Origin of the sequence: Actinophytocola oryzae, assembly GCF_004364325.1 — a bacterium.
Classification (GTDB): domain Bacteria; phylum Actinomycetota; class Actinomycetes; order Mycobacteriales; family Pseudonocardiaceae; genus Actinophytocola; species Actinophytocola oryzae.
The window spans coordinates 1-43,349 of sequence record NZ_SOCP01000036.1 but is presented as its reverse complement, the minus strand read 5'-3'; the positions used below and the strand labels follow the sequence as shown (position 1 = coordinate 43,349).

Annotated in this window: 41 protein-coding genes and 1 pseudogene; 20 read left to right on the top strand and 22 right to left on the bottom strand. The window is 71.3% G+C overall.

Annotated features, from left to right (window positions below):
• Positions 1 to 143: 143 nt before the first annotated feature.
• From mptB to CLV71_RS46805, 3 genes are read right to left on the bottom strand one after another with little or no spacing between them, the layout of a single operon-like run.
• Positions 144 to 1,532, bottom strand: a complete 1,389-nt coding sequence (mptB, locus tag CLV71_RS46815) for a polyprenol phosphomannose-dependent alpha 1,6 mannosyltransferase MptB (RefSeq protein WP_133909448.1) — start codon at positions 1,530 to 1,532, stop codon at positions 144 to 146.
• Positions 1,533 to 1,592: 60 nt separating this feature from the next.
• Entirely contained in the window at positions 1,593 to 2,369 is a 777-nt protein-coding gene (locus CLV71_RS46810; protein ID WP_166664551.1) for an alpha/beta fold hydrolase, read from the bottom strand.
• Positions 2,370 to 2,420: 51 nt separating this feature from the next.
• A complete protein-coding gene (locus tag CLV71_RS46805; protein WP_166664550.1) occupies positions 2,421 to 5,093 on the bottom strand; it encodes a LuxR C-terminal-related transcriptional regulator in 2,673 nt (890 codons plus the stop codon).
• Positions 5,094 to 5,261: 168 nt separating this feature from the next.
• Between CLV71_RS46805 and CLV71_RS46800 the strand changes: the two genes are divergently transcribed.
• Positions 5,262 to 6,629 (top strand): alpha/beta hydrolase, encoded by a 1,368-nt coding sequence (locus CLV71_RS46800; RefSeq protein WP_133909445.1) that lies wholly within the window; start codon positions 5,262 to 5,264, stop codon positions 6,627 to 6,629.
• Here CLV71_RS46800 and CLV71_RS46795 read toward each other — a convergent pair.
• From CLV71_RS46795 to CLV71_RS46785, 3 genes are all read right to left on the bottom strand, one after another.
• Positions 6,623 to 7,789, bottom strand: coding sequence for an MFS transporter (locus CLV71_RS46795; RefSeq protein WP_208298070.1), 1,167 nt, complete (start codon positions 7,787 to 7,789; stop codon positions 6,623 to 6,625). The genes CLV71_RS46800 and CLV71_RS46795 overlap by 7 nt on opposite strands.
• A gap of 81 nt (positions 7,790 to 7,870) precedes the next feature.
• Entirely contained in the window at positions 7,871 to 8,878 is a 1,008-nt protein-coding gene (locus CLV71_RS46790; RefSeq protein WP_133909444.1) for a pentapeptide repeat-containing protein, read from the bottom strand.
• A gap of 3 nt (positions 8,879 to 8,881) precedes the next feature.
• Positions 8,882 to 9,931, bottom strand: coding sequence for a helix-turn-helix domain-containing protein (locus CLV71_RS46785; protein ID WP_133909443.1), 1,050 nt, complete (start codon positions 9,929 to 9,931; stop codon positions 8,882 to 8,884).
• 221 nt (positions 9,932 to 10,152) lie between these two features.
• Between CLV71_RS46785 and CLV71_RS46780 the strand changes: the two genes are divergently transcribed.
• A complete protein-coding gene (locus CLV71_RS46780; protein WP_133909442.1) occupies positions 10,153 to 10,815 on the top strand; it encodes a hypothetical protein in 663 nt (220 codons plus the stop codon).
• Positions 10,816 to 11,297: 482 nt separating this feature from the next.
• Here CLV71_RS46780 and CLV71_RS46770 read toward each other — a convergent pair whose 3' ends face one another.
• Positions 11,298 to 11,480 carry a hypothetical protein gene (locus CLV71_RS46770; RefSeq protein ID WP_133909441.1) on the bottom strand — a complete coding sequence of 61 codons (183 nt, stop codon included), beginning with the start codon at positions 11,478 to 11,480 and terminating at the stop codon, positions 11,298 to 11,300.
• Positions 11,481 to 11,674: 194 nt separating this feature from the next.
• Between CLV71_RS46770 and CLV71_RS46765 the strand changes: the two genes are divergently transcribed.
• Positions 11,675 to 12,220, top strand: coding sequence for a hypothetical protein (locus CLV71_RS46765; RefSeq protein ID WP_133909440.1), 546 nt, complete (start codon positions 11,675 to 11,677; stop codon positions 12,218 to 12,220).
• Between the two features lie 23 nt (positions 12,221 to 12,243).
• Positions 12,244 to 12,774, top strand: coding sequence for a hypothetical protein (locus CLV71_RS46760; protein ID WP_133909439.1), 531 nt, complete (start codon positions 12,244 to 12,246; stop codon positions 12,772 to 12,774).
• Positions 12,775 to 12,802: 28 nt separating this feature from the next.
• On the opposite strand, the gene CLV71_RS46755 is transcribed toward CLV71_RS46760, so the two are convergent.
• A complete protein-coding gene (locus CLV71_RS46755) occupies positions 12,803 to 13,612 on the bottom strand; it encodes an alpha/beta fold hydrolase (RefSeq protein ID WP_208298069.1) in 810 nt (269 codons plus the stop codon).
• 209 nt (positions 13,613 to 13,821) lie between these two features.
• Between CLV71_RS46755 and CLV71_RS46750 the strand changes: the two genes are divergently transcribed.
• The 4 genes from CLV71_RS46750 (at position 13,822) to CLV71_RS46735 (ending at position 16,587) form a co-directional block, all read left to right on the top strand.
• A complete protein-coding gene (locus tag CLV71_RS46750; protein ID WP_133909437.1) occupies positions 13,822 to 14,097 on the top strand; it encodes a hypothetical protein in 276 nt (91 codons plus the stop codon).
• Positions 14,094 to 14,324, top strand: a complete 231-nt coding sequence (locus tag CLV71_RS46745) for a hypothetical protein (protein ID WP_133909436.1) — start codon at positions 14,094 to 14,096, stop codon at positions 14,322 to 14,324. The genes CLV71_RS46750 and CLV71_RS46745 overlap by 4 nt, the downstream gene beginning before the upstream one ends.
• 95 nt (positions 14,325 to 14,419) lie before the next feature.
• Positions 14,420 to 15,013 (top strand): TetR family transcriptional regulator, encoded by a 594-nt coding sequence (locus tag CLV71_RS46740; protein ID WP_243867540.1) that lies wholly within the window; start codon positions 14,420 to 14,422, stop codon positions 15,011 to 15,013.
• On the top strand, positions 15,010 to 16,587 hold the full coding sequence (locus tag CLV71_RS46735) for a carboxylesterase/lipase family protein (RefSeq protein ID WP_133909434.1): 1,578 nt from the start codon (positions 15,010 to 15,012) through the stop codon (positions 16,585 to 16,587). The genes CLV71_RS46740 and CLV71_RS46735 overlap by 4 nt, the downstream gene beginning before the upstream one ends.
• A gap of 55 nt (positions 16,588 to 16,642) precedes the next feature.
• On the opposite strand, the gene CLV71_RS46730 is transcribed toward CLV71_RS46735, so the two are convergent.
• Together CLV71_RS46730 and CLV71_RS49990 are read right to left on the bottom strand one after the other, a co-directional pair.
• Positions 16,643 to 18,040 carry an alkaline phosphatase gene (locus CLV71_RS46730; RefSeq protein WP_133909433.1) on the bottom strand — a complete coding sequence of 466 codons (1,398 nt, stop codon included), beginning with the start codon at positions 18,038 to 18,040 and terminating at the stop codon, positions 16,643 to 16,645.
• A 188-nt stretch (positions 18,041 to 18,228) separates the two neighbouring features.
• Positions 18,229 to 18,456: a hypothetical protein gene (locus CLV71_RS49990; protein WP_166664547.1), complete on the bottom strand. Its 228-nt coding sequence runs from the start codon at positions 18,454 to 18,456 to the stop codon at positions 18,229 to 18,231.
• A gap of 155 nt (positions 18,457 to 18,611) precedes the next feature.
• Here CLV71_RS49990 and CLV71_RS50875 point away from each other — a divergent pair.
• The 3 genes and pseudogenes from CLV71_RS50875 to CLV71_RS48285 all read left to right on the top strand — a co-directional run.
• Positions 18,612 to 18,902 (top strand): annotated as a pseudogene (locus CLV71_RS50875) (substrate-binding domain-containing protein); the annotation flags it as partial.
• Positions 18,903 to 19,045: 143 nt separating this feature from the next.
• On the top strand, positions 19,046 to 19,408 hold the full coding sequence (locus tag CLV71_RS46715; protein WP_133909432.1) for a hypothetical protein: 363 nt from the start codon (positions 19,046 to 19,048) through the stop codon (positions 19,406 to 19,408).
• A 66-nt stretch (positions 19,409 to 19,474) separates the two neighbouring features.
• A complete protein-coding gene (locus CLV71_RS48285) occupies positions 19,475 to 19,639 on the top strand; it encodes a hypothetical protein (protein ID WP_166664549.1) in 165 nt (54 codons plus the stop codon).
• 40 nt (positions 19,640 to 19,679) lie between these two features.
• On the opposite strand, the gene CLV71_RS46710 is transcribed toward CLV71_RS48285, so the two are convergent.
• Complete coding sequence (locus CLV71_RS46710) at positions 19,680 to 20,558, bottom strand: alpha/beta fold hydrolase (protein ID WP_133909431.1); 879 nt, start codon at positions 20,556 to 20,558, stop codon at positions 19,680 to 19,682.
• A 72-nt stretch (positions 20,559 to 20,630) separates the two neighbouring features.
• Here CLV71_RS46710 and CLV71_RS46705 point away from each other — a divergent pair, with 72 nt between their 5' ends.
• The 3 genes from CLV71_RS46705 (at position 20,631) to CLV71_RS46695 (ending at position 22,866) form a co-directional block, all read left to right on the top strand.
• Positions 20,631 to 21,272 carry a class I SAM-dependent DNA methyltransferase gene (locus CLV71_RS46705; protein ID WP_133909430.1) on the top strand — a complete coding sequence of 214 codons (642 nt, stop codon included), beginning with the start codon at positions 20,631 to 20,633 and terminating at the stop codon, positions 21,270 to 21,272.
• 156 nt (positions 21,273 to 21,428) lie between these two features.
• A complete protein-coding gene (locus CLV71_RS46700; RefSeq protein WP_133909429.1) occupies positions 21,429 to 22,247 on the top strand; it encodes a DUF2382 domain-containing protein in 819 nt (272 codons plus the stop codon).
• A 142-nt stretch (positions 22,248 to 22,389) separates the two neighbouring features.
• Complete coding sequence (locus CLV71_RS46695) at positions 22,390 to 22,866, top strand: MarR family winged helix-turn-helix transcriptional regulator (protein WP_133909428.1); 477 nt, start codon at positions 22,390 to 22,392, stop codon at positions 22,864 to 22,866.
• Here CLV71_RS46695 and CLV71_RS46690 read toward each other — a convergent pair.
• Positions 22,863 to 23,567: a DUF3159 domain-containing protein gene (locus tag CLV71_RS46690; RefSeq protein ID WP_243867536.1), complete on the bottom strand. Its 705-nt coding sequence runs from the start codon at positions 23,565 to 23,567 to the stop codon at positions 22,863 to 22,865. The two genes, CLV71_RS46695 and CLV71_RS46690, sit on opposite strands and share 4 nt — an antisense overlap.
• A gap of 171 nt (positions 23,568 to 23,738) precedes the next feature.
• On the opposite strand from CLV71_RS46690, the gene CLV71_RS46685 reads away from it, so the two are divergent.
• On the top strand, positions 23,739 to 25,505 hold the full coding sequence (locus CLV71_RS46685; protein WP_133909427.1) for an ABC transporter ATP-binding protein: 1,767 nt from the start codon (positions 23,739 to 23,741) through the stop codon (positions 25,503 to 25,505).
• Positions 25,506 to 25,518: 13 nt separating this feature from the next.
• Complete coding sequence (locus CLV71_RS46680; protein ID WP_243867533.1) at positions 25,519 to 25,953, top strand: MarR family winged helix-turn-helix transcriptional regulator; 435 nt, start codon at positions 25,519 to 25,521, stop codon at positions 25,951 to 25,953.
• A gap of 6 nt (positions 25,954 to 25,959) precedes the next feature.
• Here CLV71_RS46680 and CLV71_RS46675 read toward each other — a convergent pair whose 3' ends face one another.
• Complete coding sequence (locus CLV71_RS46675) at positions 25,960 to 27,618, bottom strand: NPCBM/NEW2 domain-containing protein (RefSeq protein WP_133909425.1); 1,659 nt, start codon at positions 27,616 to 27,618, stop codon at positions 25,960 to 25,962.
• A 181-nt stretch (positions 27,619 to 27,799) separates the two neighbouring features.
• Between CLV71_RS46675 and CLV71_RS46670 the strand changes: the two genes are divergently transcribed.
• Positions 27,800 to 28,582 (top strand): GAF and ANTAR domain-containing protein, encoded by a 783-nt coding sequence (locus CLV71_RS46670; protein ID WP_133909424.1) that lies wholly within the window; start codon positions 27,800 to 27,802, stop codon positions 28,580 to 28,582.
• Between the two features lie 6 nt (positions 28,583 to 28,588).
• Here CLV71_RS46670 and CLV71_RS46665 read toward each other — a convergent pair whose 3' ends face one another.
• From CLV71_RS46665 to CLV71_RS46640, 6 genes are read right to left on the bottom strand one after another with little or no spacing between them, the layout of a single operon-like run.
• Positions 28,589 to 30,130: a fused response regulator/phosphatase gene (locus CLV71_RS46665; RefSeq protein WP_133909423.1), complete on the bottom strand. Its 1,542-nt coding sequence runs from the start codon at positions 30,128 to 30,130 to the stop codon at positions 28,589 to 28,591.
• Positions 30,127 to 31,899 carry an ATP-binding protein gene (locus CLV71_RS46660; RefSeq protein WP_133909422.1) on the bottom strand — a complete coding sequence of 591 codons (1,773 nt, stop codon included), beginning with the start codon at positions 31,897 to 31,899 and terminating at the stop codon, positions 30,127 to 30,129. The genes CLV71_RS46665 and CLV71_RS46660 overlap by 4 nt, the downstream gene beginning before the upstream one ends.
• Positions 31,896 to 32,939 carry an ATP-binding SpoIIE family protein phosphatase gene (locus CLV71_RS46655; RefSeq protein ID WP_243867530.1) on the bottom strand — a complete coding sequence of 348 codons (1,044 nt, stop codon included), beginning with the start codon at positions 32,937 to 32,939 and terminating at the stop codon, positions 31,896 to 31,898. Before CLV71_RS46655 ends, CLV71_RS46660 begins: the two co-directional genes overlap by 4 nt.
• The gene (locus CLV71_RS46650; RefSeq protein WP_133909421.1) at positions 32,927 to 33,337 is read right to left on the bottom strand and encodes an ATP-binding protein; all 411 of its coding nucleotides are present in this window, start codon (positions 33,335 to 33,337) and stop codon (positions 32,927 to 32,929) included. The genes CLV71_RS46655 and CLV71_RS46650 overlap by 13 nt, the downstream gene beginning before the upstream one ends.
• Complete coding sequence (locus CLV71_RS46645; protein ID WP_133909420.1) at positions 33,334 to 33,741, bottom strand: STAS domain-containing protein; 408 nt, start codon at positions 33,739 to 33,741, stop codon at positions 33,334 to 33,336. The genes CLV71_RS46650 and CLV71_RS46645 overlap by 4 nt, the downstream gene beginning before the upstream one ends.
• Before the next feature lie 31 nt (positions 33,742 to 33,772).
• Entirely contained in the window at positions 33,773 to 34,633 is an 861-nt protein-coding gene (locus tag CLV71_RS46640; RefSeq protein WP_133909419.1) for an STAS domain-containing protein, read from the bottom strand.
• 239 nt (positions 34,634 to 34,872) lie between these two features.
• Between CLV71_RS46640 and CLV71_RS46635 the strand changes: the two genes are divergently transcribed.
• The 3 genes from CLV71_RS46635 to CLV71_RS46625 all read left to right on the top strand — a co-directional run bounded on the left by CLV71_RS46635 (position 34,873) and on the right by CLV71_RS46625 (position 38,482).
• The gene (locus CLV71_RS46635) at positions 34,873 to 35,232 is read left to right on the top strand and encodes an ATP-binding protein (protein ID WP_133909418.1); all 360 of its coding nucleotides are present in this window, start codon (positions 34,873 to 34,875) and stop codon (positions 35,230 to 35,232) included.
• A gap of 283 nt (positions 35,233 to 35,515) precedes the next feature.
• Positions 35,516 to 36,646, top strand: a complete 1,131-nt coding sequence (locus CLV71_RS46630) for a hypothetical protein (protein WP_133909417.1) — start codon at positions 35,516 to 35,518, stop codon at positions 36,644 to 36,646.
• Positions 36,647 to 36,703: 57 nt separating this feature from the next.
• The gene (locus tag CLV71_RS46625; RefSeq protein ID WP_133909416.1) at positions 36,704 to 38,482 is read left to right on the top strand and encodes an autotransporter outer membrane beta-barrel domain-containing protein; all 1,779 of its coding nucleotides are present in this window, start codon (positions 36,704 to 36,706) and stop codon (positions 38,480 to 38,482) included.
• Positions 38,483 to 39,382: 900 nt separating this feature from the next.
• Here the strand turns inward: CLV71_RS46625 and CLV71_RS46620 are convergent.
• The 3 genes from CLV71_RS46620 to CLV71_RS46610 form a co-directional block, all read right to left on the bottom strand.
• Positions 39,383 to 40,072 (bottom strand): anti-sigma factor, encoded by a 690-nt coding sequence (locus CLV71_RS46620; RefSeq protein ID WP_133909449.1) that lies wholly within the window; start codon positions 40,070 to 40,072, stop codon positions 39,383 to 39,385.
• The gene (locus CLV71_RS46615) at positions 40,069 to 41,322 is read right to left on the bottom strand and encodes an SAM-dependent methyltransferase (RefSeq protein ID WP_133909415.1); all 1,254 of its coding nucleotides are present in this window, start codon (positions 41,320 to 41,322) and stop codon (positions 40,069 to 40,071) included. Before CLV71_RS46615 ends, CLV71_RS46620 begins: the two co-directional genes overlap by 4 nt.
• Positions 41,323 to 41,401: 79 nt before the next feature.
• Complete coding sequence (locus CLV71_RS46610; RefSeq protein WP_133909414.1) at positions 41,402 to 43,162, bottom strand: cytochrome c biogenesis protein DipZ; 1,761 nt, start codon at positions 43,160 to 43,162, stop codon at positions 41,402 to 41,404.
• Positions 43,163 to 43,349 lie beyond the last annotated feature (187 nt).

Sequence of the window (43,349 nt, the reverse complement as noted above, 5' to 3'; positions counted from 1 at the left end):
CCGGTCGACCAAGCTCCGACCCGCGTCACCGCCCGCCTCAAGATCCACAAGACGGCAGGCTACCGGCCCTGTCACCACCTAAATCAGTGGCATTGAGCCTAGGCCACGAAGATCCGAGCGCAACCCGTCATCACCGTGCGTGATCACACCCCGACGCGAACGGCCCCCGGCGAGTGGTCGGCCCGCTCCTTCGCGAGTGACGGCCACACCATCGCGACGAGCACGGCCGCGCCGAGGTACGCGGCCACCAGCACCGGCACACTCCCGCCGACGGGTGGCAGCAGCAGCGCACCCGCGACGCTGACCAGCACCAGCGGACGGCGGGCCCGCTCGGCTCGCAGGCTCGCGGCCAGCGGCAGTACCGCCCACAGCAGGTACCACGGCTGCACGACCGGGCCCGTGACGAGCATCGCCGCGAAGACGACGCCGAGGCCGGTCAGCGGGTGCCACCGGCCGGTGGCGACCGCCACCAGGACACCCGCACCCGCGACCGCACCCACTACCGCACCGAGGTGGACGGTCACCGAGATCGCCGCCGACGTGATGCTCGCCCCCGCCAGCATGCCGAGCCCGCCGACCAGGAACCCGAGCTGGTTGGTCGGCGCGAGCCAGCTGTGCAGCCCGGCCGAGTCGCCGAGCGTCCCGACCCAGCCGAGCCCCAACCCGGTCACCGCGGCGATCACCAGTGACAGCAACACGAAGCCCGCCAGGACACCGAGCATCACCAGCACGCCGCGACCGGTCGTGCGGCCCCACCGGCGCGCCAGGTCCGCGCCGACACAGCAGAGCGCCGCCGCGGCGACGATCTTGACGTTCGCCGCGACCGTCAGCAACGTCAGCCCCGCGACGAGCCGGAGCGGTTCGGCGAGCCCGGTGAGCGCCAGTTCGGGCCCGGCCAGCACCAGGCCCATCATCAGCCCGTCGTTGTGCGCGCCGCCGACGACATGCCACAGCACCAACGGGTTCAGCAGTCCCAGCCACAGGGCGGCACCCGGCGACACCCCCATCCGCCGCGCCAGCCGGGGCAGTGCCCAGGCGACGAGCACGAGACCGGCAAGCTCGACGAGCCGGTGCAGCACCACCGTCACGAGCAGGTTCTCGCCCGCGACACGCGCGATCGTGCGGGAGATCGCCAGCCACACCGGGCCGTAGGGCGCGGGCGTGTCCTGCCAGTAGACGCTGACCTGCTGTGTCACCGGCGAGTCCGCCCCCAGCGCGGCAAGCGGACCGAGCCGGTAGGGATCCAGTCCTCGGGCGGCGGTCAGTCCCTGCGCCAGGTAGCTGTGCACGTCGCCGCTGAACAGCGGGCGCGCGAACAGCAGCGGCAGGCACCACGCCGCGGCGATCCGGTACAGCTCACGCACCGGTGCCGCCCGCATGCCGAGCCAGGCCAGCACGACCACGCCCATCCCGGTGAGCCCCAGCATCAGCCGCACGGCAGCCGACCCGGGCAGCCCCGAGGTGACGACGAGGACGGTGACGCCCGTGAAACCCGCTACCGGCAAGGACCACGTGCGCAGAGCCATCCCCATGGCCACCAGCCTGTCGCGCCGTCGGCAGGCGGTGATCAGGGTAGGTCCCTGATCTTTCCCCTAGGAGTCGGCCAGGAACCCCTGGATCGCGGGCTTCACCCGCCGGTCGAACAGCACGGACGCGTGGCCCCGGCCTGCGAGCAGGAGCAGGCGTGCGTCACGGATGCCCTCGACGGTCGCACGCACCAGGTCGGGCGGTATGAGCCGGTCCCTGCCGCCGCCCACCACCAGGACCGGGAGGTCCAGCTCGCCGAGCCGGTCGGTCACGTCCCACTCCTGGACCGCGGCGACGAGCGCGGCCTCGCCGGGCTCCCTGGCCCGGCCCCTCGACAGCGAGAAGGCGGCGAACAGCAGCAGCCGCAGTGGTCCGTGTGCGAGCAGACCGCTGGCGATCCCGGCCACAGACCGCCCGTCGCGTTCGAGCGCCACCATCCGTGCCATCTCCTGGCGACCGTGCGTGCCGACCCGGCTCGCGGCGGCGCAGATCACCAGTCGCCGCACGGTTCCCGGGTGGTCGAGCGCGAGCTGCAGTGCGGTCACTCCCCCGGCCGAGGTGCCCATGACGTCCACCGCCTCCCCGAACCGCTCCCGCAGCGCGGTCGCGTGCCACCCCGCGAGGTCGGCGACGGTCATGCCTGCCGGCGGGTCGACCGGGCGGTGCACCAGGTGGACGGTGCGCCCGAGGCCCCGCGCGAGCGCGGTCGCGGGCACGGCGGCCGACCGCGGCACCCGCGTGACCAGGTCGGCGCCCTGACCCAGCCCCGGCAGCGTCACCAGGGGCGGTCCGTCGCCGACGGCCGTCACCGAGAGCCCGTCGTTCAACCGTTCACCCTGCACGAGCCCGAGCATAGGTGAGCCCACCGACTGTCCACGCGGGACTCGAGACGGTCATTCGGCGCTCGACCCGTTCCTGGCGGCACCCTCGCCGAGGCAACGCGCGAGCGCGATGCGTGAGCGGACGGCCAGCTTCGGGAAGATCCGCGACAGGTGCGACTCGACGGTCCGCCTGCTGACGAACAGTCGGTTGGCGATCTGCTGGTTGGTGAGCCCGCCCGCGACGAGGTCGGCGATCTGCCGCTCGCGGTCGGTCAGCCCGGCGGGCGCGGTCCCCCGCCGACGGGAGCTGCGTGCCGCCATGCGCCGCTGGTCGCGGGTGACCACCGTCAGCAGCCACTCCGCGCCGCACGCCGCGTACCCGGCCTTGGCCAGCCCCAGCTCGGTGTGCGCGCGTTCCGGTTCGCACACCGCGGCGAGGTGGTGTGCCCTGGCCTCCTCCAGCGGGGCCTGGCAGGCGGCGAACACGGTCGCTGCCCGGAGGGCCAGCTGACGCGCCCGCCCCGGCTGCGCCGCGCGGTGCGCCACGAACGCCTTGGCGTACCAGGCCGACCCGATCTCGTAGTCGAGACCGGACGCGAACGCGACCAGCTCGGCGTCCGCGGCGGCACCGGCCGCCGCGTCGTGGTCCCCCAGCATCGCCCGCGCCTGCGCCACGCCCCCGAGGCGGGTCACCCGCGCGAGCGGGTCGGCAGGCCACGTCTCGTCGGGCCTGGCCAGCAGGTCCAGCACGGCGGCCGGGTCCTCGGCCGTCGTGCACGCGGTCGCGAGGTTGAGCCGGGCGATCCGCCACCACGCACGGAACCGCGGCCTGCCCGACTCCTCCAGCCCACGCGCGAGGTCGACGGCCGCGGCCGGGCCGCTCGTCCACAGCAGTGCCCGCAGCCGCACGGCGTGGGCGAGGGCACGCAGCTCCGGGCTGCCGATGTGGTCGGCAGCGAGCGCGGCCTGGTCGGTGAGGTCGAGCGCGCAGGTCAGCCGGCCGAGGCGGGTCTGCAGTGCCGCGTCGACGACCAGGGTGTGCGGAAGGGCGCTGCGCTGGCCGGTCTGGTCGAGCACCTCGTAGGCGCGGGCCAGGTGCGCGGTCGCCGCGGTGAGGTCGCCGAGCCAGGTCTCGACCCAGGCGAGCAGGTTGACCAGCTCGACGTGTGGCACCAGCGTGACGGTGCTGATCCCGTCGAGCAGGCGACTCGCGTGCCGCGCGTCGGCCCGCGCGGCGCTCACCTGTCCCGCGTCCAGTGCCGCCCAGGCCCGCAGGACCAGTGCCGCGGCGGCGAGGGCGGGCCGCCTGCCGTCGAGGAGTGCCTGCCGCGCGTGGTCCGCGGCGGCCGAGGAGTTCTCCCTCAGCGCGGCGATCGCGGCGTACTGGACGGCCGCGGGACCGTCGTCGCCGAGCAGCGCCGTCGCGGTGTCGAGGTCACCCCTCAGCCGCGCGATCTCCACGCCGACGGCCGCCGCCTCGGCACGCAGTGGGTGGCGGTCGCGCAGCAGCTCCTGGAGCGCGGCCCAGCCCCGGTCCAGTTCGCCGGACAGCGCGAGGGCGAGCGCGTACCGCAGCGTGCTCGCCGGACGCCCACCCGAGGCGGACACGATGCGCAGTGCCTTGTCCAGCAGGCGAACCGCCGTGGCCGGTGCCTGGTAGACCAGCGACTCGCCCGCCTCGATCAGGGTGGCGGCGGCGTGCTCGTCGCCGTACTGCGCCGACCGCTCCAGGTGGTGTGCGAGCCGCGGCAGTGGGCCGTCGTGTGCGCGGAGGTAGCCTGCGGCGCGTGCGTGGGCACGGGTCCGCCAGGCCGGGCCGGTCGTGGCACGCGCGGTCGCGCACAGGAACGGGTGCTGGAAGGTGAACCACGCGCCGTCCATGGCGCCGAGCCCGGCGGCGCACAGCTCGTCGAGGCCGTCGACCACCTGGCCGACCGGCAGCTCCGCCACACAGGCGACGAGGTCGAAGGCCGCGTGGTCACCGGTGACCGCGATCGCCTGCGCGATCCGCAGTGCGGTGCCGGACAGGGTCGCGAACTCGGCGGTCAGCACCCGGACGATGTCGGTGGTCTCGTCGAGGTCGTCGCCCTGGCGGACGATCCGGCCGAGCGTGGCGTCCGGCAGGGCGGCGAGCATCCGCAGGTACCTCGGGTTGCCGTGGCTGGCACGCATGAGCAGCTGGCGCCTGCGTTCCGAGGCGTCCGGGTGGAGCACGCGCAGGTCCCAGTCGCACAGGGGATCGAGCGTGACCCGCCAGACCCCGTCCGCGGCCCTGGCGACCGCGTCGACCACTCCCAGCGGCGACCGGGCCGACCGGAACGCGACGACCAGCAGCACCGGGGCGTTGGGCGGGTGGCGGACGAGGTGCTCGACCACGTCGAGGGACGCGTGGTCCGCCCACTGCAGGTCGTCGAGAACGAGCGCGAGGCGAGAACCGGATTTCTCGACACATTCCGCGACACGCGTCGGTTCGACGCCGGGCAGCCGGAGCAGCTCGGCGAACAATGCGAAAGGAATTCCTTTTTCGAACCGGTCGGCCCGGCCCTCGCAGACCCGGAAGCCGGCGTCGCGGGCGAGTCGTGCCGCGTCGGCGAGCAGGTGGCTCTTCCCCATCCCGGCGCCACCACACACTTCGACGACGGCGAACCGTCCTGCGGTGGCCCGGTCCGCCGCGGCGGCGAAGGCATCGACGAAGCCACCCCGACCGGCGGGTGCCTCCCCGCGCACCATCTCGGCACGAGACATGGCCTGCCCCATTTCGGAATCCGGTTATCGCACGTCGTCCGCCGTTCCCGGGACGTTAGCGACGGTATTTGGACACCGACTGGACGAAATTTGAACGCCCCGGGCGGACGCACGTGCCGCTGCCGGGACCCTGTTGGAACACTTCGGCGATCTGTACCATCCGCAGGCATGCGCCGACTCGGTGGAGTGGGCGGCACCGTCGCCGCCCTCGTCCTGGCCCTGCTCGTTGTCCCTCCGGCGCGGGCGGAGCACGGCCCGCCGCGGCTGCCGATCGTGTTCGTGCACGGGAACTCGGGCTCGGCGCAGCAGTTCGAGACGCAGTTCCAGCGGTTCGCGGCCAACGGGTACCCGGAGGACCTGCTCTTCGCATACGAGTACGACACCAGCGGACCGGACAACACGGCGGCGGTGGCGGGCCTCGGCACGTTCGTCGACGGGGTGCTCGCGCGGACCGGGGCACGGCAGGTGCTGCTCGCGGCGCACTCGCGAGGTACGACCGTCAGCCACGCCTACCTGGCGGACCCGGCGCACGCCGCCGAGGTCGCGAAGTACGTGAACCTGGACGGCCGCGGCTCCGACGCGCCGCCCGGCGGGGTCCCGACACTCGCCGAGTGGGGCGAGTGGCAGTCACCGCCCGACCCGGTGCGGGGTGCGGTGGGCGTGATCACGGGCGCGGTGAACGTCTACAACCGACAGCTGTCCCACACCGAGGTGGCCACGTCGGCCAGGACGTTCGCGGACGTGTACCGCTTCTGGTTCGGCCGGGCGCCGCGCACCACGGCGGTCGTGCCGGAGCGTCACGTGGAGGTGAGCGGTCGCGTGGTGCTGTTCCCGGCGAACGCAGGCTACGCGGGTGCGACGCTGGAGGTGTGGCAGCTGGACCGCACCGGCCACCGCCGACACCGCGTGGCCCACGACCGCATCGACGCGACGGGCGACTTCGGCCCCGTGCCGGTACGCCGCGACACGAGCCACGAGTTCGCGGTGACGCGGGAGGACGGCTCGGTGCACCACTTCTACCAGCCCCCCTTCACGCGCGACGACAACTTCGTGCGCCTCAACACGGGTCGTCCCGGCGAGGGCCTGGAGGCGTACACGAAGCAGGATCCCCGGCATGTCAACCTGATCGTCACGCGTACCCGTGAGATCTGGGCAGACCAGCCGGACAGCGACAGGCTGACCGTGGACGGCCGGGACGTCCTGACGCCGGCGGTGGCACCGAGGTCGAGCCCCGGCGGGGTGAACGGGAACACGGGTGAGGTCAACGCCCTGTTCCTGACCGATGTCGGCGCGAGGACCGCCACGGGCTACGCGGACCCCGACCAGCACACGGACCTGGCCAAGGGCCAGCTCTTCCCGTTCGACAACCTGACGTTCCTGTCGGGGGCGGACGTCTTCGTGCCCGCCCAGCCGAACGCGCGAGGCACGGTCACCCTGGCGATGACCCCTCGGGGCGGCGGGCGCCGGACCGTCGTCACCGTCCCCGACTGGCCGTCCTCGACCAACCGCGTGACGGTCGCGTTCCCCGATCACTGAGCCGCGGGTCGCGCCCGGATCGTCAGCGTCATCAGGGTGGCCGCGACGCACAGGACGGCCAGGGTGAGGAAGCCGGGGCGGAAGGAGCCGGTCGTGTCGCGAAGGATGCCGAACGCGTACGAGCAGGTGAAACCGCCGACGTTGGCGCACAGGTTGCCGAACCCGCTGGCGACACCGGCCGTGCGGAAGCCGAGGTGGGCGACCGGGATCGCGAAGAGCGGCCCGAAGTACACCTGGATGAACACCGCGTTGACGGCGACCACGACGACCACCGCCAGCTGGCCCGGGAGCACCACGAGCAGGGTCAGGGTGACGGCCAGTGCGACCAGCGAGGTCCTGATCACGGTCAGCGGCCTGCCGAGCCGGTCGGAGATCCACCCGCCCGCGATGTTCGCCGGGGCCGTCACCGCGGCACCCAGTGCCGTCACCAGGCCCGCGGTGGCCAGCGAGTAGTGCCGGTCGGCCACCAGGTAGGTCGGCAGCCAGAACGTACAACCGGTGACCACGGCCAGGCGCACGAACTGGACGGCCCCGGTCTGCCACAGGATGGGGTGGCGCAGCAGCCCGGGCAGCTCACGCAGGCTCATCCTCGGACCGGGCGGCGCGGGCCGCGCGGTGCCCGCCCGCCAGTACAGCCCGCACACCGTGAGCCCGGCCGTCGCGAACAGGGCGAACATCAGTCGCCAGCCGAGCGTGCCCACGAGCAGCGGCCCGACGGCGCTCAGCAGGATGTTCGACGAGAACCCGCCTGCCACGAACAGTCCCATGGCGGTCGCCCGGCCCGTCGGCGGGAACTCGGCGCTGATCAGCAGCAGCCCCGGGGCGAAGACCAGTGCGCGGAACACCCCGGACAGCGCCTGGTTGACGAGCATCAGCCGGTAGTCCGTCAGCACCGAGAACGACAGCGCGAGCAGGTTGGTGCCGATCAGCCCGATGAGGAACAGCCGCCGCGGGGTGAACCGGTCGGCCAGGTAGCCCGACGGCAGCTGCATGGCGGCGTAGGTCAGGCTGGTCGCGGCGGCGAGGGTCCCCGCCTGCGCGTAGGTGATCCCCAGCTCGGCGCGGATCAACGGGAGGAACAGCGCGACCCCGCCCATGATCAGCGACTGGGTGCTCTGGCAGACCACGAGGGTCGCGATGGTCAGCCTGCGCACCGTCACACAGTGGACACTAGCGGGAGCGCCACCGTCGCCGGGATCGGTCGAGACCGAGGACTCGCCGGTGGTCGACGAGACGTTCTCTCACGGCAGGAATCTCGCCACCTCCGCCGGCACGCGACGGGCGAACGTGGTGCCTTCGAAGTTCGTCGTCGGCGCGAAGTGGACCGCCGCGAAGGACGCGTTGTGCCCGAACACGGCGGACTCGAACATGGCGCTGCGGTCGAAGGTGGCCAGTTCGAACACGGCGTCGCCGGTGAACTCGGCCGAGCCGAAGAACGCACTGCCCGTGAACCGGGTGTGCCGGAAAGCGGCGTCCGTCGTGAAATGCGCTGCCTCGAACGAGGTCTGTCCGGCGAACTGGGCCGACTCGAAGGACGCCGGGCCGGTGAAGACGGCGCCCGTGAACCGGGCCTCGGCCACGTGGCAGCGCGAGAGGTCGAAGTCGACGAGGTTGGCCCCGGTCAGGTCGACCGCCGTGTCCGGCCAGTACTTCCTGTCCCGCCGCAGGTGGTCGCGCAGGATCCGCTGTGCGGCGCGGCGGACCTCGCGTTCCTGGATCCGTTCCCTGTCCTGGGCGTCGTCGGTGGGGTCGGCCCCTGGCAGGACGTAGGGCATGCGCAGGTAGGCGCAGAACACGTTGACGATGGTCTGCCGGTGCGCCTCGTAGTCCATCGCGACGCGTTCCAGTGCGTACAGGCCGCCCAGGCGCACGGGGGCCTTGTCGGAGCCGAGCTGTTCCACCCCTTTGACGTACAGCTCCGTGATCCGCCGCTCCGTCGCGTCCAGCCGGGTGTTCTCGGCGCTGACCCGCTGCTGGTCGAGCGTGCGCTCCCGGTTGTCCAGGTCGGCCTCCGTGGACCGCTGCCGCAGCCAGGCGAGGTAGAGCGCGAACAGGCCGCCGCCACCCGCGCCGATGCTGAGGCCGATCTTGAGCGCGTCGAACCGGGCCGCGACGAGCTGTTCACCGTCCAGACCCCTGGTCCCGACCCACCACAGCGTGGCGACCGACGCGGCGGTGAGGAGCGCGAGCGCCGCGGTCACCCCGACGATCTTCCGGCGCGAGACCGCCACCGGCCGGTGCGTGGCCACCGGCTAGTTCCAGGTGATGCCGTAGAAGGTGAACCGGCCGTCGCTGCCGGGGGAACCGGGGACGAGCCGCACGACCATCGACCCGTACCGGCCGACGTGGCTCAGCGCGCACAGCTGGCTGCCCACGTGCAGCTCGCTGAACTCGACACGTTCGCGCCACCCGGCCGCGTGCTCGCAGCGGTCGCGGTCGGCCTGCGGCGTGTCGGCGATGACCGTCAGCTTGGCGCCGAGGTTGGTGAAGACCCCCTGCGGGTCGATCTGCAGCTCACCGGGGGTCGCGGCATCGTGGCGCCAGTACTCGATGTCGACCCAGTTGTACCCCTGCTGTTGGATCAGCTCGACCTCCCGCTGCTCCTGCACGTTCTCGTACCTCCTCGGGTCCGGAGGCTCGGTCGCGTGCACGCTGTTGGGCGGGGACTGCGTGGCGGTCCGATCCTCGCCCGTGGTTCCGCCGGGCGTCGGCGTCGCACCGGTGGTCTTCTCGGAGGTGCCGGACGGGTCGCGCGACGTCGGCCGTGACGACGTGCTCTGCCCCGTCCTGGACGAACTCGTCGTGGTGGTTGCCATCGCCACCCCTGGTCCGCCCGCGCCCGAGCCGGACCCACCGCCGGAGGACGACGCGATGACCAGTACCGCCACGACGGTGGCCACGACCACGACCGCGGCCACCACGAGCGCGGGGCGCACACGACGACGGTCGCGTGGCGGTTTCCCCTCACCGTCCACACCGGACTCCGGCTCCTTCGCGGAACCGTCGGGAGGTGGGCTGTAGCGGAATCGGACGGCATTGTCGCCGAGTGCCGCGTTGGTCTCCTGCCATTTCGCACGCACGTCGTCGGGGTTGCGACCGCAGGCGGTCACGAAGGCGTCGACAGTCCCCCAGTCCGGCCACGTCGTGCCACTCGTCGCGGCATGCAGTTCGTCATGCGGACGACCGGAACGCCGTTCCAGCTCCCGGTAGCCCAGACCCGGAGCACGCATACCGCGCAGCACGTCCGCGAATACCCTGACCAGCTTCTCCGGTGTTTCTTCTCCGCTTTCCGGCTCCGCCATGAGATCGCCCTCCGTGACTCCACGGACAAATTGAACCAAAAGATCGATTCGCGGCGACGCGACCCCCGGCAGACTATTGTTGCTTTCTCACCACCCGTCGGCTTTTCCCGTGCACCGGTACGTAAGGGCGTGGTTCTTCTCCCTTTGAGGCGCACATTGTGCGGTGCCGACCTCCACCGCCGTCCCGGTGTAATCGCGGGATATCCGGAAGGGGGCGGAACATGAGCGGTATTCCCGAGGGCGCGCAGGTTTCCGAGGACGGCCACTGGTGGTGGGACGGTAGCGCGTGGCAGGCCGTCGAGGACGCGTGGGACACCGTCCAGGAGGCGGCCTCCGACGCCTGGGACTGGGCGACCGGCAACGACGAGGGTGGCACCACCAGCGGCGGGGGCGCGTCGGGTTCCTACGACGACGGCGATCTCGCGCCGGAGCACGCGGTGTGCTCGCTCGGCCCCTGCCCGAGCTGCGCGGAGAGCGACCAAGTCTCCGCGCCGTGCGTGCTCGAGAGCGGCCACGACTCCGTGCACCAGTGCGCCCAGGGCGACTACTGGGAGCAGTCCGACGCCTCGGAGGCCGCGCTACCACTGGTCTTCGGCACCCCGGTCGCGACGGCGATGCTCACCTACGACAGCGGCAGCGACACCATCAGCGCCACCGGCAACACCACCGGCTGGCCCCGAGGCACGATCGACGTCGTCGGCGACATCTACTGCGACGGCCAGGTCGTGCATCGCCAGGAGAACACCTGCCGGAGCGCCACCGCGTGCACGCTGCCCACGTGGAGCACCACGCCGGATCCCGGCACCCGCTGGGAGCACGTCGTCACCGGGTCCGGTCCCCGGTACGGCCCGGTCGAGGACACCGAACAGGTCGACGTGCCGTAGCTCAGGCGGGTAGCCGTCCCCGAATGCCACACCGGGCGCCGTCGAGCGCGGCGGCGATCCCCCGTCGTCAGGTGGTGGACGACGAACGTCCACGCCGGTCGGCGGCCGACAGCGGGAGTGCCACGTCCTCCAGCGACTTGTTCTCCGCGTCCACGGCGAGAACCGGTCAGCGTGTCGCCCACCGCGCTCGCGACCGTGATCTCGAGCCCGTCGAGAATCCACGCCACACCAAGGGCGATGACCATCCTGGTGTGGACACGCGACCAGGGGAGCCGGTCGATCCGCGCCGGGATCAACGTCCTGGTCTGGGACGACACCTCATCGGACGCTGCCGTCATGACGACCTCCTCGGGAGCCAGCCCCGACTTACCCGGCGTCCCAGAAGGCGAAACCTCGTCATGTCCACAGGGGACCCGAACCGGTGTCATAACAGACAGAACGGGCCGTTTCCGAAGAAACAGCCCGTTCGTCTCAGGATGGCGTCACTCGGTGCGGGGCGGGATCGGCGGGTCGGGGGCGGGTGGCTGGAGCGGGTCCGGCAGGGGTGGCTGAGGCGGGTTCGGGGTGACCGGGTCGGGTGCCGGCGGCACCGTGTCCGGGCCTGGCACGGGCGGGATCGGCTCGGGCTCCCTCGGCGTCGTCATCTCCTGAGGCGCCATCGTCATGGCCCAGCCTCCTTCCAGAACGGGAACTACCTGCCCCCGGCTACCCCGCCGGTGCGCGCCTCAACCCATCCGGTCGAACCGTCCAGAACGGACGTCGACTGGTCTTACCTGTGACGCTGGGCGGCCCCGTAGCCACCGGAGGTGCCGGCCGCGTAGCCTCGCGGCTCGAACATCGCCTTCCGAGAAAGCCGGTCATGACGACACCAACGACTGACATGTCCCCGTCCCAGCGGCGTTCCTCCCTGCCGTGGGTCATCGCAGGCGCCGTGGTGGTCGTCGCCGCGGTGGCGGTCACGTTGGTGCTGACCACGGGCGGCGACGACGAGTCCGGTGCCGCTCCGCCGAGCACGCCCGCCGCGGCCACGACGTCGAAGTCCGGGTCGACCTACGACCTCGGCACGCCGGAGACCGCCGCCGAGTCCTTCGCGGCCGCCGCGAAGACCGGGTCGGGCGAGACGCTGCTCGGCCTGGCGTGCGTCGGCAGGCCGAGCTGCGTCGCCGAGCACGCGCCCGGGACGAGCCAGCAACAGGTCGCCGAGGCCCAGGACGCGATCCGCGAGGGTGCGCTCGAGCTGGCCCAGCACCTCGAGGGCGCCACGTTCGGCATCTCCATCGACGGCGCGGTGCCCGACACCAAGGACGTCCCGTACCGCACGCCCGAGATGACCGGCGACGCCTTCCTGAAGCTCACGTTCGTCCAGACGGACGGTGACTGGCTGTACTTCCTGCCCGCCTCCTGACGCGGCGGTGACACGATGTGGTCATGAAGGAGCGGATCCTCGCGGATCTCGACGACCGCATCGCCCGTCACCTCGACGGGGACTCCTCAGGCGTGCTCGACAGGCGGGCGCTCGAGTTGGTCTCCGAGCTGACCGACGCGGCGCCGGACGCGGGCGCCCTCGCACGGGTCGCCGCGCTGCACCTGTGCCGGTCCGAGGCGCTCCCTCCCGAGGGCAGCGGGACCGACCGGCGGCTCGCGTATGCCCTGTACACCAAGCTGCACGCGGTCGACCCCAGGCTGGTTCCGCCCCAGGTGAGGGAGTTCTTCGACTTCCCGGCACCGCACGACGACGGTGTCGCGCGGCTGCGCGAGTACGAGGAGTCGGGTCGGCTCAGCCACCTGGAGCGGGCGATCTCGCTGTTCCGGCAGGAGATGCTGGAGGACGGGGGCGACCAGGAGGTGGTGTCCGACCTCGCCGCCGCGCTGCGGCTGAGGTACGAGCGGACCGGGCAGCAGACCGACCTGGACGAGGCGACCGAACTGACCCGCCCGCGCCGGGACCGAACGCACTGACGGACGCGGTGCCGCCGGCGGGCGTCCTTCAGGGCAGGTCGGCGAGGAACTGTGTGAGCACCTCGGCGAACGCGTCGGGTGTTTCCTCCTGTGGCGCGTGTCCCGCGCCGGGCAGGACCTGGACCTCCCCGCGCCACAGCGTCGGCATCGGGACCCCGCGCAGGTAGTCGAGGCTGACGAGCTGCTCACCTTCGCCCTGCAGGACCGCGAGCGGCCGGGTGAGCGCGGCGACGATCGCCACCTCGTCGGCGAAGCGGCCGGCGCCGAGGCTCGCCATCAGGCCTGCGCGGGCGGCGCCGTCGGTGGCCAGGATGTCCGCGACGAACGCGGACACCGAGAACTCCGACCCCGGCGCGAGGAAGCTGGCGGCGTAGTCGTGGGCAGCGTCGGCGTCGACCTCGGCACTGAAGCCCACGTTCATGGCCGGGTTGGGGAGGAACGCCGTCGCGAGGTCCGCGGCCGAGGCCACCGGCGGCGTCCCGAAGATGACGAAACCGGCGGCACTCGACAGCCGAGGCGCCGCCTCGAGCGCGATGTGCCCGCCCAGGCTCCACCCGACCACGACCGCGTCCTCCGCGCCGGTGGCCGCCATGAACCCGGCGAGGTTCGCGGCGTAGCCGGGGAGGCAGTAGTCGTCGGGGACCTTGGCGCGGTCGGAGGACCCGTGCCCGGGCAGGTCGAAGGCGAGGCAACGGAACTCGTCGCCGAAGGAGCCCGCCACGAGCGCACCCCAGGTGCGGCTGGAGGACGAGTTGCCGTGTACCAGGACGACTGGCCTACCCGCGCCGCCCGACTCGTGATACGCGAGCTCCTGCCCGCCGACGGTGACCCTCTTCACGAACAAAGGACGATCCTCTCTACCGGCGAACACCGCCGGTAGCCTCTCATCCCCCGGCAGGCGAGCCGGTAACGAGTTCGCCATCACTTGGCGTTCACCCGAGGAACTTCCGCACGAGCCCACGCGCACGAGCCGACGCACAGTAACGGGCCGCACGCGCGTACCGATGTCGGAAACACTGATCTCGGCACGGGAAGTGGGGGCGTGGAATGGCCGGTGCGCGTCACGACGAGGACATCTCGACACGGATTGCCGCGCTCGGCTCCCTGTACCAGGCGGAGCGTTCCGAGAATCTCACGCTGCTCAACATCAACATGGCGTTTCTGGGAGCCGTGCTGGCTTATGTCGCGGCGTCGGTCGCATTCCTGGACAAGATGGAGAGCCTCCCCCGCCTCTGCTGCTCGAGGACGAGCTGTTCGCGCACACCGGTATGCGCGGGAACACCCGGGGCCGCGTCGGTTCGCGGGCGGGCGAACACATTGTGAACCCGAATATCGCGCCGCTTCCCTACAAGGCGGTGCTCTGGCTCGTGTATGTCATCCCGTGGGTGCTGACTGTCTTCTACACCGTCTACATGCTCGTCAAGTACGTGACGACAGGCTGGATGCTCGTCGCCATGATCGCCTGTTACTCCCTGTTGACGGTGGTCGCCGTCGCGGCGGGTGTCCGGGCGATCCTCGGCAGCCCGCAGGTGCCGCCGGAGGAGACGTGACCGAGCCGGCCGAGCCTGCCTCACAGGGCGGCCACCTGCGGTTTTGACGCATCCGGCAGGAATCTGCCACCAGTGTTAGCGTCGGACGGGTGGGCATGCGGGAGCAGACCTTCGTCCAGGAGGCGCGGCGGCGGCAGTTGGTGGCCTGTGCCATCGAGGTCGTGGCCGACGTCGGGTTGGCCGCGGCCACGCTGACGCGCATCGCCAGGCGGGCCGGGATCAGCCGGGGGCTCGTGAACTACCACTTCCGGGACCGGGAGGAACTGCTCGAGCAGGTCGTCGCCGAGGTGTACCGGGTCGGGACGGCCGAGGTGGGCCCCGCGGTCGTGGCCGCGGCGTCGCCCCGGGAGCGGGTGCTGGCGTTCGTGTCCGCGAGTGTCGCGTTCTACCACGCCTACCCCCACCACCTGGCCGCGCTCGGCGAGATCGACCGCGCCACGCGGCGGGCCACCGGCGGGCGTGACGCGTGGGCCGCCCACGCCCGCGAGCTGACCGACCTGCGCACGCTCCTCGCCGCGGGCCAGGACGCCGGTCAGTTCCGCGACTTCGACGTCGACGTCATGGCCGCCGCGGTGCGTGCCGTGCTCGACAGCGCCCTGCCCATGCTCGCCGCCCCCGGCGCCGACCCGGACGCCATCGCCACCGAGCTGTGCCAGCTCGTCGACCACGCCACGGAGGTCAAGCCATGACCCGCGCACGTCTACTCGCACTCGTCGTCCCGCTGGTGCTCGCGGGCTGTTCCCCCGGAACGCAGGACAGCGGACCCGTCGCCGCACCTGAACGGGTGAGCACGACCAGCGGCGAACTCGCGGGCACGGTGCGTGGTGACGCACGCACCTTCCAGGGCGTCCGGTTCGCCGAGCCACCCACCGGGGACCGGCGCTGGACGCTGCCCACGCTCGCGCACCGCGCGCAGGGCACCGTCGACGCCACCAGACCCGGTCCGCAGTGCCCGCAGGCCGCCGGCACGAACACGTCAGAGGACTGCCTGTTCCTCGACGTCACCACGCCGGCCCGCCTCGACCCGGACCGGAAGCTGCCGGTCATGGTGTGGTGGCACGGCGGCGGCTACACCTCCGGCGCGGGCAGCCAGTACGACGCGCGGCGCCTCGCCGACCAGGGTGACGTCATCGTGGTCACCGCCAACAAGCGGCTCGGGATCTTCGGCTACTTCGGCGCCCCCGGCCTGAAGGGGTCGGGCACCTTCGGGTTCGCCGACCAGATCCTCGCCACCCGCTGGGCCAAGGACAACGCGGCGGCGTTCGGCGGGGATCCCGGCAACATCACGGTCTTCGGCCAGTCCGACGGCGGCATGGCCGCGTGCGCACTGCTCACCTCCCCCGCGGCCAGAGGGCTCGTGGACAAGGTCGCGTCCATGTCCGGCGGGTCGTGCCAGCTCGACTGGCCGACTGGCGGCCTGTTGCCCGGCACCCCGGCCCAGACCCCGTACGCGAGCCTCTCCGACAACGAGGCCGTCGGCCGGGCCGCTGCCGACGCGCTGGGCTGCACCGGTCCCGACCCGGTGCCGTGCCTGCGCGCACTGCCGGCGGACCGGCTCGTGCCGCAGAGCATCGACTTCTCCAACGTCCTCGCCTACGGCTCCGACCTGCTGCCGGAGGATCCCGCGAAAGCCGTGCGAGAGGGCCACTTCGCGCACGTGCCGGTGCTGACCGGCGGGGTCGCGCACGAGGAGCGGTCGTTCGTGGCCGGGTCCGAGCAGGCCGCGCCGGGCACGTACACGGCGGCCGGCTATCCGGCGATGCTCTCCGCCGCGTTCGGCACGGCCGCTGCCCCGGTCGCCCGCGAGTACCCGGTGACCGACTACGCCTCACCCGCGCTCGCGTTCGCGACCGTCATCGACGACGCCTCCTGGTCCTGCCCGCTCGACACCGGCACCGGCGCGCTCGCGAAGCAGACCACCGTCCACGCCTACGAGTTCGCCGACCCGACCGCCCCGAACGTCAACGGGGTCCAGGCACCCGGCGTGCCCCTGGAGGCGACGCACGCGAGCGAGCTGCCCTACCTGTTCGACCTCGGCGGCAAGTTCCTGCTGACCACCGCACCGCAACGCACGCTCGCCGCCGCGATGATCAGGTACTGGAGTGGCTTCGCCCGCACCGGCACGCCGAGCGCCCCCGACGCGCCGGCGTGGCCGCGGTACCACCGCGCCGCCGACACGCTCCAGTTCACCGGCACGGAGATCCGCACCACCGACGTCGCCGCCGAGCACCGCTGCGACTTCTGGGCCGGCCTCGACCGCTGACGGAAGCCGGAGGGCCGGCGGGTGGATGACCCGCCGGCCCGTGTGACTCACGCGGTCAGCCGCCCAGGGTGTGGAACAGGTCCGTGTGGTCGTTGGTGCCCAGGATGTTCGCGGCGTTGGGGCCGATGCCCCAGACCGGGACGGTGGCGCCCGTGTGCTGCTGGCTCGGCGGGGCCGCTACCGGAGCGGCACCCGCGCCGCCGAAGCCCGCGGTGCCGTAGGTCAGCGTGAGGGTCTGGCCGTCCTTGGTGGTGACGTTCGTCGAGTAGCCGGTCGGCAGGCCGGAACCGCTGGCGTCCTCGGACACGATCTGGCTCGTGTGCGAGTGGTCGGCGGTCACGATCACCAGCGTGTCCGGGTGGGATTGCTGGTAGTCGAGCGCGACGCCGATGGCCCTGTCGAACGCCACGGTCTCACCCAGCTGGCCGCACGCGTTGGTGGCGTGGTCCTGCTTGTCGATCGACGCGCCCTCGACCTGGAGGAAGAAGCCCTTGCGGTTCTCCAGGAGCTTGATGGCCTTCGAGGTCATGTCCGACAGGCTCGGCTCGCTCGCCGGGCGCTGGTTCTCCACGCACGGCGTGGGCGCGTTGCCCTTGCCGGTCGCGGAGGCCGGGCCGGTCCACTCGAGTGACATGTTGCTGGCGTTGAACAGGCCGAGCACCGGCTTGTCGCCGCGGACACCGCGCAGGCCGTTCGCGTCGGTGACGTACTGGTAGCCCTGCCGCTTGGCCGAGTCCACCACGGTCCTGCCCTTGTCACGGCCGCCGGTGACGGTCTGCTCGAACCGGGCGCGGCCACCGCCGAGGATGACGTCGAAGTGGTTGTCGACCTCCTGCTCGGCGATCGAGCCGAGGCCGCCGACGTCCTTGGTCTCCTTCGTGCAGGAGGCGGCGGTGTCGGCCGGGCCCTGGCAGCCGCGCAGCGAGATGTGCGAGGCCTGGACGGCGGGCGTGGCGTCGGTGATCTCCGCGGTGGAGACGTTGCCGGTCCTCATGCCGCGCTTGTGCGCCTTCTCCATGACCGACGGGTAGTTGCGGCCGGGCACGTCGATCGCACTGCTCGGGCCCTGCGAGATCCGCTCGTCGAGTGTCTTCACACCCGTCGCCCACATGGTGCCGGTCGACGCCGAGTCGGGGTCGTAGTCCGGCAGGTAGGGCGCCTTCGCCGCGGGCTTGACCGACCAGGTCGTGTCGAACCCGGTCAGCGGCATCCGGTCCACGTTGAGCTTGTTGTGCACACCCTGGTAGTACCGGGCCGCGGTGATCTCCTGGGTGCCCATCCCGTCACCGATGAGCAGGATGACGTTGGTCGGATGGTGGTCGTGCAACGCCTGCTCGATCTCGCGCTCGTCGTCACCACGGCCGGGCGAGCCGTCCGCCGCGACGGTGCTCGCCAGGACCGCGACCGCGGCCGTTCCGACAGCGAGCGCGGCAATCGCGCCACGTCTTTTCATGTCACGCCTTTCGCAATGATTGGGACGGCCCGGACGTTATGCCGCGCGGGCATATGGCAGGTGACCAGAACAAGGCCGGCACATGACGGACCGTCCACAGTTGACTCGGCAAGAACGGGCCTGCCAGGGACGTCGACCACTGAAGTCCCCCGCTCCCCGCCTGGCCCGAAGCCACGGGCGCGGTCTCCTCAGCGCTCAACGGCGCGCTCGGGCTGATCGTCGACCGGCCCGCGCACGTGCTCGGCGTGGCGCCGTTGTTCACGCAGCTGGTGGCGGGTATCCAGGACGCGCCGCGCCAGGACCCGTCGACCGCGCTGACGCTGCAACTGACCGAGGACCGCGCCGCCGAGCTGGAGACCTACCGGCGCTGGTGGGCGGAACGGCGTGTCGACGGCGTGATCCTCGTCGACCTCCACGGCGACGACCCCCGGCTGGACTTGCTCACCGAGCTGGGGCTGCCCGCGGTGGCGCTCGGCCACCCGCGGTCACGGGCGGTCCCGTGCGTGTGGAGCGATGACGATGAGCCGATGCGGAGGCGGTCGGCTACCTCGCCGCGCTCGGCCACCGCCGCATCGCGCGGATCGCGGGCCCTGTGGTGTTCACGCACACGGCACGCAGGGACGAGGCGTTCACCCGCGCCGCCGAGGAGCACCGGCTGGCGTGGTCGAGCACGCTGCACGCCGACGACACCGGCGACGGCGGTGCCCGCGCGGCCCGCAGGCTGCTCTCCGCTCGGGACCGGCCGACCGCCATCCTCTTCGACAACGACGTCATGGCGCTGGCCGCCATGGCCGCGACCCAGGAGATGGGCATCGCCGTGCCCGCCGAGCTGTCGATCCTGTCCTGGGAGGACTCGGCGCTGTGCCGGCTGGTCCGCCCCGGCGTCACCGCCGTGGACCGCCACATCGCACAGCACGGGCACGGCCCGCGTCCCGCAAGGGCACTGAGGGCGCCCGCGGCACGGGTACCCTCTGCGCGACGGGTCGACCTCTGGAGGGTGAGCGGGTGCGGGCAGTGGTGGACCGCGGGCGCGTCCTGCTCGTCCTGCTGTTCGCCGTGCTCGTGGGCACCGGGGCCACCGCGTCCGCCGAGGCGCCGGGGTTCGCCGCGCGGACCCACGTGGCGGGCATGGCGCCCGACACAGCCGCGACCCACCACGACCTGCGGGACTGGCTGCGCCTGCCCGTCACCGCGCGGCACGCGCTGTCCACACCGGCGCCGGACAGCTGGTGGGCCGTCTGCGCCAACACGACCGGCCCGTCCTCGGCGACCCGCCGTTCCCTCGCCCGCGTCGTCGCGGGCACCGCCGTGGCGACCGGGGTGGCGGCCGCGCCGTCCACCCGCGCTCCCCCGGCCCGCGTGAGCTGACAGATCCCCCTCGAACGGCTGCCGCGACCGGCGGCCGTCGACTCACGCGTCCCGGAAGGCCCGAACATGTCTCTAGTCGTCCTGGTGCTGGCGCTCGCCGTCCTCGCGGCGTCCCTCGGCATGCTCGTCGCGATGTACGTCAAGGACAAGCCGATCTACGGCGTCGTCTCGCTGGGCATGCTGCTCGGCCCCGGCACCATCCTCGCGTTCACCTACGTGACGATCGCCTGACCCGAGCGGTCCCGGGGCCCCCGCGGGAGCCCCGGGACCCTCAGCCTTCGAGGACGGCACGCAGGCGCTCGGCGAACTCCTCCGGCTTGCCCGCGTAACCGAACTCCGGACCGAGGAAACCCCCGTGGTGGCTGGGAAAGACGGTGACCTCCTGGCCGAGCAGCTCGGCGGTCGCGACGGCCGTGCGCCCGGTGAAGGCGTTGCCGGTCTCCTCCCCCACCGCGATCACGACGCGGGTCGGGGCCGCGGTCAGCGCGGCGACGTCCGGACGGTAGCCGCTGATCGGCCACGACAGGTCCGACAGCAGCGGGTCGTCACGCCTGCCGTCGTCGTCGGCCGGCATCCCGAAGGCGGCCGGATCCGGTGTGGGCTGGGCGAAGTAGTCGTCGGTGTACTCGCCCTGCCACCCCGACATGCCCATGAAGGCGGCCATGCCGGCACCCATGCCCCTGGCGTTGTAGACGTCGGTGACCCCGCCACGCGCGCGCATCGCCGCCTCTGCGTCCGGGAGCACCGGGATGAGCGGTGGTTCGTGGGCCACCAGTGTGGTCACGTCGTCGGGGTAGGCGGCGACGAGCGCGAGCGCGGTCACCGCGCCGCCACTGCTCCCGAACAGCTCCACCGGACCGGCGCCGAGCGCCTCGATGACCGCGTGCACGTCCGCGGCCTGGACCTCGGGTGTGTTGTCGCTGCGCCCGTCGCTGCGGGTGCTGCGGCCGAGGCCGCGGGGGTCGCAGGTGACGACCGTGCGGTCGGGCAGGTGCGAGGCGAGCCTGGTGAACCCGCCGGCGTCCATCGGCTGGCCGATCATGACCAGCGGTGGCCTGCCGTCCGGAGTGGGCAGTGGCCCGTGGACGTCGTACACGATGTCGGCACCGTCGGTACGCAGCGTGTGGGTCGTGGTCTCTCGTGTCGCCATGGCGGGTCCTCCGGTCGTGAGCTGCCACGACCCTAACCCGGTCGGCGGACATCGGCCGGTACCGTGCCAGGCGTGCGTCCCGGTGACTGGCTGGCCGACACCCGAACCTCCTACGACACGGTCGCGGCGGCCTACGCCGACCTGATCCGCGACGCCGTCGCCGGTGACCGGTACCTGCGTGCGGCGCTGGAGCTGTTCGCGGGCGCCGTGCTGGACGGCGGCGGTGGACCGGTCGCCGACGTCGGCTGCGGGCCGGGGCACGTCACCGCGCACCTGCACGGTCTCGGGGTCGACGCGTTCGGGGTGGACCTCTCCCCCGCGATGGTCGAGCGGGCCCGTCGCGACCACCCCGGCCTGCGGTTCGAGGTGGGATCGATGACCGAGCTGGACCTTCCCGACGCGTCGGTGGCCGGCGTGCTCGCCTGGTGGTCGCTGATCCACGTGCCAGACGACGTCCTGCCCACCGTCCTCGGGCACTTCCACCGGGTGCTGCGCGCGGGCGGAGCACTGCAGGTCGGCTACCACGTCGGCGACGAGTCGCGGCTGAAGACGCGGGGCTACGGCGGCCACCCCATGCGGGTCCACGTGCACCGCCGCCTGCCGGAGAGGATGGCGGCCCTGGTGCGTGCCGCGGGCTTCGAGGTCGAGGCCCACCTGCTGCTCGACCCGGACGCCGCGACGCCACAGGCGATTCTCCTCGGCCGGCGCTCGTGACGGTGTGTTGATCGCTCCCGAATGCACCCCCCTGATCAGGGACGACTCCGTCGCTCGGACGAGTGACGAGACCACTGTGGACGAATAGCCGTCGGCAGCCCTGGGCAGCCGCTGGCAGTTGGAGATTTCGACTGTCGGCAACGGAAGGTGAGAAACGTGATCCGTCAGGACGTAGTAGACCGGTTGTACGACTGCCAGGTCATCGACCCGCGCGGGGAGAAGATCGGCGCCGTCAAGCGGGTCTGGCTGGACGGGCAGACCGGCGACCCGGTGTGGGCCTCGGTCCACACGGGACTGTTCGGGCTGAAGGAGTCGTTCGTGCCGTTGCAGCGCGCCGAACTGCAGGACGACAACCAGCTGCGCGTGCCGGTCGAAAAGGAACAGGTCAAGGAGTCGCCGAGGATCGACGCGGCCAGTGACCACATGACCGACGACGAGCAGGCGGCGCTGTACCGCCACTACGGTTTCGGGCCGCAGGGCACCGGGATGGAGGACGGCGGGCGGCAGCGGACCCGCGGCGCGGGCGACCAGAAGGCGCGGCAGCAGCCCGCCGCGGGCCGGCAGCAGGGGCGCGCCAGGCGCGGCGAGGACGCGATGACCCGTTCCGAGGAGCAGATGCGGGTCGGCACCGAGCGGGTCGAGACCGGCCGGGTGCGCCTGGTGAAGCACGTCGTCACCGAAGAGAAGCAGATGAACGTGCCGATCTCCCACGAGGAGGTCCGCGTTGAGCGCGAACCCGTGACCGACGCCAACCGCGACGCGGCCATGCGCGGCCAGGACATCACCGAGGCCGAGCACGAGGTGACGCTGCACGCCGAGAAGCCGGTGGTGCAGAAGGAGGCCGTGCCGGTGGAGCGCGTGCGGCTGTCCAAGGACACCGTGTCCGGCGAGGAGACCGTGTCCGGCACCGTCCGCAAGGAACAGATCGACGTCGAGGACGACCGGGGCGACCGAGGGCGTCGCGGTCGTCGCTGACGCCTCCTGGCCTCCCGACCTGGCCGGGCCCCGCACGACGGGGGCCCGGCCAGGTCGGGTGGTCCGGCCGATCCGCGGGGCAGGCGCACGCCAGTAGGCTCGCGGCACCGGACGGATCGGTACGAGGGAGACACAGCCAGCCATGGCCAGCAGGCGTCGGCAGACCGCGATGCGCCACATTCACGACTCGGTCGTCGACCTCATCGCCTTCATGAACATGCCCCAGCTCGACGACCTCCTGCTCGCCGAGGCAGGCGTGACGATCGACCGCGCGCTGTTCCCCCTGCTGGTCGGCATCGAACGGTTCGGGCCCATCGGTGTCGGCGAGATCGCCGACAGGTCGGGCCGCGACTACACCACGATCAGCCGCCAGGTCGCCAAGCTCGCCGACCTGGGTCTCGTCGAGCGCCGCCCGAGCCCGACGGACCGCCGCGTCAACGAGGCGGTCCTGTCCGCCGAGGGTCGCAAGGTCATCGACGCGCTCGACGCGGCACGCCACCGCCTCAACACCCCGGTGTTCAGCGAGTGGAGCGACCGCGACCTGCTCGAGCTGCAACGCCTGTTGCGCAGGTACGTGGACGACCTGCAGACCAGGGCTGAGGCCGCCAGGAACCCCTAGGCAGGCTTCGGTGCGGGATCGGCGTCGGGGGCGGGCGTGCGCAGGATCCGCCAGCAGCAGTAGACGCAGATCGCGATCGCGGGCGTGCCCATCAGTGTCGCGACGATGCCGAGCGCGACCACATCTCCGGCCAGGTAGAACGGCAGCATCACCAGCGGCGCCACGACGAACTTCGCCATGAACACGGCAGTGCACAGCTGGTAGCGCCGCCGCTTGTCCTGGTCGTGGCGCCAGCTGACCCCTTCGCCGCGCGCGAACCCGATCAGCAGCCCGATCACCGGCCACGACACCAGCATCGACACCAGCAGGACCGCCGCGGCACCCACGTTGCGCACGATGTCCTGCAGGTAGAAGTTGACTCCCTCGCCCGTGGCGCCGGCCAGCGCGGCCGAGATCCCCACCATGATCAGACCGGCGGTCGCCTGCCAGTACTTCCGGTCGGCCCAGATCCGGAACACCGCGAACACGATCACGCCACCCACCGCGACCAGCGCCGAGACCAGCACGTCGCGGGTCAGCAGGTAGGAGATGAGGAACAGCACCCGCGAGACGAACATCTCGGCGACCGTGCGCCAGCCACCCAGGGAGGCGAACAGGGATGACGACCGCTGCGTCAGCAGGGCACCCTTGATCCGGATGCCGCCCGACGGCGCGCTCGTCGAATACACCGGCGACTCCGCGTTGACCCTGGGTTTACTCACGGGTTAATCATGTCAGCTCCCGTGTCACCCGTTCGTGGGTGTGCCGTTACGGAGCAGATATCCCTCCCACACGCGGGCGTGCGCAGCCCATCCCTACACATAAGTTTACTAATCTGGTCGATTGACCACCGTATTTGACCTCTCGGGGCCAAGATTAGTACGTTCATGTTTATGACTTCTCTGACCGAGTCGGAGCAGGACGTCGACCAGGGCGTGCCGCTCCGCCGGATCCTTGCCCTCTTCGGGCCCTACCGGTTACGGCTCGCCGGGCTGCTGGTGCTGCTCGTGGCGCAGGCCGTGCTCGGCGTGGCGTCGCCGCTGTTCCTGCGCGAGATCATCGACACCGCGCTGCCGACCCGGGACACCGTGCTGCTGAGCCTGCTGGCGATGGGGATGCTCGTCTCGGCACTCGGCAGCGGGGCGCTGAGCGTGGCCACGACCGGCCTCGCCAACACGATCGGCCAGCTGGTGATGAACGACCTGCGCGTGTCGGTCTACGGCCACCTCCAGCGGATGCCGCTCGCCTTCTTCACCAGGACCAGGACGGGCGAAATCCTCTCGCGGGTGTTCAACGACGTCGGCGGCGTGGACAACGTCGTCAACACGACGGTCAGCTCGGTGGTGCAGAACGGGATCACCACGCTGGCCATCGCGGTGACGCTGCTCGTGCTCGACTGGCAGCTGGCGATCCTCGGCCTCGTCGTCGTGCCGGCGTTCCTGCTGCTGACCATGCGGCTCGGGCGAAAACGCCGGAGGCTCGCAGGCAGCCGCCAGCGCAGGCTCGCCGGGCTGACCACGCTGGTCGAGGAGTCCCTGTCGGTGGCGGGTGTCATGCTCACCAAGACCACCGGCAACGCGCGGACCCTGCGGGACCGGTTCGCCGCCCAGTCACAGGAGATCTCCCGGCTGGAACGCGCCGCGGCACTCGCCGGGCGGTGGCAGACGGCGTCGCGGCGCAGTGCGCTCACCGCGGTGCCCGCGCTGGTCTACTGGATCGCGGGCCTGGCGCTCGCCTACGGCGCCAACCCGACGAGCATCGGCACCATCGTCGCGTTCACCAGCATGCTCAACCGCCTCATCGCCCCGGCCACCGCGATGCAGTCGCTCGGCCAGCAGTTCTCGACCTCCACCGCGTTGTTCGCCCGCATCTTCGAGGTGCTCGACCTGCCCGTGGAGATCACCGACCGGGCCGACGCGAAGGAGCTGGAGGTGCGGCGCGGCACCGTGCGCCTGTCGGGCGTGTCGTTCCGCTACGAGGAGACCTGGACCCTGCGCGACATCGACCTGGAGATCCCCGGCGGCACCACCACCGCGCTGGTCGGCGCCACCGGGTCCGGTAAGACGACCCTCGCCTACCTGGTCGCGAGGCTCTACGAGACGACCGAGGGCCAGGTGCTCGTCGACGGCGTCGACGTCCGGGACGTCACCCTCGACTCGCTGGCAGGCGCCGTCGGCGTGGTCTCCCAGGACACCTACCTGTTCCACGCCAGCGTGCGGGAGAACCTGCGCTTCGCCAGGCCGGACGCGACCGACGAGGAGATCGAGGCGGCGGCACGTGCCGCACACATCCACGACACCGTCGCGGCACTCGACGACGGCTACGACACGGTCGTGGGCCAGCGCGGCTACCGGTTCTCCGGCGGCGAGCGGCAGCGCCTCGCGATAGCCAGGATCCTGCTGCGCAACCCGCCGATCCTGATCCTCGACGAGGCCACCAGCGCGCTGGACAACCACACCGAACGCTCGGTGCAGGCGGAGCTGGACCGCCTCGCCGCGCACCGCACCACGATCACCATCGCGCACCGGCTGTCCACGGTCGCGAGCGCCGACCAGATCGTGGTGCTCGACGGCGGGCGGATCGTCGAGCACGGCACCCACGCCGAGTTGCTCGCACGCGACGGGCGCTATGCCCGGCTCGTCCGGAGCGCGAAGACGTAACTACATTCGGGACATGCGCTCCGAGCAAGACCTGGCCGACCTCTCGCGACTCGTCCGCGAGGGCGTGGGGAGGCTGAACTGGCGGATGCGGACGGAAGGGGGCCGAGGTGGCCCGAGCCCGCTGGAGCTGGCGGTACTGCGGCGCCTGCACCGCGCGGGCACCCACACGCCCAAGGCACTGGCGGAGTCGGAGCGCCTCCACCCCCAGTCACTGACCCGCGTGCTGGCCGCCCTCGACCGCGACGGCCTCATCACGCGCCGCCCCGACCCCGACGACGGGCGGCGGGTGCTGGTGGAGATCAGCGCCCAGGGGCTGCGCACCCTGCGTGCCTACAGCGTGGAGCGGGAACAGTGGCTGGCCGCCGCGATGGTCGAGACGCTCAGCGAGACCGAGCAGGACCTGCTCGGTCTCGCCGCCAAGCTCATGATGCGTGTCGCGGACTCGTGAGACCGGTCAGGCGCAGGTGAGCGTGGCGTCGGCCCAGTCGGCGTGGTCGTAGCGCGGACCGTCCACTGTGGGCAGCACCGCCAGGTGCACGTACTGGAGACCGGACACGTTGGCCGTGACGCGTTTCGCCGCGTCGGTGCCGCGGACCACGCCGCTGCTCGCCAGCATCCCGTTGCCCCACACCTCGAAGGCGACGGAGCCGTTGTCGCCGGTCTCGTCGTCGAGGCCGACCGACGCCTGGAAGGACGTGCACCGGCCGCCGAGGTAGTAGCGCACCTCGCTGCGGGCGTGCACGCCGATGCCCCGGGCGTAGGTGGTGCCGCCGATCGTGAGCGTGCGGCCGTCGCCCGCGGCCTGCTCGCCGTTGCTGCGGTCCCGCTCGACCGGACCCCACGCACTCGCCGACAAGCTCGCCGTCAACGCCGACACCTGCGTGGTGCCCGCGGGCGGCGGGGTGAACGTGCCTGCCCTGCTGACCCGGTAGACCACGGTGGCGTGGGCGGGCACCGACGCGCTGACCGCGCCCGTGCTCGTCGTCACCGCCTTGGACCACAGGTCCCTGAGCTGGTAGGAGGTCGCGTTGCCGAGGCCCGCCGCCGAGGCGGTCGTGCCGAACGTGGCCGTCGAACCGGTCTCGTTGAACAGTGCGACCGCGACGTCGCCGTTGTCCAGCGGCTTGGTCAGCACGTGGTGGCCATCCGCGTTCGCGATCTCGGTGGCCTGCACGCCGAGGCCGTCCTGGTTCAGCGCGATCACGTCGCGGTTGGTCAGGATGTCGAAGGTGCTCTGGCCGTCGCTGCGCAGGTCCGAGCCGATCAGCAGCGGCGCGTTCATCATGGCCCACAGGGAGAAGTGGCTGCGGTACTCGGTGTCGGTCATGCCGCCGTTGCCGACCTCGAGCATGTCGGGGTCGTTCCACCCGCCGCGCTGCGCGTTCACCGCGAGGCCCACGTTGGCCTTGAAGATCGCGAGCATGCTGTTCCAGTTGTCCTCGATGTCGCCGGTGGTGCGCCAGCTGTTGCCGACCGGCTGCGCCCAGTCCCACGGAGCGTTGGAGCCCCACTCGCAGATGGAGAACAGGATCGGGCGGCCCGTGGCGAGCAGCGCGTCCCGCATCCTCGTGTAGCGGTCCTGCGCGCTCTGCCCGAGGTGGTCGCCGCAGTTGTCGTACTTCAGGTAGTCCACACCCCACGACGCGAAGGTGTTGGCGTCCTGCTGCTCGTGGCCGATCGCGCCGGGGAAACCCAGTGAGTTGCAGGTCTTCGTGCCGGCGCTGGTGTAGATGCCGAACTTCAGGCCCCTGCCGTGCACGTAGTCGGCGACGGCCTTGATGCCGTTGGGAAACCGCACCGGGTCGGGCACCAGGTTGCCCGCGCCGTCGCGGTTGGGCAGCGCCCAGCAGTCATCGAGGTTGACGTAGGTGTAGCCGGCGTCGCGCAAGCCGCGTGCGACGAAGATGTCCGCGATCTGGCGGACCATCTGCTCGTCGAACTCGGCACGGCAGTTCGTCGCGTTCCAGTTGTTGAAGCCCATCGCGGGCGTGCGTGCGAGCCCGTTCTCGATGGCCACCGCCCTCGGCGCCGACGTGCCCGCTCCCGACCCGACCACGGTCACCGCCGCCAGCAGCAGGACGACCACGGCACCCAACACGGTTCGACGCCTCATCGCGCCTCCGTTCTCAAGTTCGCACGTCAATCAACGGAAACCCGACGAACATCGTCGAACTCGCACAGCCGACCAGTCAAGAGTTGGCAAAGCAATGTGTGATTCTGGTGGGTTCCCACTTGCGATGTGACCGGTGCCGCGATGTCGTTTACGCCGTGACCAACCAGGGAAGAACACACCGATGACCGACACGCGGGAATGGGAGAGGGACAAGGAGCGGTTCGTCGCGGCAGGCCAGGAGGGCGGCGTCGAGCCGGGTCCGCTGGCGCGCCAGTTCCTCACGCTCACCCGCGAGCTCCTCGACGCGCGGACGGTCGAGGACGTGCTGACACAGGTCGTGCGCGCGGTCACCGTCCTGATCCCCGCCGCCGACATGGTGAGCGTGACGGTCCGTGACCCGGAGGGCAACTTCCACACCCCCGTGCGTACCGATCCCGTCGCCGACCGGCTGGACGAGCTCCAGTACGAGTTCGACGAGGGGCCCTGCCACGACTCGGCGCTGCCGGAAGGTCCGGCCTCGGCACACAGCGCGGACCTGCGGCACACCGACCAGTGGCCGCGCTGGGCACCCGCGGCGGATGAGCTCGGCGCCGGGGCGGTGCTCTCGACCGCCCTCGTGCCGGACGCGATCCCGCCCGACCGGTCCGGCGCGCTCAACATCTACTCCCGCCGCCCTCACGGCCTCGACACGACCGACGTGAACCAGGTACTGCTGCTCGCCACCCACGCGTCGCTCGCGCTCGCTCGCACCGAGGCGGTGACCCGTGCCGAGCTGCACGAGGCGCAGCTGCGCCGGGCCATCGACAGCCGGGACGTCATCGGGCAGGCCAAGGGCATCATCATGGCGCGCCGCGGCATCGCCGCCGAGGAGGCGTTCGACATCCTGCGCCAGAGCTCCCAACGGCTCAACGTCAAGCTCGTCGAGGTGGCGGCGACCCTGACCGCACGCCACACGGAGCTCTGAGGCCGGTCAGCGGAAGCGGATGGCCATCAGGGCGATGTCGTCCTTGGCATCGCGGCCGAACCGGCTCAGCAGCGACTCGCACAGGGACTCGATCTCCGCGTCGTGCGTGACGTGCTCCCGGATGGCCGCCATGCCGACGTCGACGGTCCGGTCCCGCCGCTCGACCAGCCCGTCGGTGACCAACAGGACCACGGCACCCGGCCGCAGCACCACCCGCGTCGCCTTCGGCCGGCGCCAGCCCGCGCCGAGCAGCGGCCCGACCGCCTCGACGTACCGGTTGCCGGTGGCGTCGGACAACAGCGGGGGGATGTGCCCGGCGTTGGCGATCTCGGCCTCACCGGTCGCCGGGTCCACGAGCATCACGCACATGGTGGTGAACCAGCCGGGGTGGAACCGGGCGACCAGCGCGTCGACGCGGTGGAGGATCGTCACGGTGTCGTGGCCCTCGATCGCGTAGGCACGCAGTGCGTGGCGGATCGCACCCATCACGATGGCGGCCTGGACGGAGTGCCCGACCACGTCGCCGACCGCGATCAGCACCCGGTCGTCCAGCTCGGCCACCTCGTAGAAGTCGCCGCCGATCTCCACGTTGTGCGCGGCGGGCATGTACCGCGTCGCGATGCTCAGTCCCGGGATGGCCGGGGTCTCGCCGGGCAGGAGGCTGCGCTGGAGCGTGACGGCCAGGGTGTGCTCCTCCGACCGCGTGCGCAGGCCCTCGCACGCGAGCGCGGTGGCGAGTCCGAGCTGCAGCAGGAGGTCCCGGTCCGCGTCGGTGTCGGCGGTGTCGACCGCGACGCACACCGGCGCGAAGGTCGGTTTCGGGGCGCCGACGAACACCGTGGCCGGGTGCTCGCCGTGCCAGCTCACCTGGGCGGCGGCCACCACGGCAGGCAGCGGGGTGGTGCCCGCGACCTGGTCGATCCCGATCTGCGCGCCCTGTTCGGTGCTGCTGGTGACGGCACCGCCCGGGACGGCGGTCGCCCGCACCTGGCCGAGCGAGGTCGAGGTCACCGCGGTGGCGGCGCCGCCGAACATGGTGGCGGCACCCTCGGCCGCCGCGGTGAGCAGCGATTCGAACGTCGTTGCCGAGTTGAGCCTGCGGGTCACCCGCGTCAGGTGTGTGAGCCGTGCGGCGAGGCGTTCCGCGACGGCGCGGGCGCGGTAGTACCGCAGCACGGCCTCCACCGTCGCGGTCAGCACGCCGGGGTCCACCGGCTCGACCAGGTACGCGTCCGCGCCCCCGGACAGGCCCCGCACCTCGTCCTCGGGTTCGATCGCGGTCGCGGACAGGTGGATCACCGGCACGGCAGCCGTCACGGGATCGGTCTTGAGGCGCGCGCAGACGTCCAGCCCGCTCATATCGGGCAGGTGCACGTCGAGCAGCACCAGGTCAGGCCGCTGTTCCGCGAGGAGCGCCAGCGTCTCCGCCCCGGTCCCGGCCTCGATCACCCGGTAGCCGCCGCGCCGCAGCCAGCTGCCGAGCAGGTAGCGGTTCGGCTCCGAGTCGTCCACCACCAGGATGGTCGCGAGCTCGCTCGATATCATCATTCCCACACCGCCCTGGGTAGGACCATCAACGCTTCGGTGATCGCCAGCCGGACCGTGTCGACCGACAGCTGCGACTTCGGCAGCAGTGCGGCCCCGAGACCCGCGCTCGTCAGGTCCATGCCCTCCACCCCGGCCGAGGTCACCACGACGACCGGGATACTCCGCAGCTCGGCCTTGCCCCGCAGGACCCCGAGCACCTCGCGGCCGTTCATCCCGGGCATGTACAGGTCGAGGCAGACGAGCGCTGGTCGGCGCCGCGCGACCGCGTCGAGCGCGGCGCGGCCGTCGTTGGCGTAGCGCACCTCGTCGGTGAACTGCTCGACCAGCCCGCCGAGGCGTTCCTGGAAGCCCTCGTCGTCGTCCACGACCAGGACGGAGTCCAGGCGGGGCAGTTCCCCGTCCTGGGAGTCGTGCACGGGCACCCGCAGTACGACCGCGGTGCCGCTGCCGAGCACGCTGGTCAGCTCGAGGTCACCGCCGAGGATCTCCGCGAGCCGCCTCGCGTAGGGCAGGCCGAGCCCGGTGCCGGTCACCCTGCCCTGCAGCGGGCCGCGGACCTGGTGGAACTCCTCGAAGACACGCTCCAGCTGGTCCTCGGGTATCCCGATCCCGGTGTCGGTGACGGTGAACAGGACCCGCGTGCCGTCCGCCGAGAGCTCGGCGCGCAGGTGCACCGTGCCCTTCTCGGTGAACTTGACGCCGTTGGACAGCAGATTGCGCAGGATCCGCACGAGCATCGTCTCGTCGGTCCACAGCAGCGGCAGCGACGAAGGCTCGTCGACGACCAGCTCGACCTCCGGCGACCGGATCGTCGATCGCAGGGTGCCCCGCAGGTGGCGCAGGACCTCCGTGAGGTCCACCGGGGCGAGCTGGGGCGCCAGCCGACCGGACTCCGCCTTGGCCGTGTCGAGCAGCTCGTTGACGAGCGCGAGCAGTGTCGAGCCGGAGTCCTCGATGAGCCGGACCTGCCTGCGCTGCTCGTCGGTGAGCGGGTCGGAGCCCGCCGAGGACAGCAGCCTGGCCAGGCCGAGGACCGAGTTGATGGGTGAGCGCAGCTCGTGGCTGATCGTCGACCAGAACCGGGTCTTCGCCTCGCTGGCCGCCCTGAGCTGCGTCGACTTCTCGTTCAGCTCGGCGTAGAGGGCGACGACACCCCGGTTGGTCTCGTCCAGCTCTTCGGACAATTCCTTGTAGAGCGCCATGACACCCCGGTTGGTGTCCTCCAGCTCGTCGTTGAGCCGCACCAGCTCCTTGCGCTGGACCTCGACGTTCTCGAGCGTGTCGAGCAGCTCCTGGTTCTGTGTCCGCAGCTCGTCGAGCGGGTCGGCGGCCCGGCTCTCGGTGAGCGTGTCACGCAGCCGCTCGATGTCGGCTTCGGAGAGCGGCGGCAGGCTGACGGGCCGCTGTTTGCGCAGTGTCAGGGAGCCCCGGCCGTTCGAGTGGGCGGTGTCCACGGCGTCGACCAGCCGTGCCGCGGGCGACCACCCGCCGGGGATGACGCGCTCCGGCGGGTCACCGTGCCAGGAGAACTCTGCGCTCAGGCCCGGCGCGGCGCCGTCGTCTACGGTGAAGGTCACCGCGGCGGTGACACCGTGGCGGAACAGCTCGCGGCCGACGTCGCTCAGCGCCGTCGCGAACCGCAGCTGGTCCTGGCGTTCGAACCCGATGGCCTCGGCGATCTCGCGACCGCGCTGCCGGACGGTGAACACGTCACGCTCGGTCGTGCTCGTCAGCCGCAGCACGTCACCGTGGCGGCGAGCCGCGCTCACCGGACCGTGGGCCGGGCGACCAGGACGCCGGCGTCGTCCTTCCGGACACCCATGTCACGCAGCAGGGTCGCGGCGATGACCAGGGAGTCCCTGCCGAACAGACCGCCCCTCTCCTCGGCGCCCCAACGCTCGGTGAGGCCGTCGGAGTGCAGCACCACCACGGCACCCGCCGGCAGCGCGTAGTCGAATGTCCTGATGGTGCGTGCCTGGTACCCGGCGATGCCCGGCACCGACACCATGCTCTGCTTCCTGCCGCCTGCGACGACGCAGGCCGCGATGTTGCCCAGGCCCGCGAACACGACCGTCCGCCGCTCGAGGTCGAGGTCCGCGACCGCGACCGCGCCGCCCCGGGTGCCACGCATCGCTGTGTGGATCCGGCCGAGGATGTCACCCGGTCCGCCGGAGAGGTCGTCGTGGAACGACCGCACGGCCGCCTGCGACGCCCACGCGGCCAGCGGTCCGTGCCCGGCCCCGTCGCACATCATCAGCCTGAGCCTGCCGCCCTCGTCGCAGACGGCGTACCCGTCGCCGCAGACGTCCTCGCCCTCGATCGGCCTCGTGATGCCCGCCGCCAGCTCGCCGGGCAGCTCGGCACACGCGCCGCGGCGCCGGTGGAACCGCGCGGTGACGACCGTGCCCGCCCCCACCTCGGACGACACGGCACTCGCGTCGGCGAGCCGCGTGACCGCGCCGAGCCCCACCCCGAGGGTGCCGGTGGAGGACTGTCCGTCGCGCATGGCCTCCTCGACGTTCGCGATGCCCGGCCCCCGGTCGACGGCGACGACCTCGACGGCCGCCTCCTCGACGGCACGCACCGACCGGACGAACAGCATCCCCTCGCGTGCGTGCCGGTGCAGGTTGGTGCCCAGCTCGGTGACGGCGATCTCGACCTCCGCGACGCGGGTGTCGGTGAACCCGAGCTGCGCGGCCAGTGCCCCGGCGACGCGGCGCGCCCGACCGGGCGCGGACACGTCGTCCACGCGGATCGCGTCGACGTCGGCCACGATGGGCAGGCAGGCCGACCCGATCACCGGGACCACTTCACCACGGTGACTTCGGTGCCCCGGCCGACCTCGGTGTCGAGGTCGAAGTCGTCGACGAGCCGCTTGGCGCCGCTCAGGCCGAGCCCGAGCCCCTTGCCGCTGCTCCAGCCGTCGGCAAGGGCCAGCGTCAGGTCCGGGATGCCGGGCCCGTCGTCGTGGAAGGAGGCTCGCACGCCCTTGCGGGCGCCGTCGCTGACCATCGCCACCGTGGCCATCCCGCCGCCGCCGTACACCAGCGTGTTCCGCGCCAGCTCGCTCGTGGCGGTGACGAGCTTGGTCTGGTCCACGAGGGACAGTTTCGCCCGCGTGGCATAGGTGCGCACGAGCTGGCGCACCCGGACGACGTCACCGTCGGTGGTGATGGCCACCTCCTCGGGCTCCGACGCGGCTGTCATGGAGTGGCCACGACGGTACCGCTGTCTCCCCGCCGCCCTCCGCGGCGCGCGGCCAGCGCGCGGAGGATCTTCATGCCCCGTTCGAGGTCGAGGGCGGTGCGCACCTCACCGAGCGACAGGCCGAGCTCGACCAGCGTGATCGCCACCGCCGGCCGCATGCCGACCACGACCGTCTCTGCGTCGAACAGCCGGGAGATGGAGGCGATCGTGGCGAACATCCGGCCGATGAACGAGTCCACGATCTCCACCGCGGAGATGTCGATGACGACACCGGTCGCCCCGGTCGCGCTGATCTTCTCGGCGAGGTCCTCCTGGAGCGCGATCGCGCTCTGGTCGGAGAGGTCGACCTGGATCGACACCAGCAGCACGTCGCCGATGCTCAGAATCGGCACCCGCTCCGTCACGAGACCACCTCACCCGCTTCGAAGGGTTCGTTCACGAGGACACCGCGGTCTTTCTCCGCACCAGGTCGATGCCCTCCCTGGACAGCGCGTGCCGCAGCGCGTCGGCGAGGGTCGCCTTGGTGACGATGTCACCGAACTCGATGCCGAGCGCCACGATGGTCTGGGCGATCTGCGGGCGGATGCCGGACACGACGCACTCCGCACCCATCAGCCGCGCCGCCATCACGGTCTTGAGCAGGTGCTGTGCGACCTGCGTGTCCACCGCGAGCACGCCGGTGATGTCGATGATGGCGTGCTGCGAGCCGGTCTCGACGAGCGCCTCGAGCAGCTTCTCCATCACGACCTGGGTGCGTGCCGAGTCGAGCGTGCCGACCAGGGGAACCCCCAGCACGCCCTCCCACAGCTTCACCACGGGCGTGGTCAGCTCCAGCAGCTGCTCCGACTGCTCCTTGATGATCTCCTCGCGTGCCGCGGTGTAGGTCTCGAACGTCCACAGCCCCAGGTTGTCGAGCAGGGACGAGAAGGACAGCAGCTGCCGGAACAGCGCCGGGTCCTCGTCGTTCTCCGTCAGCTCGGACACGGCGCGCTTGAGCGCGAAGACGCTCGACGCGGTCTCCGACGGCGTGGAGCCCTGCCTGGCCCGCGTCCGCGACACGCTGGCGAGCAGCGCCTTGATCTCCGTGTAGGCGGGGTCGTCCAGAGTGCTCCCCTCCCGGGGCACGACCGGCAGCAGCGCGTTGAACAGCTCGCGGAAGTCCTGCTCCAGCTCCTTGGTGGTCACCCTGCCGCGCACCGCTTCGGCCGCCAGTTCGACCCACCGGGCCACGAGGGAGTCGCCGCTGGCAGACAGCCTCTCGGTGAGGCGATGAGCGCGCTCCGCTTCCGTTGTCACCCGGGTCCTCCTCGTCCACGTTCCCACCGGTCGCGGTAACAGTAGCCTGAGCAAATCCGGCGCGACCGCGACTGGCCGAACATTCCCCGGGCAGCCGCCCGGAACGCGTGTGAACAGGCGGGTAGCGGGGTACTGGAGAGCTGAGCCGTTGGGGCCACCACCCGTTCGGTCGCCGGAGAACGGGAGCACACGTGAGTCATGGCCCAGGCGACACAGCCACAGTGCTCTTCTCGGGAGACATGTCGGCCCAGAAGCTCGGGCCGGTCCGGCAGATGCTCAGGGACTGGGCGACGGCACAGGGGCTGGACGAGGACACGGTCCACGCGATCATGCTGTCGGGCTACGAGGCCCTGGCCAACACGGTCGAGCACGCCTACCGCGAGCAGGGCAGCGGCACGGTCGAGGTGCATGTGGACCGGTCCGGGGACGTCGTGACGGTGACCGTGTGCGATTTCGGGCAGTGGCGCGACCCGGCCGCGCCGCCCGGCCTGCGTGGGCGCGGTCTGGTGCTGATCGACCGGCTGGGCACGGAGGCCGAGGTCAGCACGACCGGCGGGGGCACCGAGGTCCGGATGACGTGGCGGCTGCCGTCCAACTGACGTTTTCCACTTGAGACTGGTGCACTGAAGGACGCCTTCGTAACGCCCAGCGTCAGGAAGGCGTCCTTCGTAACGCCCAGTGTTAGGAAGGCGTAACTGTCGATACTCGATCGTGATAGGCGTTGTGGTGGCCTTTGAGCTGGACAAACGCTTCTTGGTACCCAGTGGACGCGACCGTAAACCCCTTGTGGGTGAAAAAGAATAGTTCGTTGTTTCACCCATCCGTGGAGCGGCAGGACTCGAATGCGGGTTGCTGACCGACCTTCGGAAGGGGGTGATGCAGATGGAGGTCTGTGCAGCCGGTGTCCCAGTGGCACCGGATGGTTGTCGGGACCCGGCGTTGGTGTTGTTGCGCAGGTTCCTGGTGGTCGTGGGCCTGTTGTTCGGGCTCGGGTTGGTCGTCCTGGTCGTGGCCGACCGCGCCGCCGCGGACGATGGCGGTTCGGTGTCGCGGAAGGACGACACGCCAGTGGCCGGTGGTCTCGGTCGGCTCACGGAGCCGTTGACCGGGTCCCTCGCCGACGACGTCGTCAGGCCGGTGGCCGACGCGCTGGTCCACCCGGCCGCGCCGGTAGCCGCGGCGGCCGTGCAACCGGCCGCCGCAGTGGCCAAGCCGGTGACGCCGGGCATCGCCGCAGCCGCCGAACCGGTTACGCCGGTGGCCAACGCGGTGGTCGGACCGATTGCGACGGTCGCCACGGTGGCCAAGCCGGTTGCGACGGTGGTCGATGCGGTGGTCGGTCCGGTTGCGACGGTCGTCGCCGCTACGGTCGATCCGGTTGCGCCGGTGGTGGCCGCGGTGGCCGAACCGGTGACGCCGGTGGTCGCGGCGGTGGTCGGACCGGTCGCGCCGGTGGTGCGTGCCGGGGTTGACTTGCTCGCTCCGGTCGTCCGGCCGGTCGCGGAGGCGGTCGCTCCGGTGACCGCGCCGTTGTTGCGGCCGGTGGTCGCGGCGGTCGCGCCGGTGTTGCGTGCTGCCGCGCCGGTCACGGGGCCGTTGCTCACGCCCAACGCGCCGAAGCCGGTGGTGACACCGGCGGCGGACGCGACGGGCCCGGTCGAGGCGACGGGCTCGGTGCCAGGGAGCCCGGCTCCTGTCGACCGTTCACCGCGGGCACAGGTGGTTCACGAGGTGTCCTCGCGTGCCACCGTCTCGGGTGTCGTGACGTCCGGCCCGGACATGGCACCAGGTTCGCCCGGTCCCCGACCAGGGTCGCCCACCGCACCGGTCCCGTTCGCCGTCACCGGCGGCGGTATGGCCGGCGGCGCGAGTGGCCCGCACGGCGGTGACGCCGCCGTGGTCGGTGCCTCCGGTGGTGTCGTCGGGCAGTGGCCCAGCAGTGGGCGCGCCCCGCCCGGCACGATCGTCGGCACCGCGTGGTTCGGCTACGACGACCGGGACCATCCGAGTTGATCTTCCTCTTTCTCACGACCGACCAGTCAGGTTCATGAAAGGGAAGAAGGAAAGCAGATGCACAAGTATGTGCGACGCGGTCTCACCATCGCGGTGATGTCCGGCGGGTTCGCCCTGCTGGGCAGCGCGGTGGCGAGTGCCGACACGGACTCGGGACCGCTGGGTCTCGGGAACGTGCTCAACTCGGTTACCTCGGTCGTGTCGGGCGACGCGACCGCGGGCGGTGACACCGACTCCGGTGCCACCGCGGGCAAGGGCGGCGACTCCGGCAACGGTGGCAACGCCACGAGCAACGACAACGCGGCGTCGGGCAACTCCGGGAACTCGGGCAACTCCGGGTCCACCGGCGGGAACTCGGCGACGAACGTGTGCGTGCTGTCGAAGTGCGACACGTCGGTGAGTTCGGGACGCTCGGGTGACACCGGGTCGACCGGGAACACCGGCAACGCCTCGAACGCCTCCAACACCACCGGGGGCGACTCCGGTGCGGCGGGCAACGGCGGCAGTGCCGCCTCGTCCGCGGCGGGCGGGAACACGGCGCACTCCGGCAACGGCGGCCGTGCCACCAGTGGCGACGCCACCTCGGGTGGCGACACCACGTCGAACGCGACCGCCGGCAACGGCGGAAGCACCGGCAACGGCGGCAACGCGAGCAGCGTCGACAACGCGGTGTCGGGCAACTCCGGCAACTCGGGTGACTCCGGGTCCACCGGCGGCAACACGGCCTACGGGCTGTGCGTGCTGGCGCGGTGCGACACGACCGTCACCTCGGGCGACTCGGGTGACACCGGCTCGACCGGGAACACCGGGGACGCGACCAACTGGAGCAACACCACCGGAGGCGACTCCGGCATGGCAGGCGACGGCGGCAGCGCCGTCGCGGGTGCCATGGGCTCCAACGCGGCCCACTCCGGTGACGCGACCGCCGGGCGCCGGCACGACAGGTGGCACGCCGGTGACGCCACCGGTGACGCCACCTCGGGTGGCGACACCACGTCGAACGCGACCGCCGGCAACGGCGGAAGCACCGGCGACGGCGGCAACGCCACGAGTGGCGACAGCGCGGTGTCGGGTAACACCGGCAGCTCCGGGGACAGCGGCTCGACCGGTGGCAACACCGCGATCGTGTTCAACCTCGGCAGCGGTGAGGACCGTGGCAGGCACGACTGGAAGCACGACGACTGGAAGTGCGACCGGAACGGCCACCACGACACCGGCGGCCGGTCGACGACCGTCGTCGGGTCCGGGAACTCGGGTGACACCGGGGCGACCGGGCACAGTGGTGACGCCACGAACTGGAGCGACACCACCGGAGGCGACTCCGGCATGGCAGGCGACGGCGGCAACGCCGTCGCGAGTGCCATGGGCTCCAACACCGCGCACACCGGTGACGCCAAGTCTGGTCAGTGGAGCCGGCACGACAAGGGCGGTGACGTCGCAGGCAACACCGGCGACGCGACCACCGACGGCGACACCTCGGCCAACGCGACCGCGGGCAACGGCGGAAGCACGGGCAACGCCGGAAACGCCACGAGCGACAACGACGCCGTGACAGGCACGACCGGCGACTCGGGCAACTCCGGGTCGACGGGCGGCAACACCGCACGGTCCCGTACGGACAACCACTGGAAGTCCCACGGCCGTCACGACAGTGGTGAGTCCACCACGGTCGTGTGGTCCGGCAACTCGGGTGGCACCGGGTCGACCGGCACCAGCGGCAACGCCGCGAACTGGAACAACACGACCGGCGGCAACTCAGGTGCCGCCGGTGACGGCGGTGCCGCCCACGCCGCCGCGACCGGGGCCAACACGGCCTGGTCGGGCATGACCGCCTGACGGTCGGCCACTGGTTGAAGGATGCGGGGCGTCGAGCGATCGGCGCCCCGCACCCTTGCGCCCACCTGGAGGGGCGATCCGCGGCGAGGCGAGCCATGCACCCGGCGGACGAGGAATCCGGCCGGCACACCGCATCCGTTTCGGCAGCGGCCGCACAACGCAGGCTCCCCGGCTCGACCGGGACGGCAGAACGGGTCCGGGACAACGACACCGGTCAGCCCCCCAGGTGAGGGCCCGGCAACCCGCTGAGACCACACAGCGCCGGACACCGCGGAAGGCTCGGCGGAGGCGTGGCGACGACCCGCCAAACCACAGAATCGGCGGGCCTCACCGGTCAGCGCGGCAACCGGCCGACAGAACTTGCCGACCGGCTCGGCAGACACCGCAAACGATCCACGGCATCAGCTCACGAACCGAACGACCGGCGAGCCCGATCAGAGGATCGCGGTCTCCGCGACCGATGAGAACCCGGGCGCCAGGCGGGCAGATCGGCTCAACAACCACGCAACAACGACCACCGAAGCCACCAAAGCGCCCGACCGGCGACGACCCGCCGGACCGGACTCGGCAACGATCAACGCGGCAAGCCGACAGGGCTCACCGGCCCGGCCCGACAGAACGACAACACGATCCACGGCGGCACCTCACACACGCGAACCGCCGATCACGGGAGCACGGTCTCCGCGACCGATGGGACAGCCGGACAACCAGGGCCTCACCACACGGCCCAACGGACACGGCCACACCATCCACGGCAAACACCGACCAGCCAAGCCACCAGGGCACCCGGTCGACAACCCGACAACCACAGAATCCGCGGCCTCGACAATCGGCGCGGGACCGGCCAACAGGACCCACCAGACACGACACCTCACGCACAGGAACCGCCGGCGTGGCGGCTCACGGGATCGCGGTCTCCACGACCGGTGCGGTGGTCGGCTGGGTGGAACCGCTGATTGGCTCGACCGTCACTGCGACGCGGTTTGCGGTGACCAGGCCGGTCAGTTCGGTCGTGGTCGAGCCCTCGAACGGGGCGCCCGCGGCGTGGTAGCCCGAGTCCACGGTCCACGCCTGGTAGACGTGCCCGTCGGGCGCCTGCGGGAGGTCGGCCAGCAGGACGCCCCGGTCCTGCCCCCTGGCGACCACGACCGTGATCCCGCCAGAATGGACGAACCGAACATCCCGGGCCCGCAGCACCGTCGCGAGCACCTCCGTCCGGTGCTGGGCCTGGTCGACGTCGTGCGACCGCACCACCAGCGCCACACCCAGCGTCCCCGACGCGACCACCATCGCCGCCGCGGTTCCGGCGACCAGACGCCTGACCAGCCGTGGTCCCGGCGAAGGCACCCGCCGACGAAGGACACGCGCCTGGCGTTCCGTTCGGATTCGGACGAGGACGGTCTGCTTCAGGTGCGGCGGCGGAACGGCCACTGTCGCCAGGCCGAGCCGGACCGCGGTCTCCCCCAGCTCCCGCACCTCCACCGTGCACGAACCGCAGTCCGTGAGGTGCCGTTCGAACGCCGCTCGTTCGGTGTCCGACGTGGCGTGGAGCACGTAGGCCCCGGTGAGCGTGTGCAGGTCGACGGTCATGCGGGCCTGGTCATGGCGAACTGCCACACGTCCAGGTACCCGGCACGGAAACCCGCCTCGCAGTACGCCAGGTAGAACTCCCACATGCGGCGGAACGTCGGGTCGAAGCCCGCCGCCGCCACCCGGTCCGCGTTGGCGGCAAAACGGTCGTGCCAGTGACGCAGCGTCCGTGCGTAGTGGCTGCCCAGGCTGTGCCGGTCGGTGACGTCCAGGCCTGCCGCCGCCGCGTTGTCCAGCACGGCCGGAACCGACAGGAGCTGCCCGCCGGGAAACACGTACTTGTGGATCCACGTGTGCGACCGGCGCGTGGCCAGCATGCGGTCGTGCGGCATCGTGATCGCCTGCAGCCCGACCCGCCCACCCGGACGGAGCAGTCTGGCGATGGTCGCGAAGTAGGTCGGCCAGTACTCGTCGCCCACCGCCTCGATCATCTCCACGGACACCACGGCGTCGTACTGGCCCTGCGCGTCCCGGTAGTCGCGCAGCAGGACCTGCACCCGGTCGGCCACGCCGGCTTCCTTGATCCGTTGCTCGGCAAGGGTTCTCTGCTCCGGCGAGATCGTGAGGGTGGTCACTCGGGCTCCTCGGCGTGCGGCGCGGATGGCGAGCGCGCCCCAACCGGAGCCGATCTCGAGCACGTGCGTGTCCGCGTCGACACCGGCCAGGTCGAGGATGCCGTCGATCTTGCGCAGCTGCGCGGCATGCAGGTCGTCACAGCCCGCGGGGAACCAGGCCGACGAGTAGGTCATCGAGTCGTCGAGGAACGACTCGAACATCTCGTTCGACAGGTCGTAGTGGCGGTGGATGTTGGTCCGCGCGCCCTCGACGGTGTTCCGCTCGTCGGTCGGCCTCGCCGCGTCCACCCAGCGGCGCAGCGGCTGCAGCGCACGGGGCACCAGCGTGGTGATGCGCTCGGCGAACGGGGTGAGGAGGTCCGCGAGGTCGCGGCTGGTCCAGTCGCCCGCCATGTACGCCTCGCCGAACCCGATCTTCGCGTCGATGCCGAGGCGGTGGAAGAAGGTGACCGGGCGCACGATCCGCATCACGGGTGACCCTGGGCCGCCCGCGCCGACCACCTCCCCGCCCGGGAAGGCCGCCCGCACCGGCAGCCTGCGCACGGTCCGCCGGAACAGCCGCTCGGCCAGCCACGCCCTGGTCGGGGACTCGTCGGGGATCGCGAGGCCAGGCCACCGGAGCAGCCGTTCCGTGTCCGGGAGCAGTGTCGTGTCCTGTATGGACGCCGTGGCCATCGCGAGTCCTCCTCTGGGTCATCTCGCCCGTCAAGGCTAGTTCGTTGTGGACGGTCCGGTGGATTGCCGGATCACCCGGTCAGCCGAAGGTGAACGAATATGCCTGTACGCCCTTGCTGAGGGTGACCGTGACCGTGCCGGTCTGGTTCTTGCCGGTCGACACGAGCTCGTAGGAGTTGGGGGTGCCGGTAACGTTGATGGTCCTGGTCCGGTCACCGGTTCGGTAGGTGACCGTGCCGTTTCCGGAGAGGACCATCCGTACCTGGTTGGCGCGGTAGTTCAGCCGGATCCGGCCTGGTTCGCCGGTCGGGGTGATGTTCTGGGAGGAAAGGGTCCATGCGCCGTCGAGGGCGAAGGTGTTCTCGGGTTGCTTGCCGGGGAAGGTGAAGGTGCGGTCACCGGCGGTGTAGGTGCCCTGTCCCGCGTAATTCACCCGTTTGGTTGACCCGAGGTAGGTTTCCTGGGTGATGTCGGCGGTGTTCGGTGTGTCGTCGGCCGTGTCGGTCGGCCTGGGCAGGGACACCTTCGGGTTCGCGTCACGCAACAGCTCGCGCACGAGCTTCTCGGTGACGTCGTAGTTGCCCTCGCCGAACCTGATGTGCCGGACGGTGCCCTTCGCGTCGATGAGGTAGTGGGCAGGCCAGTAGCGGTTGCGGTAGTTGGTCCAGGTGCCCAGGTTGTTGTCCAGCGCGACGGGGTAGGTGATGCCGAACTTGTCGGTGGCGTCGGCCACGTTGCCCGGCACCTTCTCGAACGCGTACTCGGGTGAGTGGATGCCGATGACCTGCAGGCCGGCGTCGCGGTAGGCCTTGTCCCACGCGACGACGTGCGGAATGGAGCGTTGGCAGTTGATGCACGAGTAGGCCCAGAAGTCCAGCAGCACCACCTTGCCGTGCAACGACTTGAGGTCCACGGGTGCGCCGCCCGGCGTGTTGAGCCACTGCTGGATGTCCTCGATGTCCGGCGCCGTTCCGCAGGACTGGAGCGCGGTGGCGTCGTTGGTGCAGTTGTCGAGGTCCTTGTTCTGGTCGTTCTCGATACCGCCAAGGTTCAGCGCTTCCTGCACCTGCTTGCTGTTGTTCACCTGGTCCTGCAGGCCGGAGGTGTAGTCGGGGATGGCGCGTTGCAGCAGCTGCGGCAGGTTGAACACCAGGCCGGCGGCGAGGGCGATCATGACGATGCCCGCGGTGACGCGGATACCGCGCTGGCGCTTGCGGAACGCCTTGACCCGTTCCGCGACGCGGCGGCCCGCGAGCGCGAAGACGAGCAGCGGGATCGCCGCTCCCACCGCGAACGCGGCCGTGAGCACGACGGTGTCGAGGCCGATCCTTCCCGTGGAGCCCGCCACGGTGATCGCCGCCAACACCGGGCCCGCGCAGGGCACGTAGACCGCGCCCAGTGCCAGCCCCAGCGGGAAACCGCCTCGGGTGGAGTCGGGGTTGCGTTGCGGTATCCAGGAGAACGGCTTCTCCAGCAGGTGTTCGAACCGGGGCGCGATCAGGCCGATCCCGATTATCACCAGCACCACCAGACCGGCCCACCGCAACACGTCCTGCGGCAGCCCCAGCACGGACAACAGCAGCGAGCCGAACAACGTCACCAGCGTGAAGCTCACCACCAGGCCGGCGATCACCAGATACGGTCGCGCCCGTGACGGCGTGGGGGTCTCGGTCCGTTCGGCCACCGCGACACCGCCACCCGCCTCGACGGACTTGCCGCTGTCCTCGGCGTTGGCGGTACTGGCGCCGGAGAAGAAGATGACCGGCAGCACTGGGAGGATGCACGGCGAGATGCCGGTCACCAGCCCACCGACCAGACCGATCAACGCTAGTGTCAGCACGATGTCCTCACTGCATTGTCCTCACTGGATCCCTTGTGGTTTCTGGACGTTCCGTGAGGTGTTCGCGACCCAGCCCGAATCGGATTGGTCCCGGGCGCGGGGATAACGGACGGGTAACGGCTTGTTTTCCCGCCAATCCGACCCGCACCGGACACCGAATTCCCGACGACCGCAGGCCCCGGGCGAC

Coding starts and splice junctions, on each gene's coding strand:
- CLV71_RS46750 (WP_133909437.1), top strand. CDS start 13,822: ATGGCCGGTGCGCGTCACGACGAGGACATCTCGACACGGATTGCCGCG.
- CLV71_RS46670 (WP_133909424.1), top strand. CDS start 27,800: ATGACCGACACGCGGGAATGGGAGAGGGACAAGGAGCGGTTCGTCGCG.
- CLV71_RS46780 (WP_133909442.1), top strand. CDS start 10,153: ATGAGCGGTATTCCCGAGGGCGCGCAGGTTTCCGAGGACGGCCACTGG.
- CLV71_RS46770 (WP_133909441.1), bottom strand. CDS start 11,480: ATGACGATGGCGCCTCAGGAGATGACGACGCCGAGGGAGCCCGAGCCG.
- CLV71_RS46675 (WP_133909425.1), bottom strand. CDS start 27,618: ATGAGGCGTCGAACCGTGTTGGGTGCCGTGGTCGTCCTGCTGCTGGCG.
- CLV71_RS48285 (WP_166664549.1), top strand. CDS start 19,475: ATGTCTCTAGTCGTCCTGGTGCTGGCGCTCGCCGTCCTCGCGGCGTCC.
- CLV71_RS46665 (WP_133909423.1), bottom strand. CDS start 30,130: ATGATGATATCGAGCGAGCTCGCGACCATCCTGGTGGTGGACGACTCG.
- CLV71_RS46685 (WP_133909427.1), top strand. CDS start 23,739: ATGACTTCTCTGACCGAGTCGGAGCAGGACGTCGACCAGGGCGTGCCG.
- CLV71_RS46740 (WP_243867540.1), top strand. CDS start 14,420: ATGCGGGAGCAGACCTTCGTCCAGGAGGCGCGGCGGCGGCAGTTGGTG.
- CLV71_RS46630 (WP_133909417.1), top strand. CDS start 35,516: ATGGAGGTCTGTGCAGCCGGTGTCCCAGTGGCACCGGATGGTTGTCGG.
- CLV71_RS46800 (WP_133909445.1), top strand. CDS start 5,262: ATGCGCCGACTCGGTGGAGTGGGCGGCACCGTCGCCGCCCTCGTCCTG.
- CLV71_RS46735 (WP_133909434.1), top strand. CDS start 15,010: ATGACCCGCGCACGTCTACTCGCACTCGTCGTCCCGCTGGTGCTCGCG.
- CLV71_RS46625 (WP_133909416.1), top strand. CDS start 36,704: ATGCACAAGTATGTGCGACGCGGTCTCACCATCGCGGTGATGTCCGGC.
- CLV71_RS46785 (WP_133909443.1), bottom strand. CDS start 9,931: ATGGCGGAGCCGGAAAGCGGAGAAGAAACACCGGAGAAGCTGGTCAGG.
- CLV71_RS46650 (WP_133909421.1), bottom strand. CDS start 33,337: ATGACAGCCGCGTCGGAGCCCGAGGAGGTGGCCATCACCACCGACGGT.
- mptB (WP_133909448.1), bottom strand. CDS start 1,532: ATGGGGATGGCTCTGCGCACGTGGTCCTTGCCGGTAGCGGGTTTCACG.
- CLV71_RS46730 (WP_133909433.1), bottom strand. CDS start 18,040: ATGAAAAGACGTGGCGCGATTGCCGCGCTCGCTGTCGGAACGGCCGCG.
- CLV71_RS46635 (WP_133909418.1), top strand. CDS start 34,873: ATGTCGGCCCAGAAGCTCGGGCCGGTCCGGCAGATGCTCAGGGACTGG.
- CLV71_RS46765 (WP_133909440.1), top strand. CDS start 11,675: ATGACGACACCAACGACTGACATGTCCCCGTCCCAGCGGCGTTCCTCC.
- CLV71_RS46620 (WP_133909449.1), bottom strand. CDS start 40,072: ATGACCGTCGACCTGCACACGCTCACCGGGGCCTACGTGCTCCACGCC.
- CLV71_RS46695 (WP_133909428.1), top strand. CDS start 22,390: ATGGCCAGCAGGCGTCGGCAGACCGCGATGCGCCACATTCACGACTCG.
- CLV71_RS46805 (WP_166664550.1), bottom strand. CDS start 5,093: ATGTCTCGTGCCGAGATGGTGCGCGGGGAGGCACCCGCCGGTCGGGGT.
- CLV71_RS46710 (WP_133909431.1), bottom strand. CDS start 20,558: ATGGCGACACGAGAGACCACGACCCACACGCTGCGTACCGACGGTGCC.
- CLV71_RS46760 (WP_133909439.1), top strand. CDS start 12,244: ATGAAGGAGCGGATCCTCGCGGATCTCGACGACCGCATCGCCCGTCAC.
- CLV71_RS46615 (WP_133909415.1), bottom strand. CDS start 41,322: ATGGCCACGGCGTCCATACAGGACACGACACTGCTCCCGGACACGGAA.
- CLV71_RS46680 (WP_243867533.1), top strand. CDS start 25,519: ATGCGCTCCGAGCAAGACCTGGCCGACCTCTCGCGACTCGTCCGCGAG.